At 71.0% G+C, this 57,671-nt stretch carries 53 protein-coding genes and 2 pseudogenes (1 of these 55 only partly in view); 40 read left to right on the top strand and 15 right to left on the bottom strand.

Going from position 1 to position 57,671, the window contains the following annotated elements:
* Nucleotides 1–112: 112 nt before the first annotated feature.
* Nucleotides 113–490 carry an STAS domain-containing protein gene (locus tag AB0M73_RS23780; protein ID WP_363894047.1) on the top strand — a complete coding sequence of 126 codons (378 nt, stop codon included), beginning with the start codon at nt 113–115 and terminating at the stop codon, nt 488–490.
* A 5-nt stretch (nt 491–495) separates the two neighbouring features.
* Nucleotides 496–2,079: a SpoIIE family protein phosphatase gene (locus tag AB0M73_RS23775; protein WP_363894044.1), complete on the top strand. Its 1,584-nt coding sequence runs from the start codon at nt 496–498 to the stop codon at nt 2,077–2,079.
* Here the strand turns inward: AB0M73_RS23775 and nrfD are convergent.
* The 5 genes from nrfD to AB0M73_RS23750 are packed head-to-tail and all read right to left on the bottom strand — an operon-like array spanning nt 2,076 to nt 8,938.
* Nucleotides 2,076–2,957, bottom strand: coding sequence for an NrfD/PsrC family molybdoenzyme membrane anchor subunit (gene nrfD, locus AB0M73_RS23770; protein WP_363894041.1), 882 nt, complete (start codon nt 2,955–2,957; stop codon nt 2,076–2,078). The genes AB0M73_RS23775 and nrfD overlap by 4 nt on opposite strands.
* Entirely contained in the window at nt 2,954–3,769 is an 816-nt protein-coding gene (locus AB0M73_RS23765; RefSeq protein WP_363894039.1) for a 4Fe-4S dicluster domain-containing protein, read from the bottom strand. Before AB0M73_RS23765 ends, nrfD begins: the two co-directional genes overlap by 4 nt.
* 2 nt (nt 3,770–3,771) lie before the next feature.
* On the bottom strand, nt 3,772–7,002 hold the full coding sequence (fdh, locus tag AB0M73_RS23760) for a formate dehydrogenase (protein WP_363894036.1): 3,231 nt from the start codon (nt 7,000–7,002) through the stop codon (nt 3,772–3,774).
* A gap of 56 nt (nt 7,003–7,058) precedes the next feature.
* Nucleotides 7,059–7,823: an alpha/beta fold hydrolase gene (locus tag AB0M73_RS23755; RefSeq protein WP_363894033.1), complete on the bottom strand. Its 765-nt coding sequence runs from the start codon at nt 7,821–7,823 to the stop codon at nt 7,059–7,061.
* A 38-nt stretch (nt 7,824–7,861) separates the two neighbouring features.
* A complete protein-coding gene (locus tag AB0M73_RS23750) occupies nt 7,862–8,938 on the bottom strand; it encodes an NAD-dependent epimerase/dehydratase family protein (protein WP_363894030.1) in 1,077 nt (358 codons plus the stop codon).
* 162 nt (nt 8,939–9,100) lie between these two features.
* Here AB0M73_RS23750 and AB0M73_RS23745 point away from each other — a divergent pair, with 162 nt between their 5' ends.
* Together AB0M73_RS23745 and AB0M73_RS23740 are read left to right on the top strand one after the other, a co-directional pair.
* The gene (locus AB0M73_RS23745) at nt 9,101–9,535 is read left to right on the top strand and encodes a DUF6098 family protein (RefSeq protein ID WP_363894027.1); all 435 of its coding nucleotides are present in this window, start codon (nt 9,101–9,103) and stop codon (nt 9,533–9,535) included.
* A 33-nt stretch (nt 9,536–9,568) separates the two neighbouring features.
* A pseudogene (locus AB0M73_RS23740) lies at nt 9,569–10,085 on the top strand (NAD(P)-binding protein); the annotation flags it as partial.
* Here the strand turns inward: AB0M73_RS23740 and AB0M73_RS23735 are convergent.
* Both AB0M73_RS23735 and AB0M73_RS23730 read right to left on the bottom strand, forming a co-directional pair.
* Nucleotides 10,082–10,285: pseudogene (locus AB0M73_RS23735) on the bottom strand (SRPBCC family protein); the annotation flags it as partial. The pseudogenes AB0M73_RS23740 and AB0M73_RS23735 sit on opposite strands and share 4 nt — an antisense overlap.
* Nucleotides 10,286–10,327: 42 nt before the next feature.
* Nucleotides 10,328–11,356 (bottom strand): Ppx/GppA phosphatase family protein, encoded by a 1,029-nt coding sequence (locus AB0M73_RS23730; RefSeq protein WP_363894024.1) that lies wholly within the window; start codon nt 11,354–11,356, stop codon nt 10,328–10,330.
* A gap of 202 nt (nt 11,357–11,558) precedes the next feature.
* Here AB0M73_RS23730 and AB0M73_RS23725 point away from each other — a divergent pair, with 202 nt between their 5' ends.
* Both AB0M73_RS23725 and AB0M73_RS23720 read left to right on the top strand, forming a co-directional pair.
* Nucleotides 11,559–11,930, top strand: a complete 372-nt coding sequence (locus AB0M73_RS23725) for an anti-sigma factor antagonist (protein WP_363894021.1) — start codon at nt 11,559–11,561, stop codon at nt 11,928–11,930.
* A 57-nt stretch (nt 11,931–11,987) separates the two neighbouring features.
* Entirely contained in the window at nt 11,988–12,707 is a 720-nt protein-coding gene (locus AB0M73_RS23720) for an SOS response-associated peptidase (RefSeq protein WP_363894019.1), read from the top strand.
* Between the two features lie 98 nt (nt 12,708–12,805).
* Here the strand turns inward: AB0M73_RS23720 and AB0M73_RS23715 are convergent, their stop codons facing one another.
* Nucleotides 12,806–13,150 carry a VOC family protein gene (locus AB0M73_RS23715; RefSeq protein ID WP_363894016.1) on the bottom strand — a complete coding sequence of 115 codons (345 nt, stop codon included), beginning with the start codon at nt 13,148–13,150 and terminating at the stop codon, nt 12,806–12,808.
* A gap of 133 nt (nt 13,151–13,283) precedes the next feature.
* Between AB0M73_RS23715 and AB0M73_RS23710 the strand changes: the two genes are divergently transcribed.
* Both AB0M73_RS23710 and AB0M73_RS23705 read left to right on the top strand, forming a co-directional pair.
* Entirely contained in the window at nt 13,284–13,589 is a 306-nt protein-coding gene (locus tag AB0M73_RS23710) for an antibiotic biosynthesis monooxygenase (RefSeq protein WP_363894014.1), read from the top strand.
* A gap of 1 nt (nt 13,590) precedes the next feature.
* Nucleotides 13,591–14,520, top strand: coding sequence for an alpha/beta hydrolase (locus AB0M73_RS23705; protein WP_363894011.1), 930 nt, complete (start codon nt 13,591–13,593; stop codon nt 14,518–14,520).
* On the opposite strand, the gene AB0M73_RS23700 is transcribed toward AB0M73_RS23705, so the two are convergent.
* Both AB0M73_RS23700 and AB0M73_RS23695 read right to left on the bottom strand, forming a co-directional pair.
* Nucleotides 14,501–15,130: a hypothetical protein gene (locus AB0M73_RS23700; RefSeq protein ID WP_363894008.1), complete on the bottom strand. Its 630-nt coding sequence runs from the start codon at nt 15,128–15,130 to the stop codon at nt 14,501–14,503. The genes AB0M73_RS23705 and AB0M73_RS23700 overlap by 20 nt on opposite strands.
* Nucleotides 15,131–15,218: 88 nt before the next feature.
* The gene (locus tag AB0M73_RS23695) at nt 15,219–16,175 is read right to left on the bottom strand and encodes a LysR substrate-binding domain-containing protein (protein ID WP_363894005.1); all 957 of its coding nucleotides are present in this window, start codon (nt 16,173–16,175) and stop codon (nt 15,219–15,221) included.
* A gap of 82 nt (nt 16,176–16,257) precedes the next feature.
* Between AB0M73_RS23695 and AB0M73_RS23690 the strand changes: the two genes are divergently transcribed.
* The 9 genes from AB0M73_RS23690 (at nt 16,258) to AB0M73_RS23650 (ending at nt 29,551) form a co-directional block, all read left to right on the top strand.
* Nucleotides 16,258–16,977, top strand: a complete 720-nt coding sequence (locus tag AB0M73_RS23690) for a succinate dehydrogenase cytochrome b subunit (RefSeq protein WP_363894003.1) — start codon at nt 16,258–16,260, stop codon at nt 16,975–16,977.
* Nucleotide 16,978: 1 nt separating this feature from the next.
* Nucleotides 16,979–18,901 carry a fumarate reductase/succinate dehydrogenase flavoprotein subunit gene (locus AB0M73_RS23685; RefSeq protein WP_363894000.1) on the top strand — a complete coding sequence of 641 codons (1,923 nt, stop codon included), beginning with the start codon at nt 16,979–16,981 and terminating at the stop codon, nt 18,899–18,901.
* Nucleotides 18,898–19,638, top strand: coding sequence for a succinate dehydrogenase/fumarate reductase iron-sulfur subunit (locus AB0M73_RS23680; protein ID WP_363893997.1), 741 nt, complete (start codon nt 18,898–18,900; stop codon nt 19,636–19,638). Before AB0M73_RS23685 ends, AB0M73_RS23680 begins: the two co-directional genes overlap by 4 nt.
* A 70-nt stretch (nt 19,639–19,708) precedes the next feature.
* Nucleotides 19,709–23,407 carry a hypothetical protein gene (locus AB0M73_RS23675; RefSeq protein WP_363893994.1) on the top strand — a complete coding sequence of 1,233 codons (3,699 nt, stop codon included), beginning with the start codon at nt 19,709–19,711 and terminating at the stop codon, nt 23,405–23,407.
* Nucleotides 23,408–23,510: 103 nt separating this feature from the next.
* Nucleotides 23,511–24,326 carry a helix-turn-helix transcriptional regulator gene (locus AB0M73_RS23670; protein ID WP_363893991.1) on the top strand — a complete coding sequence of 272 codons (816 nt, stop codon included), beginning with the start codon at nt 23,511–23,513 and terminating at the stop codon, nt 24,324–24,326.
* 59 nt (nt 24,327–24,385) lie between these two features.
* The gene (locus AB0M73_RS23665) at nt 24,386–24,760 is read left to right on the top strand and encodes a hypothetical protein (RefSeq protein ID WP_363893988.1); all 375 of its coding nucleotides are present in this window, start codon (nt 24,386–24,388) and stop codon (nt 24,758–24,760) included.
* Between the two features lie 123 nt (nt 24,761–24,883).
* Nucleotides 24,884–25,261, top strand: a complete 378-nt coding sequence (locus AB0M73_RS23660; protein WP_363893985.1) for a hypothetical protein — start codon at nt 24,884–24,886, stop codon at nt 25,259–25,261.
* A gap of 196 nt (nt 25,262–25,457) precedes the next feature.
* Nucleotides 25,458–28,961 (top strand): polymorphic toxin type 44 domain-containing protein, encoded by a 3,504-nt coding sequence (locus AB0M73_RS23655; protein WP_363893983.1) that lies wholly within the window; start codon nt 25,458–25,460, stop codon nt 28,959–28,961.
* Nucleotides 28,958–29,551: a hypothetical protein gene (locus AB0M73_RS23650; RefSeq protein WP_363893980.1), complete on the top strand. Its 594-nt coding sequence runs from the start codon at nt 28,958–28,960 to the stop codon at nt 29,549–29,551. The genes AB0M73_RS23655 and AB0M73_RS23650 overlap by 4 nt, the downstream gene beginning before the upstream one ends.
* Here AB0M73_RS23650 and AB0M73_RS23645 read toward each other — a convergent pair.
* Nucleotides 29,548–30,150, bottom strand: coding sequence for a TetR/AcrR family transcriptional regulator (locus tag AB0M73_RS23645; protein WP_363893977.1), 603 nt, complete (start codon nt 30,148–30,150; stop codon nt 29,548–29,550). The two genes, AB0M73_RS23650 and AB0M73_RS23645, sit on opposite strands and share 4 nt — an antisense overlap.
* 102 nt (nt 30,151–30,252) lie before the next feature.
* Here AB0M73_RS23645 and AB0M73_RS23640 point away from each other — a divergent pair, with 102 nt between their 5' ends.
* From AB0M73_RS23640 to AB0M73_RS23595, 10 genes are all read left to right on the top strand, one after another.
* Entirely contained in the window at nt 30,253–31,047 is a 795-nt protein-coding gene (locus AB0M73_RS23640) for an SDR family oxidoreductase (RefSeq protein ID WP_363893974.1), read from the top strand.
* Nucleotides 31,044–33,077, top strand: a complete 2,034-nt coding sequence (locus AB0M73_RS23635) for an acetate--CoA ligase family protein (protein WP_363893971.1) — start codon at nt 31,044–31,046, stop codon at nt 33,075–33,077. The genes AB0M73_RS23640 and AB0M73_RS23635 overlap by 4 nt, the downstream gene beginning before the upstream one ends.
* Before the next feature lie 12 nt (nt 33,078–33,089).
* Nucleotides 33,090–34,256, top strand: a complete 1,167-nt coding sequence (locus AB0M73_RS23630; RefSeq protein ID WP_363893967.1) for an acyl-CoA dehydrogenase family protein — start codon at nt 33,090–33,092, stop codon at nt 34,254–34,256.
* Nucleotides 34,253–34,966 carry an enoyl-CoA hydratase/isomerase family protein gene (locus AB0M73_RS23625; RefSeq protein ID WP_363893964.1) on the top strand — a complete coding sequence of 238 codons (714 nt, stop codon included), beginning with the start codon at nt 34,253–34,255 and terminating at the stop codon, nt 34,964–34,966. The genes AB0M73_RS23630 and AB0M73_RS23625 overlap by 4 nt, the downstream gene beginning before the upstream one ends.
* A gap of 67 nt (nt 34,967–35,033) precedes the next feature.
* Nucleotides 35,034–36,503, top strand: coding sequence for a cytosine permease (locus AB0M73_RS23620; RefSeq protein ID WP_363893961.1), 1,470 nt, complete (start codon nt 35,034–35,036; stop codon nt 36,501–36,503).
* A gap of 108 nt (nt 36,504–36,611) precedes the next feature.
* Nucleotides 36,612–37,280, top strand: coding sequence for an HU family DNA-binding protein (locus AB0M73_RS23615; protein ID WP_363893958.1), 669 nt, complete (start codon nt 36,612–36,614; stop codon nt 37,278–37,280).
* Nucleotides 37,281–37,739: 459 nt separating this feature from the next.
* Nucleotides 37,740–40,967, top strand: coding sequence for an EAL domain-containing protein (locus AB0M73_RS23610; protein ID WP_363893955.1), 3,228 nt, complete (start codon nt 37,740–37,742; stop codon nt 40,965–40,967).
* Nucleotides 40,964–42,508, top strand: coding sequence for an ABC transporter substrate-binding protein (locus AB0M73_RS23605; RefSeq protein ID WP_363893952.1), 1,545 nt, complete (start codon nt 40,964–40,966; stop codon nt 42,506–42,508). The genes AB0M73_RS23610 and AB0M73_RS23605 overlap by 4 nt, the downstream gene beginning before the upstream one ends.
* 192 nt (nt 42,509–42,700) lie before the next feature.
* Entirely contained in the window at nt 42,701–43,543 is an 843-nt protein-coding gene (locus AB0M73_RS23600; protein ID WP_363893949.1) for a DddA-like double-stranded DNA deaminase toxin, read from the top strand.
* A gap of 2 nt (nt 43,544–43,545) precedes the next feature.
* The gene (locus tag AB0M73_RS23595; protein ID WP_363893946.1) at nt 43,546–44,043 is read left to right on the top strand and encodes an Imm1 family immunity protein; all 498 of its coding nucleotides are present in this window, start codon (nt 43,546–43,548) and stop codon (nt 44,041–44,043) included.
* 284 nt (nt 44,044–44,327) lie between these two features.
* Here the strand turns inward: AB0M73_RS23595 and AB0M73_RS23590 are convergent, their stop codons facing one another.
* Entirely contained in the window at nt 44,328–44,984 is a 657-nt protein-coding gene (locus AB0M73_RS23590) for an aminotransferase class I/II-fold pyridoxal phosphate-dependent enzyme (protein WP_363894084.1), read from the bottom strand.
* A gap of 542 nt (nt 44,985–45,526) precedes the next feature.
* Here AB0M73_RS23590 and AB0M73_RS23585 point away from each other — a divergent pair.
* From AB0M73_RS23585 to AB0M73_RS23575, 3 genes are all read left to right on the top strand, one after another.
* Nucleotides 45,527–46,645, top strand: a complete 1,119-nt coding sequence (locus AB0M73_RS23585) for a four-carbon acid sugar kinase family protein (protein ID WP_363893943.1) — start codon at nt 45,527–45,529, stop codon at nt 46,643–46,645.
* Between the two features lie 88 nt (nt 46,646–46,733).
* On the top strand, nt 46,734–46,970 hold the full coding sequence (locus AB0M73_RS23580; protein ID WP_363893940.1) for a hypothetical protein: 237 nt from the start codon (nt 46,734–46,736) through the stop codon (nt 46,968–46,970).
* Nucleotides 46,970–47,179: a hypothetical protein gene (locus AB0M73_RS23575; RefSeq protein WP_363893937.1), complete on the top strand. Its 210-nt coding sequence runs from the start codon at nt 46,970–46,972 to the stop codon at nt 47,177–47,179. Before AB0M73_RS23580 ends, AB0M73_RS23575 begins: the two co-directional genes overlap by 1 nt.
* 42 nt (nt 47,180–47,221) lie before the next feature.
* On the opposite strand, the gene AB0M73_RS23570 is transcribed toward AB0M73_RS23575, so the two are convergent.
* Complete coding sequence (locus AB0M73_RS23570; protein WP_363893934.1) at nt 47,222–47,929, bottom strand: class I SAM-dependent methyltransferase; 708 nt, start codon at nt 47,927–47,929, stop codon at nt 47,222–47,224.
* A 92-nt stretch (nt 47,930–48,021) separates the two neighbouring features.
* Between AB0M73_RS23570 and AB0M73_RS23565 the strand changes: the two genes are divergently transcribed.
* From AB0M73_RS23565 to AB0M73_RS23525, 9 genes are all read left to right on the top strand, one after another.
* On the top strand, nt 48,022–48,603 hold the full coding sequence (locus AB0M73_RS23565; RefSeq protein ID WP_363893932.1) for a TetR/AcrR family transcriptional regulator: 582 nt from the start codon (nt 48,022–48,024) through the stop codon (nt 48,601–48,603).
* A gap of 15 nt (nt 48,604–48,618) precedes the next feature.
* Nucleotides 48,619–48,912 (top strand): helix-turn-helix domain-containing protein, encoded by a 294-nt coding sequence (locus AB0M73_RS23560; protein WP_363894081.1) that lies wholly within the window; start codon nt 48,619–48,621, stop codon nt 48,910–48,912.
* Nucleotides 48,913–48,914: 2 nt separating this feature from the next.
* On the top strand, nt 48,915–49,148 hold the full coding sequence (locus AB0M73_RS23555; RefSeq protein WP_363894078.1) for an IclR family transcriptional regulator C-terminal domain-containing protein: 234 nt from the start codon (nt 48,915–48,917) through the stop codon (nt 49,146–49,148).
* Entirely contained in the window at nt 49,145–49,336 is a 192-nt protein-coding gene (locus AB0M73_RS23550; protein WP_363893929.1) for a hypothetical protein, read from the top strand. Before AB0M73_RS23555 ends, AB0M73_RS23550 begins: the two co-directional genes overlap by 4 nt.
* A 221-nt stretch (nt 49,337–49,557) precedes the next feature.
* On the top strand, nt 49,558–50,259 hold the full coding sequence (locus AB0M73_RS23545; RefSeq protein ID WP_363893926.1) for a class I SAM-dependent methyltransferase: 702 nt from the start codon (nt 49,558–49,560) through the stop codon (nt 50,257–50,259).
* A 75-nt stretch (nt 50,260–50,334) separates the two neighbouring features.
* On the top strand, nt 50,335–50,838 hold the full coding sequence (locus AB0M73_RS23540; RefSeq protein WP_363893923.1) for a 2Fe-2S iron-sulfur cluster-binding protein: 504 nt from the start codon (nt 50,335–50,337) through the stop codon (nt 50,836–50,838).
* Entirely contained in the window at nt 50,835–51,806 is a 972-nt protein-coding gene (locus tag AB0M73_RS23535) for a xanthine dehydrogenase family protein subunit M (RefSeq protein WP_363893920.1), read from the top strand. Before AB0M73_RS23540 ends, AB0M73_RS23535 begins: the two co-directional genes overlap by 4 nt.
* A complete protein-coding gene (locus AB0M73_RS23530) occupies nt 51,803–53,860 on the top strand; it encodes a xanthine dehydrogenase family protein molybdopterin-binding subunit (protein WP_363893917.1) in 2,058 nt (685 codons plus the stop codon). The genes AB0M73_RS23535 and AB0M73_RS23530 overlap by 4 nt, the downstream gene beginning before the upstream one ends.
* A gap of 3 nt (nt 53,861–53,863) precedes the next feature.
* Entirely contained in the window at nt 53,864–55,063 is a 1,200-nt protein-coding gene (locus AB0M73_RS23525) for a cytochrome P450 (RefSeq protein ID WP_363893914.1), read from the top strand.
* On the opposite strand, the gene AB0M73_RS23520 is transcribed toward AB0M73_RS23525, so the two are convergent.
* Nucleotides 55,057–55,440 carry a LysR family transcriptional regulator gene (locus AB0M73_RS23520; RefSeq protein WP_363894075.1) on the bottom strand — a complete coding sequence of 128 codons (384 nt, stop codon included), beginning with the start codon at nt 55,438–55,440 and terminating at the stop codon, nt 55,057–55,059. The two genes, AB0M73_RS23525 and AB0M73_RS23520, sit on opposite strands and share 7 nt — an antisense overlap.
* A 97-nt stretch (nt 55,441–55,537) precedes the next feature.
* Here AB0M73_RS23520 and AB0M73_RS23515 point away from each other — a divergent pair, with 97 nt between their 5' ends.
* Nucleotides 55,538–56,242 carry an aspartate/glutamate racemase family protein gene (locus AB0M73_RS23515; protein WP_363893911.1) on the top strand — a complete coding sequence of 235 codons (705 nt, stop codon included), beginning with the start codon at nt 55,538–55,540 and terminating at the stop codon, nt 56,240–56,242.
* A 612-nt stretch (nt 56,243–56,854) separates the two neighbouring features.
* On the opposite strand, the gene rph is transcribed toward AB0M73_RS23515, so the two are convergent.
* Nucleotides 56,855–57,671: the 3' end of a rifamycin-inactivating phosphotransferase gene (gene rph, locus AB0M73_RS23510; protein WP_363893908.1), read on the bottom strand. The gene runs 1,763 nt beyond the window's last position; only the last 817 of its 2,580 coding nucleotides appear in the window; its start codon lies beyond the right edge, outside the window; it ends in the stop codon at nt 56,855–56,857.

Here is a 57,671-nt window from a genome sequence, read left to right as displayed (position 1 = left end):
TCGGACCGGCCGCCGAAAAAGGCAGGTTTGAACGGCCGCCTCGCTGGCAACCCCGGCACAACTGGTGCGTGCCGCGCATGCCCGCCGCCTTGGCGGGGGGCATGATGTCGGGGTGACCGGTTTCAGCGCGGAAGAATCGAACAACGCGGAGGTAGGGTTGGCGACCGTCGCCGTGGAGCGTCCGGCCGACGACATCGCTGTCGTGCGGGTGGACGGCGAGGTCGACATGGTCACCGCGCCGGCGCTGGAGAGCCAGGTCGTCGCGTTGCTGGGGGAGAAGCTCCGGATGCTGGTCATCGACCTGACCGGGGTGCGGTTCTTCTCCTCGGCCGGCCTGGCCGTGCTGGCGCTGGCCCATCGCCAGGCGGACGAGGGCACGCAGCTGCGGGTGGTGGCGAACGACGCGGCGGTGCTGCGGCCGCTGGAGCTGACCGGCCTGACCGAGGACCTGTTCATCCGGGCCGATCTCAGGGCCGCGATGGAAGCATGAGCGGCGTGGATCCGATTCTGCGGTGGCACGGGCTGGCCAAGGCCGAGCAGCTCAGCGGCATCCGCCGGTCGATCGAGGAGTGGACCGAACGCGAAGGCCTGTCGCTGGACCTGTCGCAGATGGTGGCGCTGGCCGTGTACGAGGCCATGGCCAACGTCGTGGAGCACGCCTACCGCGACGACGGGATCGGCACGCTCGACGTGGAGATGCGCCGGGACCGGGACGCCGTGCTGGCCGTGGTCGCCGACGAGGGCCACTGGCACGTCAGCACGCCCGAGGAGCAACATCACCGCGGTCGCGGCCTTGAGCTGATAGAGCGGCTCGCCGCCCAGGTCACGGTGCTGCCGTCGAACACCGGCACCCGGGTCCGCATGCGCTGGCCGGTCGAGCCGAAGGACGGGCGCCTGGGCTTCCTGGACGCCGTCACGGACGCCGGCCTGGCCCGGCTGAGCACCGAGGTGGTGCTGCGTGAGCTGCTGGTCCGCATCCACGAGCTGCTGTCGGTGGACACCGCCACGGTGCTGATCTACGACCGGTCCGGCGACCACCTCGTCGCGGGCGCGTCGGTGGGCGTGGAGCAGCAGCTTCGCCGGCTGACGCGGATCCCGTCGGGGGTCGGCCTGGCCGGGCGGGTGGTCGAGACCATGGAGGCGCAGGTCACCGATCGGGTGGACGAGACGACCGTCGAGACGCCGCTGCTGTGGGAGAGCGGTGTCACCGCACTGCTGGGTGTGCCCATGATCGCCGCCGGCGCGCTGGTCGGCGTGCTGCGGGTGGGCGTGATCGGCGACCGGACGTTCACCGCCGAGGAGATTCTCCTGCTGCAGGTGGCCGCCGACCGGCTGGCCCTGGCCGTGCAGGCGCAGGCCTCCAACGCGGAGAGCAGCGCGACCACGGCGCTGCAGCGCAGCCTGCTGCCCAGCCGCCTCCCGTCGGTGGCCGGCCTGGACTTCGCCGGCCGCTACGTCCCCGGCGCCGACCTGGGCGTCGGCGGCGACTGGTACGACGTGTTCCCGCTGTCCGGCGGCCGCATCGGCATCGTCATCGGCGACGTCGCCGGGCACGGGTTCGCCGCGGCGGTGGTCATGGGGCGGCTGCGCAGCGCGCTGAGAGCCTACGCGCTGGACAACGACGAGCCCGAGATCGTGATGGACAAGCTGGACCGCAAGGCCAGCCACTTCGAGGCCGGCGTGATGGCCACCGTGGCCTACGCCGTCGTCGAGCCGGCCCAGGGGCGGCTGACCCTGTGCCTGGCCGGTCACCTGCGGCCGGTGCTGGCCGTGCCCGGCCACGCCAGCCGCTTCGTGGACGCGGTCGTCGACCCGCCGATCGGCTTCTCGCTCAGGGGACGCCGCCGTCGCAGCCAGGTCATCCAGGTGCCGCCGGGCGCGACCCTCTGCTTCTACACCGACGGCCTCGTGGAGCGCCGGGACCGGCCCATCGACGCCGGGCTGGCCGAGCTGCTGGACGCCGTCGCGGCCGTGCCGTCCGAGACGGTCTGCGTCGAGCTGATGGCCGAGTTCGTCGAGGGCCAGTCCACCGCCGACGACATAGCCCTGCTGGTCATGCACCACACGGTGCCCAGCTAGCCTTTCTGGGGCTGCACCGTGTATTTCGGGTCTTCCGCCGACTGCACACCGGCATGGAACACTCCGAGCCTGGTGCAGGCCGAGCCGGCGAGCATGGCGGCGCCGCCGATCACGGCGGCCACGCGGCTGCGCCGGCCGAGCAGTGCGCCGACGGCCGCGCCGCCGATGGTGAGCACCTCGGCCGCCTTGAGCAGCGGGCCGGCCTTGCCCTGGTGATGGGTCTCGGCCACCATGCCCAGCCGCTGTCGCATCTGGTGCATGGCCACGGTTTCCAGTGCCGCCCCGAACACGCCCGCCCGCCGGGCCGGGCCGGCCTCGGCCGTGCTGGCGGCGATCATGCCGAGGCCGGCGGCGGCCGTGGCCGCCGAGCCGACGAAAACGAACGGCATCTCGCGGTAGCCGCCGTGCCAGGCCGGCGTGGCCGTGTCGGAGATCAGCACCGCCGTGTACGAGGCGATCGCCGGACCCAGCAGGCCCGCGCCGATCGTGGCCGCCTTGCCGATGCCGGGGAACAGGCCGGTCACCGCTGTCGCCGCCGCGATGCCGGCGGCCGGGCCGTAGCCGGCGAGCAGCCACGAGCCGACGCTCATCGGCGAGGTCGGCTTGACCACCCTGAGCATGTTGACGAATCGCTCCGGTTTGCCGAGGTCGTGCACCAGCGCCGCCGCCGACGCGGAGATGGCCCCGAGCGCGGCGATCTTGCCGGCCCGGGCCAACCCTGGTCGTGCCGTGAGCTCGGCCCCGGCGGCGAGCACCGAGGAGGCGCCGGCCAGGCCGCCGAGGAACAGGTAGCCGCCGATGTCCAGCGGAGACCAGACCGGGGCCTTGACCACCGGCTTGCCGTAGTAGGACTCGAACTTGGGCCCGTTGCCCTTCATCGCCTGCCCCCGAAGAATGTCGCCGCCAGTCCGACGAGGAGGGTCGCCGCCGCGACGCCCGCGTGCTTCCACATCGACGGCAGATCCCTGGTCGTGACCACGGGATTCGGCGGCAGGCCGTACACCTCCGGCTCGTCGAGCAGCAGGAAGAACGCGCCCGCCCCGCCGACGCCGTCGTTCGGGTCCTCGCCGTACAGCCGCGCCGCGTCGACGCCCTGCGCCCGCAGCTCCTCGACCCGATGCGCGGCGCGTTCCCGCAGCTCGTCCAGCTCGCCGAACTGGATGGAGTCGGTCGGGCAGGTCTTGGCGCAGGCCGGTTCCTGCCCGGCACCGAGCCGGTCGTAGCACATGGTGCACTTGAACACGCGGCCGTCGTCCGGACGCTGGTCGATCACGCCGTAGGGGCAGGCCGGCACGCAGTACCCGCAGCCGTTGCACACGTCCTCTTGCACGACCACGGTCCCGAACTCGGTGCGGAACAACGCGCCGGTCGGGCACACGTCCAGGCAGGCGGCGTGTGTGCAGTGCTTGCACACGTCCGAGGACATCAGCCACTGGAAGTCCGGAGTGGACTGTCCGACTGTCGGCATGCCCAGATCCACCTTGGGTTTCTCGGCGGCCGGCTTCTCGATGAACGCCACGTGCCGCCAGGTGTCGGCGCTGAGGCCGCCGGTGTTGTCGAAGGAGTTGCCGGTGAAGTTCAGGCCGTCCTCGGGGACGGCGTTCCACTCCTTGCACGCCACCTCGCACGCCTTGCACCCGATGCAGACGCTGGTGTCGGTGAAGAATCCCATCCGGGGCTGCGCTTGCATGCTCACACCTCCATGCCGGTGCGGTCGGTGATGCCCGCTCGCCGCTGGTACTCGCGGACGAGCTCGACGCGAGCCGGCCCGCGAGGTCGTCGCCCGGGCCGGATGTCCGCGGTCAGCGCCTTGTCCTCCTGGATGTGGGCGTTGGGGTCCAAGGCGATCGCGGTCAGCTCGTTGGCGGCGTCGCCCGTCGCGAGCCCGTTGGGGCCCCAGTGATAGGGCAGGCCGATCTGGTGCAGGGTCCGGCCCTGCACGGTCAGCGTCGGCACCCGGTCGGTGACCATCACCCGCGCCTCGATCGCGTTGCGGGCGGTGACGATCGTGGCCCAGCCGCCGTGGTCGAGGTTGCGCTCACGAGCCAGTTCCGGCGACACCTCGCAGAAGAACTCCGGCTGCAGCTCGGACAGGTACGGCGTCCACCGGCTCATGCCGCCGGCGGTGAAGTGCTCGGTCAGGCGGTATGTCGTGACCACGTAAGGGAAAACCGGTGATCCGGTGGGATGGTAGCGGTTGTGCTCGCCGTCGAACACCAGCCGGCTCGGCCCGCGCTGCTGCGTGTAGAGGGCGTTGACGAACGGCGAGTCCTGCGGCTCGTAGTGGGTGGGCAGCGGGCCGTCGTCCAGTCCGGCCGGGGCGTAGAGCCAGCCCTTGCCGTCCCCCTGCATGATGAACGGATCCTTGCCGCTGAGGGCATCCGAGCCCCGCGCGTCCTCGTCCGGCTCGTAGTCCGGCTTCTTGTCGGCGTCGAAGTCCGGGACATCGTGCCCGGTCCACTTCTCGCCGTCCCACCACACCAGGCTCTTGCGTTCGCTCCACGGCTTGCCGTCCGGATCGGCCGACGCCCGGTTGTAGAGGATGCGGCGGTTGGCCGGCCAGGCCCAGGCCCATTCCGCGGCGATCCAGTCCTGCTCCTGGCCGGGTTTGCGGCGGGCCGCCTGGTTGACGCCGTCGGCGTGGACGCCGCAGTAGATCCAGCAGCCGCACGTCGTGGAGCCGTCGTCCTTGAGCTCCTTGTACGAGCCCAGATGCTTGCCGTCGGCGTCGAAGCCGTTGATCTCGGCCAGCACCGCGGCGGCATCCGGTTCGTCGAGCTCGCCGACCACCGGGTAGTCCCAGGTCAGGTCGAGAATCGGCCGGTCCTTGGGATCCGTCGAGCCGGCCAGCTTCTCGCGGATGATCCGTCCCAGGTGGAACATGAACCACAGGTCGCTGCGGGCGTCGCCGGCGGGCTCGACGGCCTGCTCGTGCCACTGCACCCAGCGGTTGGTGTTGGTGAAACTGCCGGACTTCTCGGTGTGCGAGGCCGCCGGGAAGAAGAACACCTCGGCGCCGATGTCCTCGGTGCGCAGCTCGCCGGTCTCGATCTCCGGGCCGTCCTGCCACCAGGTGGCGCTCTCGATCAGCGAGAAGTCCCGCACCACCAACCAGTCCAGGTTGGCCATGCCCAGCCGCTGCATCTTGGCGTTGGCCGAGCCGACGGCCGGGTTCTCGCCCATCAGAAAGTAGCCCTTGCAGTTGCCGGCCAGCTGCTCCATCACGGTGTCGTAGTGGGCGTGCGAGCCGGTGATCCGCGGCAGGTAGTCGAAGCAGAAGTCGTTGTCCGCGGTGGCCTTCTCGCCCCACCAGGCCTTGAGCAGGCTCACCAGGTACGAACGCATGTACGCCCAGTACCCGGTCTCGGCGGCGTCGGCCTCGACGAAGTCGTCCAGCGTCTCGTTGGCGTGCGCGTGCGGCATCGGGATGTAGCCCGGCAGCAGGTTGAACAGGGTCGGGATGTCGCTGGAGCCCTGGATGCTGGCGTGACCGCGCAGGGCCTGGATGCCGCCGCCCGGCCGGCCGATGTTGCCCAGCAACAGCTGCAGGATCGAGGCCGTGCGGATGTACTGCGAGCCAACGGTGTGCTGTGTCCAGCCGACCGCGTAGGCGAAGGCACTCGTGCGGTCGCGACCGGAATTCTCGGTCAGCGCGTCGCAGACGGCCTGGAACTTCTCGACCGGCGTGCCGCAGATCTCGGCGACGAGCTCGGGCGTGTAGCGGGCGTAGTGGCGCTTGAGGATCTGGAAGACGCAGCGGGGGTGTCGCAGCGTCGGATCGGTCTTCGGCTTGCCGCTCAGGCCGACGCCGCCGGAGCCCCGGCCCTCGGCCTTGCCGGCGTGGTGCTGGCTCTCCCCGCCGGTGCTGTGCTCCTCGTAGCCCTCGTCGCGATCGCCGGTGGCGGCGACCATCTCGACACCCTCGTACTGCCAGGTGTCGAAGTCGTAGTGCCGGGTCTCCTCGTTGAAGCCGGAGAACACGCCGTCGAGATCCTCGGTGTCGCGGAAGTCCTCCCGCACGATCGAGGCGGCGTTGGTGTAGTTGACCACGTAGTCGTGGAAGTACTTGTCCGTGGTGAGCACGTGGTTGATGACGCCGCCGAGGAAGGCGATGTCCGTGCCCGGCCGGATCTGGACGTACAGGTCGGCCAGCGCGCTGGTGCGGCTGAACCGGGGGTCCACGTGGATCACCTTGGCCCCGCGCGCTTTGGCCTCCATCACCCACTGGAAGCCGACCGGGTGGGCCTCGGCGAAGTTCGAGCCCTGGATGACGATGCAGTCGGAGCGCTGCAGATCCTGGAGGAACATCGTCGCGCCGCCGCGGCCGAAGGAGGTGCCGAGGCCGGCCACCGTCGCGCTGTGGCACACGCGCGCCTGGTTCTCCACCTGCACCACGCCCAGTGCGGTGAACAGCTTCTTGATGAGGTAGTTCTCCTCGTTGTCCAGGGTCGCGCCGCCCAGGCTGGCCAGCCCCATCGTGCGGGCGACCCGGACGCCGTCCTGCTCGTCCTGCCAGCCCTGCTCCCGGGCCTTGAGCACCCGCTCGGCGACCATCTCCATGGCCTGGTCGAGCGGGATCTCCTGCCAGTCCGCCGCATGCGGGGGCCGGTACAGCACCTGGTGCCGGCGCGACTCGCCGGTGGTCAGCTGCAGGCTCGCCGCCCCTTTCGGACACAACCGGCCGCGGCTGACCGGGGAGTCGGGGTTGCCCTCGATCTGCACGACCTTGTCGTCCTTGACGTACACGTTCTGGCCGCAGCCGACCGCGCAATACGGACAGACCGACTTCACCACCCGGTCCGCCGTCGCCGTCCTCGGCGTCAGGTTCTCGGTCGTGGGCGAGGTGACCGCCCTGCCCCGGCCCAGCGGGTCGTCGCCGCGGAGCTGCCGGTACACCGGCCAGGACTCGATCCATCGACGCACCGTCGGCTCCTCGGGGTCGACAACAGGTGCTCCCGGCTACCCAGTTCCCCAGCCGTCTAAGCGGCGTGGACGGCGGCGTTGCCGGCCCAGTCGGCCAGGACCGGGCCCAGCGCCGCGTAGACCTCGGGGTCGAGCCCCATACCCATGTGCGTGCTGCGGACCTCGACGCACCGGGCATACGGGTCCATGCACAGCCGCCACGGGGCGATCCCGTCGTTGCGGGAGTAGAACGCCACCGCCGGCACCTCGAGCGGCGCCCTCAGCGCATCCGAGTGCAGCGTGTAGCAGTCGCCCCGGAAACAGTCGTTGTCGAGCAGGCCTTTCACACCGAGCTCGGTCAACCTCGCCAGCAGCCGGGCCACCGTGATCACGCCCAGCTTGGCTCCGAGCAGGTCCAGCACCGGGCTGCCGAGCATGACCAGCCCCCGCACCAGTTCCGGCCGACGCACCGCCACCAGTCGGGCCAGCGCGCCCCCGCGGCTCTGTCCCAACAGGACAACCTTGCCGCCGGTGGTCCGCACGTGCTCCTCGACCCGCCGCTCGACCTGGTCCACCAGCGTCGACGTGCAGCCCAGGTTGAGCCCGATCCGGGCCGGCGCCGGCACGAAACCCCGAGCCCCCAGCCATCTCCTGGTCAGCGACAGGCTTCGATCGCCCGCCCCGAATCCCGGCACCAGCAGCACCCCCTGCCCGCCACCGAGATCCGGGTTCACCGTGCGCCAGGCCGGATGCCCCAGCAGGGCCGGCATGCCCAGCATCGCCACGACCACCTGCTCACGCGCGTAACACCGCGCCAGTTGTCCGAGCTCGCTGATGTCCATGTCGCTGAGTACCCGGGTTTTAGCCCGATTGAACCGACTCAACCCTGAGACTGGTGGGTCGGTCGGCCGACATGTGGCCCACGGTCGAGCGGCCGCAGCGGATGGCTGTCGACGGCCGCGCCGGTCCGCAGGCCGGCGGCCATCTCGGCCAGCACCTCGTGCGCGTCGTGCTCGGGACGCCAGCCCAGCACGCGGCGAGCCCGATCCGTGTCCACCAGGGCCGCCTGGTCGGCCAGCGCCAGCCAGCCCGGGTGCAGCGGTTGCAGCCCCAGCCGCCAGCCCAGCCACGCCCCGGCCCGGCTCGGCCCGCGCGGCACCGGGATCCGCGGCCCGCCACCGAACGGCCGGGCCAGCTGGGCCCCGGTCAGCACCGGCTCCGCGGCCAGATTGAAGGCCCCGCCCGCGCCGCGCGCCACGATCGCCCTGATCGCGGCGGCCACATCGGCGGCGTGCACCACCTGGGCGCGCAGGCCGGTCCACCACGGCAGCGGCAGCCACCGTCGGCCCAGCAGGCTTTTCGGCAGCAGCGGGCTCAGCGTCCACCGCGCGAACTCAGACCCGGCATCATGCTGGAGGATCGCGCACGGCCGAAGCCGAGCAACCGTCACCTCCGGCTGCCGGGCCTCGAACTCGTCCAGCATCCGCTCCAGCACCACCTTGCCCCGGCTGTACGCGCTGGCCGGAATGCCCTGGCGGGGCCAGTTCTCGTCCACCCTCGCCCACCGGTGCGGCGCCTCGTACGCCGCCACCGAGGATGCCGCCACGAGGTGCGGAACGTGCGCCTTCGCCATGGCCGCCAGCAGGTTCTCCGTGCCCGACACGTTCGTCCGGTGCATCGGCGGATCCTCCCGCTCCGGATGGATCGCCCAAGCCAGGTGCACCACCGCGTCCGCCCCCTCGAACAGCTCCGCCAGCCGCCCCACCGCGCCGCGCTCCCCGATGTCGCACGTCACCCAGTCCGCCCGGTCGTACGGCGGTCCGTCGGGTCGGTGCCGGGCGACGCCCGTCACCCGCCAATTCTCTCGGCGCAGCACCCGCAACAGTGCTGTGGCCACGTTGCCGCTGGCTCCCGTCACCACGATGTGCACGGCGGTGAATACCCGCTCCCCGGTCACGTACGCCGGGTTGCCGGAAAATCCGCGGCCATGAACGGTATGCGCCCGTCCTTCCACCACGACGAGCACTACCGGCCGCCGGTGTGGCCCCGTTCTGCCGGGCCGAACCGGGCGGTTCGACGCCGCCGTAGCGGGCATCCGGGGTCCGTGTCCGATCGAAGCATGCCCGTGGTGCCCGACCTGGCCGGGCTGGTGGATTTGGTGCGCAGCGTCAACGACGACCTGTACGTACGGTGGTCGCACGGCCCCGACGTCGACGGCGACGGCATGTCCAGTCGGGACGGCCTGACCGGCGTGCCGCTGCCGGGGCTGTCGGCGAACCCGCTGCGGGTGGAGCCGTGGTGGGGCGACCGGTCGCTGCGGCTGTGGCTGGCCCGCCGGCTCTACGACTACCGGCACCTCCGCGACCTGCGCGGGCCCGGGGTGCGACCGTGGGTGCTGGCGGCGACCGAACGCGGGCGCGGCCCGGACAACGAGCCGCTGGTCGTGGACGTTCGGCCGCTCGCGTGGATCGACGATGCCGTGCTGGCCGAGTGTGAGCAGGAGGTCGCCAGCCAGCACTCCGCCGAGTGGGGGCCGCTGGACCGGCGCTCCTGAGTTTGGCGGTGCGTCACCGGGGAATCCCCGGCCGTGACGGAGTCAGCTGACGGCGTGGTGACCAGTGCGGGCCACAACGGGTTGGTCGCCGCGCACCTGCTGGCTGACGCCGGATGGCAGGTCATGGTGCTGGAGGCGGCCGATCAGCCCGGTTGGCCGTCCGCACCGCGGAGTTCGCGGCGCCCGGCTACAGCGACCTGTGTAGTGCCTTCTTCCCGATGACCGCCTCGCCCGTGTTCGCCCAGCTCGACCTGGAGCGGCACGGCCTGACCTGGCGGCACGCGCCCGACGTCGTGGCGCACCTCCTGCCGGACGGCCGCAGCGTGGTGCTGTCCCGTGACGTTGAGCGGACCGCGCGGTCGGTATCTGAGTTCGCGCCGGGCGACGGCGATGCCTGGCTTCGCATGTACGACCAGTGGAGCCGGATGCGGGATCCGTTCCTGGACGCGCTGTTCCGGCCGTTCCCCCGGTCCGCACCGGCCTACGCCTGCTGCGCCGCATGGGTGCCGTGGAAGGCCTGCGCCTCGCCCGGATGGTGACCCTGTCGGCCCGCATCTCGGTCCAGTCGTTGACCTGCAACGGCCACAGCCCCCCGCTGTGGTGGATCCGCGCCCCCGCCGCGGGCCAGCCCGGATCGACCTCGCGGACATGGGAGTTGCCGACCACCCAGCCGGCATAGGACCAACCGTCGGCGAGCACCGCGAACACCTGCTCCGGGGACACCTCGACCGTCCTGCTGACTTCCGTCATGCCGTCGGAGTGCCCGGCGACGGGCCGGTGAACAGGTGGGCGTCACATGCCGGCGGCCGCGACGGAACCGACGACCAGCTGCCGCGGAATGTCGTGCAGAACCGGTCGGTCGCCCAGGGAGATCGGTTGCAGCGGCAGGAAACCGCGGGCATCCCAGACGGCGTGGCACAACACCACGCCCTCCCGTAGCGCCCAGGGGCACACGTCCACCGAGGACAGCTTGAACCGGCTCATCGCGGCCTGCGCGACCATCGCGCCGGCCACCACCTGTCTGGCACGGGACCGGGACACGCCACGCAGGTCGGCCCGTTCGGCCGCCGGCGTGCGGGCCAGTCGGGGCACCCACCTCGCGACATCGTCGACGGTCAGGCGGCGCCGGACGAACGGACCGCGCCGCTGCGCCGGGGCGCCGGCCAGCCGGGCCAGCTGCTTGAACGTCTTCGAGGTGGCCACCGCCTGGTTCGGCGCGCCCTCCCAGGCCAGCCGGTCGGCGACCTCGCCCAGCTCGTCCCGGATGTGGCCGCGGAGCCGGCGCAGCTGTTTGTCCGACGGCAGGTCGTCGGGCAGGAACCGCCGGGTCAGCCGGCCCGCGCCGAGCGGCAGCGACACCACCAGGTCCGGCCGCACGCCCGTGCCGTACACGATCTCCATCGAACCGCCGCCGATGTCCAGCACCAGCAGCCGGCCGGCCGACCAGCCGTACCAGCGACGGGCGGCCAGATAGGTCAGGCGGGCCTCGTCCTCGCCGCTGAGGTACTGCGGCCGGACACCCGTCTCGCCCTCGATCCGGCCCAGCACCTCGTCCCGGTTGGCGCAGTCGCGGACGGCTGAGGTGGCGAACACGTAGAGCTTGTCCACCGCCGACCGCTGGGCCACGTCGAGGCATCTGCCCACCGCCTCGGCCGCCCGTCTCACGCCTTGCCGGTCGATCGCGCCGTCCGGCGTGAACGACTCCGCCAGCAGCGTCGGCTCCTTCACCGCGTAGGCGGGCAGCGGCGGGCCGCCGGCGACGATGTCCACCACCTGCAGTTGCGCCGAGTTCGACCCGATGTCCAGCACGCCCAGTCTCATTGCCCTGGCTACCCCGCCGTCGATATTCCGAACCGACGGTGAAACCGCCGGTCCGCGGGGTTTATTCACAATTGGTTTGGGTAGGCGCGTTGCCAGTGCTCATCGGTGGTCCTACCGTGGGCAGCGGTTGAGAAAGCAGCCGACGTGGCACGCATGCGTCCGGCTTCGGGCTGCGTCTTCATCCTCTAGGGAAGCGATGCCCATGCCAGCGATGCCCGTCACCACCCCGATCTCCGTGAGCACCGAACGCATCGGCACGATCGCCGTCGTGCACCTGTTCGGGGAGCTCGACCTCGCCACTGTGGAGCAGGTGGAGCAGGCGGTCACGGCGGCCGCCGAGGACGTGTCCGCCCTGATCCTAGACCTGGAAGGCCTCAGCTTCCTGGCCTCCACGGGCCTCAGCCTGCTGGCCCGCTGGTCGCAGCGGGCCGAGGAGGAGAGCTTCGGCCTGCGCATCGTCGCCGCCCGCCGGCAGGCATTGCGGCCGCTGCAGATCACCGGGCTGGACAGCGTGCTGACCATCGACGCCACCGTGGACGAGGCCCTGGTCGCCCTGCCCCGCCGCGCCGGCTGAGGCCGGCACGGGCCGAAAAGCGGGCGTCGAGGCGCGCGGCGATGCAGAATTCGTGACATGTGCGGTCGATACGCCAGTGCCCAGACCGACGCCGAGCTGGCGAAGGCGTTCGAGGTCGTCGACGTGATCGGCGAGGAGCCCGAGCCGTCGTGGAACGTCGCGCCCACGCAGCAGGTCCGGGCCGTCCTGGAGCGCGCCCCGAAGGACGAGCCGGCGGTCCCCGCCACACGGCTGCTGCGGTCGGTGCGGTGGGGCCTGGTGCCGTCGTGGGCCAAGGACGTCAAGATCGGCAGCAAGATGATCAACGCCCGGGTCGAGACGCTGCTGGCCAAGCCGGCCTTCAAGTCGGCGGCCAAGCGCCGACGCTGCGTCATCCCGGCCGACGGCTACTTCGAGTGGATGAAGATCGACAACCGGAAGGTGCCGTTCTTCCTGCACGCCGGCGACGGGCAGCCGCTGGCCATGGCCGGCCTGTACGAGCTGCGCCCCGATCCCGACCTGCCCGAGGACCACCCGGACCGGTGGCTGTGGACCTGCACGGTGATCACCACCACCGCCGCCGACACCCTCGGCCACATCCACGACCGCAGCCCGCTGCTCATTCCTGCCGGCGACCTGCTCGACGCCTGGCTCGACCCGAAGCTGGACGAGGTCGACGACGTGCAGGCGCTGATCAACAGCCTGCCCGAGCCGCACCTGGAGCCCTACGAGGTGTCCACGGCCGTCAACAGCGTGCGCAACAACGGGCCGCACCTCGTCGACCCGGTGACCGCCTGATCCTTGCCCGAGAGTGCACCTGGACCGGGAGCAAGATCCCGGCCGTGGTGAAGGAAGCTCTGCTGGAGCGCGTGCGAGCTGGCACACCAGGGGTGTAGTTACAGGTCGAAGGCCACCGGATGGCGCGGCTGGTACAGCAGGATGCCCCCGGCCCCGGGCACCTTCAGCGCGACGGTGCGGCCGAAGGCACGGGTCTCGACGGGGCCGGCGAACTCGGCGCCGCGGGCGGCCAGTTCGGCCATGGTCTGGTCGAGGTCGTCGCACATCAGGGAGATCTCGTGGCTGGGCGGCCCGGGATGGACGCCGAGCTCCGACGGCCCGGTCCGGAAGATCAGCCAGCCCTCGTGGGCGTCCACGTGGGGCCAGGCCAGCACGTCCCGGAAGAAGGCGCGGGCGGCGTCGGGGTCGTCGGCGTACACCAGGGTGTGGACCGCGGTAATCATGGCGCCGAGCGTACTGCTGTCCGATCGGGGCGCAAGTGGTCGGATCAGGCAAGAGTCAGGCAGGATCGATCTTACGTTTCCGCTGGTCAGACTGTGAGGATTGGGTTGTCCGAATAACGCAGGAGGCAACCCCATGAACGTCCTTCACGGATTTCACGCGACGATGACCGCCCGCCCGGGCCGGGGCGACGAGGTGGTGCGGGTGCTGCTCGACGCGCCCTCGATGCCGAACGAGGACTGCGTGGTGTTCCTCGTCTGCCGCTCGGCCGAGAACCCGGACACCATCAGCGTGACCGAGGGCTGGACCAGCCAGGAAGCGCACAGCCGGTTCTTCGCCGGTGAAGCCGCTCAGCATTTCGTCGAGCGGCTGCAACCGTTGCTGGAGGGGGAATCCCGGTACACCGACGAGGTCCCCGTCGGCGGCAAGGCGGCGTTCTGACATGGCGACCCGACCCGATCTCGACCCGGAGCTGGCCGCGCTGCTGGCCGACATGCCGCTGCGGACCACCCTGGACAACGAGACCCTGCGCCAGATGAGGCCGTACTCGGCCGGACCGATCGACGTGATCCTCGACGGCAGAAAGATCGACCGACAGGATCGCCCCGACATCCCGCTGTCGATCTTCACACCGGCGGAGAAGGCGGCGAAAGCGCCCTGCGTGTACTGGCTGCACGGCGGCGGCATGGTGATGGGGGACCGGTTCTCGCAGATCGACATCCCCCTGGACTGGCTGGACGAGTTCGGCGCGGTGGTGGTCACCGTCGACTACCGCCTGGCCCCGGAAGCCACGGGCACGACCCCGGTGGAGGACTGCTACCGAGGCTTGGTCTGGACGGCGGAGCACGCCGACGAGCTGGGCATCGACCCCGACCGGATCATCGTCGCCGGCACGAGCGCGGGCGGCGGCCTGGCCGCCGGCGTGACGCTGATGGCCCGCGACCGGCAGGGCCCGGCCATCGCCGCGCAGGTGCTGATCTGCCCGATGCTCGACCACCGCAACGACACCGCCTCCAGCCGCCAGTACTCCGGGGATCCGGGCGTGTGGACGCGGGAGATGAACGCCTTCGGCTGGAACGCGGTCACCGACGGCGCCGACCCCGTGCCCGCCTATGTCTCCCCGGCCAGGGCCGACGACCTGAGCGGCCTGCCCACCACGTACATCGACGTCGGCACGGCCGAGGTCTTCCGCGACGAGGACGTCGACTACGCCACCCGCATCTGGGCGGCCGGCGGCCAGGCGGAGCTGCACGTGTGGGCCGGCGGCTTTCACGGCTTCGACGCCCTCTACCCGAAGGCCCAGCTCTCGCGGGAAGCCCGCGAGACCCGCACCCGGTGGCTGGCCCGAACCCTCACGCCAGCGTCTTGGTGATCACCTCGTGCATGGCCGGCGACACCGAGGACGGCCCGTCCTCGTCGCCGGCCGACGGGGCCACCCGCTCCAGCCCCAACGCCAGCCCGAGCACGCGGCTGCGCACGGAATCCACCACCTTGGCCACGGAGTCGCCGGCCAGCCGGGTCTCGGCGGCGGCGATGGTGTGCCCGGGCTCCACGTCCAGGCCGCCGATGTCGATCAGCCGGTTGATCAGGTCGATCTGCACCCCGCCCCACGGCCGCACCAAAGGCGCTCCAGCCCGCACGAGGTCGTCGAGGTGGTCGACCGGGTCGACGACGGCCACCTCGTACACCCGCATCAGCCGGGAGTCCCGCAGCTCCTCGGCGAACGCGCTCTGCGGCAGCGGCGCCATCCCGGGCGTCACCCCGCCGGGGGTGCGGCGGTAGCGGACGTGCGCCTCGCAGCGGTACGGACCCCGGTAGGACGGCAGCCGGCCGTCCTCGGGGTAGCCGGAAAGCTCCCGGTCGGCCCAGGCCTCCAACTCGGCGGACCCGATCCGCCGAGCGAGGAGGCGGACGCCGCGCAGCACGTCCGCTGTGCTGGGAACCTGGCGGGCGGCGTCGATCAGCATGTCCAGGAATCCCACGGGTCGAGTGTCGCGGCCCGGTCGGTCCCCTGTCATCCTCCGTCCAGTCGTCGACCCCTGCCTCCCTTTCGGTCAGGAAGTGTCCTGATCACCGCTCGCCCAGCCCGAGCTCGGCGTAGTCGACGAGGGGCCGCGTCCCCGGCGGCAGCTCCGAGCGCCGGACCGGGTCGGCGACGAAGGCCACGATGGCCAGCCGCAAGGCCCGCACGGCCCGGGTGGGGTCGACGTCCTTGCGGTACGCCAACTGCACGATCCGGGTCATGCCGGCGTCGGCGGCGAACCGGGTCATCCGGAACCGCCCGCCGACCACGGTGCTGGGCACGACGGCCGCCCCGACGCCGGCCCGCACGAGTTCGAGCACGGCGTCCATCTCCCCGCCCTCGATGGCGAAGGAAGGCTCGAATCCGGCGTCACGGCAGGCGTTCACGGTGACTTCGCGCACGTCGTAGCCCCGCCGGAACATCACCAGCGGCACGTCGACCAGCTCCCGCACGTTCAGCCGGGTCGAGGTCGACTCCCGAGCGGTGCCGGCGGAGATCAGGACCAGCTCCTCCAGCAGCAGCTCCGTCGTCGACAGCTGGTGATCGCCGGCATGGCGGGGGCCGGCCAGCAGGGCCAGATCCAGCGCACCCTCGGACAGCCGCTGTCGGAGGTCGCCGGAGCCGCTTTCGTGCAGCTCCAACTGAATCCCGGGGTAGCGGCGGCGGAAGGCCGACAGGATCGCCGGCAGCAGGCCGGTGCACAGGCTGGGCGGCGCGCCGAGGCGGACCCGGCCGCGCTCCAGCTCGTCCAGCTCCCGGATGGCCCGCCGGGCGCCCTCGATCTCGGCCAGGATCCGCCGCGCGATCGGCAGCAGCGTCTCGCCGGCCTCGGTCAGCGACACGTTGCCGCGGATGCGGTGGAACAGCGGCGCTCCCAGATCGTGCTCAAGGGCCCGGATTTGTTGGGACAGCGAGGGTTGCGCGACCCGCATGTGCTCGGCGGCCCGGGTGAAGTGCCGGTGCTCGGCGACCGCGACGAAATAGGCGAGCTGCTGGAACTGCATGGCCCGATGATAGCTGTTGCCTCTGAAGACGACAGTTATGATGTCTTTGACCTCTGTAAATCGGCGGCCTAGCGTCGAGGACGTGGTCATTGATGCGGCGCAGCGGCGCGTCGGACGGGAACGACGCCCGGCCGCCCGGCAGTTCTGGGACTCGACGATCGGCAAGAAGATCGTCATGGCGGTGACGGGCGCGGCCCTGCTCGGGTTCGTGTTCGCGCACATGGTCGGCAACCTCAAGACGTTCTTCGGCGCGAACGACCTCGACGCGTACGCGCACTGGCTGCGCACCCTCGGCGAGCCGGTGCTGCACTACGAGTGGTTCCTGTGGATCATGCGCGCCGGCCTGGTCGTGGCCGTGGTGTTGCACATCACCGCCACCGTGCAGCTGGTCCGCCGCGACCACCGGGCCCGTCCCGTCCGCTACGCCCATCGCCGCCCGGTCAAGGCCACCTTCGCCGTGCACACGATGCGCTGGGGCGGCGCCACGCTGGCGGTGTTCGTCGTCTGGCACATCCTCGACCTGACCGTGGGCCAGGTGAACCAGGACTTCGTGGCCGGCGACCCGTACCACAATCTCGTGGCCGACTTCAGGGTCTGGTGGGTCAATGTGATCTACCTGGTCGCGCTGGCCATGCTGGGCCTGCACATCGACCACGGCTTCGCCAGCGCCGCCCGCACGCTGGGCATCACCAGCGTCACCAGGGAACGGGCGCTCAAGGTCTTCGGCCGCGCGACGGCGATCCTCACCACGGCCGGCTTCGCGGTGGTCCCCATCGCCGTCATGACGGGATTGGTGCGCTGACATGTATCTCGACGGCAACGCGGTCACCGACGCGAAAGCCCCGGCCGTCCCGCTGGAGAAGCGTTGGGACGAAAGGAAGTTCCAGGCCCGGCTGGTCAACCCGGCCAACCGCCGCAAGCACCGGGTCATCGTCGTCGGCACCGGGCTGGCCGGCGGCTCGGCCGGGGCGACGCTGGCCGAGCAGGGCTACCACGTGATCCAGTTCTGCTTCCAGGACTCCCCGCGCCGCGCCCACTCCGTGGCGGCGCAGGGCGGCATCAACGCCGCCAAGAACTACCGCAACGACGGCGACTCCGTCTACCGCCTGTTCTACGACACGGTGAAGGGCGGCGACTTCCGCTCCCGTGAGTCCAATGTGTACCGACTGGCCAAGGTCTCCGAGCAGATCATCGACCAGGCGGTGGCCCAGGGCGTGCCGTTCGCCCGCGAGTACGGCGGACTGCTCGACACCCGGTCGTTCGGCGGCGTGCAGGTGCAGCGCACCTTCTACGCCCGTGGGCAGACCGGCCAGCAGTTGCTGATGGGAGCGTACCAGGCGCTGTCACGGCAGATCGACGCCGGCAATGTGGAGCTGCACGCCCGCACGGAGATGCTCGACCTGATCGTGGTGGACGGCAAGGCCCGCGGCATCGTGGCCCGCGACCTGATCACCGGCGAGATCAGCACCCACCTGGCCGACGCCGTGGTGCTGGCCAGCGGCGGCTACGGGAACGTGTTCTACCTTTCCACGAATGCCAAGGGCTCCAACGCGACCGCGATCTGGCGGGCCCACAAACGGGGCGCCTACTTCGCCAACCCGTGCTTCACCCAGATCCACCCGACCTGCATCCCGCGCTCCGGCGAGCACCAGTCGAAGCTGACGCTGATGAGCGAGTCGCTGCGCAACGACGGCCGGATCTGGGTGCCCAAGCGGCAGGCCGACACCCGGCCGCCGCGGGAGATACCCGAGCACGAGCGGGACTACTACCTCGAACGCCAGTACCCCAGCTTCGGCAATCTGGTGCCACGGGACATCGCTTCTCGCGCTGCCAAGAACATGTGCGACGCGGGCTACGGGGTCGGCCCCGGCGGGCTCGGCGTCTACCTCGACTTCGCCGACGCCATCGAACGCCTGGGCCGGCCGGCCATCGAGGCCCGCTACGGCAACCTGTTCGACATGTACCGGCAGATCACCGCCGAGGATCCGTACCAGGTCCCGATGCGGATCTACCCGGCCATCCACTACACCATGGGCGGCCTGTGGGTGGACTACGACCTCCAGAGCACCGTGCCCGGGCTCTTTGTCATCGGTGAGGCCAATTTCTCCGACCACGGCGCGAACCGGCTCGGCGCCTCGGCGCTGATGCAGGGCCTCGCCGACGGCTACTTCGTGCTGCCGGCCACGCTCAACGACTACCTCGGCGGCGCGAAGCTGGACACCGTGGCCCCCGACAGTGACGAGGTCGTCGCCGTCGAGACGCAGGTCCGGGAGCGCATTCAGAAGCTCTTGCGGGTCAACGGAAAGCGGTCGGTCGACTCCTTCCACCGCGAGCTCGGCGTGCTGATGTGGGACCACTGCGGCATGTCCCGCAACCGCGAGGGCCTGACCAAGGCGCTGGAACGCGTTCCCGAGCTGCGCGCCGAGTTCTGGCGGGACGTCCGCATCCCCGGCACGGCGACCGAGCTGAACCAGGAGCTGGAGAAGGCCAACCGGGTCGCCGACTTCCTCGAACTGGCGGAACTGCTGCTGATCGACGCCCTGCACCGCGAGGAGTCGTGCGGCGGGCATTTCCGCGAGGAACACCAGACGCCCGAGGGCGAGGCCCGGCGCGACGACGAGCGCTTCTCGTACGTCGCCGCGTGGGAGTACGGGGACCAACCCGTGCTGCACCGCGAGGAACTAGCCTTCGAGCACGTCCACCCCACCCAGCGGAGCTACACGTGAAACTCACCGTCCGTATCTGGCGGCAGTCCGGCCCACAGGCCGACGGCCGCCTGGTCAGCTACGCCGTCGACGAGGTCAGCCCGGACATGTCCTTCCTGGAGATGCTCGACGTCCTCAACCAGGACCTCATCGCCGACGGCGAGGAGCCGGTGGCCTTCGACCACGACTGCCGCGAGGGCATCTGCGGCTCCTGCGGCGTCGTGATCAACGGCCAGGCCCACGGTCCCGAGCGCACCACCTCCTGCCAGCTGCACATGCGCTCCTTCCGCGACGGCGACACCATCGACGTGGAACCCTGGCGGGCCAAGGGATTCCCCGTGGTCAAGGACTTGGTGGTGGACCGCTCGGCGCTGGACCGGATCGTGCAGGCCGGCGGCTACGTCACCGCCCCCACCGGCAGCGCCCCCGACGCCCACGCCACGCCGGTGCCCAAGCCGGACGCCGACATCGCCTTCGACAACGCCACCTGCATCGGCTGCGGCGCCTGCGTCGCCGCCTGCCCCAACGGCTCGGCGATGTTGTTCACCGCGGCCAAGGTGACGCACCTGAGCGTGCTGCCGCAGGGACAGCCGGAACGGGCGCGGCGGGTGCTGGACATGGTCGAGACCATGGACGACGAGGGCTTCGGCGGCTGCACCAACACCGGCGAGTGCGTGGCCTCCTGCCCGAAGGGCATTCCCTTCGCCAGCATCGCCACCCTCAACCGCGAGTTCCGCAAGGCCGCTCGGAGCCGCTGAGTCGTCCGCTTGTGGGATGTCTGGACATGGTCACGCCCGCCCCGGGAGAATGCGTTCGGGGGGTGGGGGAGTGCCACGTCGTGAGCAGCCGCTGCGGCTCGGGGAAGAGTCGCTGCTGGCCTTCGCGGCCGATCTGCGCGCACTGCGGACCAAGGCGGGCAGTCCGGCCTACCGTGAGCTGGGCCGTCGGGTGCACTACTCGGCGGCGACGCTGTCCGAGGCCGCCTCGGGACGGAAGTTGCCCAGCCTGCCGGTGACCCTGGCCTACGTGCGTGGCTGCGATGGCGACGTGCCGGCCTGGGAGCAGCGCTGGCGTGAGCTGGCGGCGGAGCTGGCCGACGAGCCGGCCGAGGCCGAGGCGGACGAGCAGGAGCCGCCGTACATCGGGCTCAGCGCCTTCCAACCGGAGCACGCGGGCACGTTCTTCGGGCGTACCCGGCTGATCGAGGAGGTGCTGGCCCGGCTGGCCGCGAACCGGCTGGTGGGGGTGTTCGGCCCGTCCGGCGCCGGCAAGTCCTCGCTGCTGCGGGCGGGCGTGATCGCCCGGTGGCGGGGGGAGGCGCGCAGCGTCGTGCTGTTCACCCCTGGCGAACACCCGTCGGCACGGCTGGACTCGCTGCCGGCGACCGAGGGCGAGACGCTGATCGTGGTGGACCAGTTCGAGGAGGTCTACACCCGCTGCCAGGACCCCGCCGAGCGGGCCGAGTTCATCGCGCGGCTGGTGGGCCTGGCCGACGACGCCGGCGGCCAGTGTCGCGTGCTGCTGGGGGTGCGGGCGGACTTCTACGGCCACTGCATGGATTCTCCCGACCTGCTGGCCCACCTGCGGGACGCTCAGGTCGCGGTCGGGGCGATGACCACCGAGGAACTGCGCGAGGTCATTGTCGAGCCGGCCGTCCGCGCCGGGGCCCGCGTGGAAAGCGCGCTGCTCACGGCGCTGGTGGCCCAGGTCGCCGGGCACGCCGGCCTGCTGCCGCTGTTGTCCCACGCGCTGCTGGAGACGTGGCGACGGCGTCGCGGCAACATGTTGACACTGAGCGGATTCGAGGCCGCGGGCGGCATCGAGGGCGCGCTGGCCAAGACCGCCGAGGACGTGTACGCCGAGTTCGAGCCGGAGCAGCAACTGTTGGTGCGGCGGCTGTTCCTGCGGCTGACCGCGGTCGGGGACGGCGTCGGCGACGCCAAGGCCCGGGTCGCCCGTGACGAGCTGGACGGCGACCCCGACCTGTCGTTCGTGCTCGAACGACTGGCCGCGGCCCGGCTGGTCATGCTGGACAAGGACTCGGTCGAGATGACCCACGAGACGCTGCTGTGGTCCTGGCCGCGGCTGCGCCGGTGGCTGGCCGAGGACCGTGACGGCCGCCGCGTGCACCGGCAGCTCACCGAGGCGGCCAACACCTGGGAGTCGCTCGACCGCGACCCCGGCGCGCTCTACCGGGGCATCCGGCTGGAGTCCGCGCGGGAATGGGACGGCCGCACGAGCGAGGGGCTGACCGTGCGGGAACGGCAGTTCCTCGACGCCAGCCTCGCCGCCCGTGAACAGGAGCTGTCCCGCGAGCGGCGGCAGCGCCTCCGCCTGCGGCAGCTGGTGGCCGTGCTGTCGGTGCTGCTGCTGGTGGCCGTCGCGGCCGGTGTCTACGCGTTCCGATCCGAGCTCAACTCCGCCCAGGACCGAAACGTCGCCGTGTCGCAGCGGGTGGCGATCGAGGCGACGAGGGAGCGGGCGGCCAATCCGGGGCTGGCGGCCCAGCTGGCGCTGGCGGCGTATCGGATCTCGCCGACGGCGGAGGCCCGCGGCGCGCTGCTGAGCACCCTCGGCGCCCCGTACGCCACGCAGTTGTACGGCCACCGGGGCGCGGTCGGCGGCGTGGCCTATTCGGTCGACGGCAAGCTGATGGCCAGCGCCAGCATGGACAACACGATCCGGCTCTGGGACGTCCGGGACCGCCGCCACCCCAAGCTGATCACGACCCTGGTCGGGCACATCCGCGGCGTGAACGCCCTCGTGTTCGGGCCCGGCGTGCTGGCCAGCGTCAGCTGGGACGACACCCTGCGGATCTGGGACGTCCGCGATCCCGCGCACGTGGGCCATCCGATCACCCTCACCGGCCACAGCGACGCCGTGAACGCCGTCGCGATCTCCGCCGACGGCAAGCTGCTGGTCACCGGCAGCACCGACCGCACCGCGCGGGTCTGGGACCTGAGCGACCCTGAACACCCGGCCCCGCTGGGGGATCCGATCGCCCACGCCGACACCGTGCTGTCCGTGGCGTTGCGGCGGGACGGAAAGCTGCTGGCCACCGCCGGCAGCGATGGCACGATCCGGTTGTGGGACATGACCGATCCGCGCCATCCGGTCGCGGTCGGCGCCCCGCTGACCGGCCATGTCGGCCTCGTCGACTCGATCGCCTTCAGCCCGGACGGACGTTCCCTCGTCAGCGGCGGGGCCGACCAGACGCTGCGGCTGTGGGACGTCGCCGATCCGGCCCACGCCACCCAGAAGACGTCCAACTTCACCCGCGCCGCCGAGATCCGCGCGGTCGCCTTCGCCCCCGACGGGCGGACCGTGGCCACCGCCAGCACCGACCGCACGGTCCGGCTGTGGACAGTGGGCCCGGCGGAGCTGGCCGAGCTCGTCACGTTCACCGGGCACACCGGCGCCGTCTTCAGCGCCGCGTTCAGCCCCGACGGGCGCACCCTGTCCACCGGCGCCGACGACCACACCATCCGGCAGTGGGACGTGGGCGGCTCGCTGCTCGACGGGCACACCAACGCCGTCTACCACGTGGCACTGTCCCCGAACGGCAAGGCGGTCGCGACCGCCGGCTACGACGGCACCGTCCTGGTGCGCCCCCTCGGCGACCACAACCAGCCGGGCGAGCCGACGGTGCTCGACGCGCACCACGGCCCGGTGAACTCCGTCGTGTTCTCGCCGGACGGCCGGACCATGGCCTCGGCCTCGGCGGATCACACCGTGCGCTTCTGGGACACCCACGACCTGGGGCACATCACCCCGCTCGGCCAGCCGGTGGCCGGGTTCACCGACGCCGTCAACACCGTCGCCTACAGCCGGGACGGCAAGCTGCTCGCCGCCGGCGGCAGCGACCGCGTGGTGGTGCTGCTGGACATGAGCGACCCGCGGTCGCCGCACGTCGTCACCACGCTGCCCGTGCCCAACGGCATCGACGAGCTCGCGTTCAGCGCGGACGGGCGCCGGCTCGCCGTCGGCACCGACTTCGACGGCGCCGTTCGAACCTGGGATATCGCCAACCCCGCGCACCCGACGGAGTCCGTGCAGGTCGGCACGCACGAGGGCTTCGTCAAGTCGGTGGCGTTCAGCCCCGACGGGCACTTCCTGGCCAGCGGCGGCGCCGACGCCACCGTCCACCTGTGGGACCTGGACGACCCCGCCGACAAGATCGATCCCATCGTGCACCCCGACGTCGTCTTCTCCGTCGCCTTCAACGGCGACGGCACCGTGCTGGCCTCCGCCGGCGCCGACGGCCGGGTCCGGCTGTGGGACGTCCACGACCCCCGGCATCCCGCCGCCCTGGCCGAGCTCGACGCCCACACCGAACGCGTCTACTCCGTCGCCTTCGGGCCCGACGGCCACACCCTGGCCAGCGGCAGCCAGGACCACACCGCCCGCCTGTGGGACATCGACCCCACCGTCGCCGCCGGCCGCGTCTGCGCCCTGGCCGACCCGCCGCTGGGCCACGTCGACTGGGACCGGTACTTCCCCGGCATCGCCTACGACCCGCCCTGCTGAGGCCGGTGTTCGGCCGTTGTCGTAAGGCGGCCGACCAGGCCGCCTGAACATCCAGGGACCGGTAGTCAGGAGGGGAGACCTTTCCGGTTCTTGGGGGAAATCCATGTTCACCAGGGAGATCGTGCACGGGACGCCGCACGAGGATCTGGGGCGGGCCGTCACCGGCTACCTCGGGTATCGCACGTTCTGGCCCGGGCCGGCGCAGTGGCAGCTGCTGCCGCGCGGGTTCGTCATGGTGCTGTTCGACCTCGAAGCCCCGCAGCGCTGGGTGCTGCGGGGCCGGTACCAGCGCTGCGACGTCGTGGTGCCGGTCAGCGGCCTGCACGACCGCGTCGTGCGGTTCGCGCAGGCCGGGCGGTACAGCGGCATCGCCGCCTGCCTCAGCCCGACCGCCGCGTTCGCGCTGCTGGGCGTCGAGATGGCCGACTTCGGCCGTCGCTGGGGTGATCTCGTCGACCACCTCGGCTCCGCCGCCCGCGACCTGCTCGGACGGCTGGCCGACGCCGTCGACTGGCCGTCCCGCTTCGCCCTGCTCGACCAGTTCCTGCTCCGTGCCCTTCCCGCACGGCCCGCCGTCGACCTCGCCGGCCGCGCCTGGCAGCGACTGCGATCCGTCGAGGGCGCGCTGTCCGTCTTCGCGCTGGCCGAGGAGTTCTCGGTCAGCACCCGCACCCTGGAGACCCGCTTCCGTCGTGAGATCGGCGTCTCCCCGAAGAACGCCGCCCGCATCCTCCGTTTCCACCACGCCGCCCGCCTCCTGGAACGGGAGGACGCCGGCCTCACGTGGATCGCCCACGAATGCGGATACACCGACCACGCCCATTTCGCCAAGGACGTCCGCGCCATGGTCGGCTGCACTCCCACCGAGCTTCGATCCAGCCTGCGCGCCTGCGGATTTCTACAAGCCCGAGCCGAGTGAGCCTCGATAGCGTTCATCACATTGGTTCAAAACCTATGAGGGGGAATCACATGCTTCCCGTGAAGACCGCGCTGGCGGCCTCACTTCTCGCGGCCGGCGCCGTGCTGTCGATCGTGCCGTCCGCCTCGGCGGCCCCTGCGCCCGCCCCGAAGGCCCCGGCCGCCAACTGCCAGTTGCTCCGCCACGGCGTCTGGTGGTGCAATGCCCGGAATCCGTTGCCGGTCTTTCGTGACAACGCGCAGATCACCGACACCCCTCTCCGATACATCTCCGGTGGTGGGTTCGAGACCAATTGCATGAACGACGGCGGCAACTACAGCGGCCGGGGTTCGCACCCGAACCGGTGGGAATACACCACCTATGGCGGCGCGGGCGGTTGGGTCGCCGACAGCATGGTCCGCGACGAGACCAACCCCATCCAGGCCTGCCCCTGACATCGGCCAGGCACGGCCTGCCCCGACCGGCTCGCCCCGGTCGGGGCTTCGGCGTGCGCGGCGGGTGAACCGGTCCCACGCTGTGCTCGTGTGTGGAGCAGGGGCACGAAGTGGAGGACGGTCATGATCGGATGGGTGTTGCGGATCGTTGTCGCGGTGGCGCTGCTCGGCTCGGCCGGCGTGCACTACTTCCTGTTCACGCAGGGGTACCCGGGCATCGTCACGCCGCTGTTCCTGCTGAACGCGATCGGCGGGCTGGTGCTGGCGATCGCGGTGCTGGCCTGGCGGCACTGGCTGCCGGCGCTGGGCGCGCTGGGCTTCGGGGTGCTGACGCTGGGCTCCTACGTGCTGGCGGCGACGGTCGGCTTCCTCGGCCAGCACGACGAGTTCAACAGCCAGCCCGAGTACTGGAGCGTGATCACCGAGGTGATCTGCATCCTGGGCGGCATCGCGCTGCTGGCGATGCGCAACCGCGCGGCGGTGGCGGCCGGGGCGCGCTGAGGCGACAACCGGCCGGCCGAGGGTGGCGGAGGGGCGTGCCGCCGCCCTCGGCCCGACATCATCCACAGTGGACTGAGATGGCGGGTCCACGCCGTTAGCCCGTTCGGCTGCTTGTCGTACGCCTTCCCGATGTCGAGACTGTCCAGGTCTGGGGGATATTTCGGACTTCTTGTCGTTGGGGGAGGGCAAGGGCCTGATGGGTGTTCGTCGTGCCGCTGTCGCGGCTGTCGGTGTGTTCGCGTTGACGGTGGGAGTGGCGGCGGGACCGGCCACCGCCGACCCGGCGCCGCCGCCGCAGAGCGAGCGGGCCCAGCTCGTCGCGCTGCTGGCGGCCGGGGGACCGTTGGTCTCCGCCGGCGCCGAGGCCGCGCTCACCGGCACCGACGCGGATGTGCACGCGTTCCTGGCCACGGGCGTGGCGCTGTGCCGGACGAACGACGACCGGATCGCCGTGCAGCGGATGATCAGCGTGGGCGGACCGGCCACCAGCAGCGCCGCCAACCGGGTGTTGTCCGGCACGCAGGCCGACGTCCAGGCCTACCTCGCGGACGGCTGGGTTCAGCCGTGGCAGAACGACGAGCGGATCCAGGTCACCCGCATTCTCACGGCGGCCACCGGGACCAGCGTGAAGGCCGCGGCCAACCGGGCGCTCAGCGGGACGGTCGCCGACATCGAGGCGTTCCTCGGTCCGGGCGTCCAGCAGGCGCAGGACGCCGACGACCGGATCTCCGTGCAGCTGTTGCTCAACAGCGGCGGCGCGGAGGTGCGCAAGGCCGCGAACGCGGCGCTGTCCGGCACGACCGACGACATCCACTACTTCCTCGACACCGGCTGGCAGGTCGCCGCGCAGCGGGACCAGGAGGTGCTGAGCATCTCGCAGCTGGTCACCCTGGCCCACGCGGCCGGGCAGCGGGCCGCGACACAGACGCAGGCCGCCAAGGACGCGTCGGTGCGGGCCTCGACCGCCGCGCAGGCGGCGAAGGACGCGGCGCAGCGCGCATCCCAGGAGGCACAGGCCGCCCAGAACTCCGCCGGCCAGGCCGCCACCGCGGCCGGCCACGCCGCCGATGCCGCGAATCGCGCCGCTGATGCCGCACAGACGGCGATCGACGCCGCCGAGGCGGCGACCCGGGCCGCGCGCACCGCCTCCGCCGCCGCCCAGCAGGCGTCGTGGGCGGCGTCAATGGCGGGGCAGGCCGCTGCCAAGGCTCGCAACGCCGCGGCGGCCGCCCACCTGGACGCCGCGAACACCAAGTCCATCCGGGACGCCGCCCGTGCGGCCGCGGCCAACGCCCGTGACGCCGCGAACGGTGCCCGCTCCGCCGCAGCGGCGATCGGGGACGCCTTGTCCGCGCTGACCGACGCCATCAACGCCGCCCTCGGCGCCGCCGCCACCGCGAACGATGCCGCCGTCGCGGCGGACGCCGCCCGTGACGCCGGCGGTTGGGCCGCGAAGGCCGGTGCGAGCGCCGCTGCCGCGCAGCGGGCCGCCGACAAGGCCCGTGCGTACGCCGCGGAGGCCACCAGGGCCGCGAGCGTGGCCCAATCCATCGCCAACGAGGCGCAGGGCTACGCGAACCAAGCCCGCACCGCCGCCAACGACGCTGCCTCGCATGCCGACGCCGCCGCGCAGGCCGCCCAGGACGCGGCGAACGCGGCCCACGACGCCGTGCACGCGCGCGATCTGGCCAAGGCCGACGCGGCCGCCGCCAAGCTCGACGCCGACCAGGCGCAGATTGCCAGCAACCACGCCAAGAGCATCGCCGCCACGGCCCGCAAGGCCGATGCCGAACGGCTGACCGCGCAGCAGAGCCAGGGCATGCGCGACGCCGCCGCCGCGGCGCAGACCGAACAGGACAAGAAGGCCGCCTCCGCGTGGGACGCCGGACAGGCCGCCCGGCTCAATGCCGAGGAGGAGCAGCTGCTGGCCGAGGCGCGGGCGGCGGGCACTCCCGCCGCCACGGTCGTCTCCGACGGCCGCAAGGCCGCCGCCCTGCTCTGGCACAGCGGCGGTCCGTGGGTGAAGTCCGCCGCGCAGGACGCGCTGGCCGGCACGGACGCCGACGTCGTCAGCTTCGTGCAGGCCGGGATGGCCGTCGCGACCGAGCAGGACGACCGCGCCAGCGTCGCCGCCATCGCCGACACCAGCACGGTCTCCGCGCAGCGCACCACCGCGACCGCGACCATCGACAGCGGCTACGACCAGGTCAAGGAGTTCCTGCGGACCCGGTACTACCCGGGCAAGGACGACGACGACCGGATCGCCGTGCAGCTGCTGCTCAACACCGGCGGCCCGATCACCAAGGCCGCCGCCAACCGGGCGCTGTCCGGCACGGTCGACGACGTCCGGGCGTTCATCGCCACCGGGCAGTACCAGGCCGCCGAGAGCGATGACCGCGTGGCGGCCCAACAGCTCGTCAACACCGGCGGCCCCGAGGTGCGGGCCGCCGCCAACGCCGCCCTGTCCGGGCCCTGGTCGTACGTCCAGAAGTTCCTGCACGTCGACCAGTACAAGGCCGCCGAGCGGGACGCCGACACCGCATTGCACAACGCCCAGGTCGACGGCTTCCTCGCCGACGCGGCCAAGACCGCCGCCCAGGCCCGTGTCGACGCCGCCAACGCCGCGCTCTACGCCGCCAACGCCAATTCGGACGCGGCCGCCGCCCAGAAGGCGTCGGCCGATGCCAAGGCCTCCGCCGCCGACGCCAAGACCGCTGCTGACGCAGCCGCGAAGTCCGCCGCCGACGCCCAGGCCTCCGCCGACCGGGCCGCCGCGTCCGCCCAGCAGGCCCAGGCCGCCGCCCAGACCGCGCAGCGGGCCGCCGCCGACGCCGCCAAATCCGCGGCCGCCGCCGCGGATTCCGCCTCCCGGGCCGCCGGATACGCCGCCTCGGCGCAGGCCGCCGCCGAGCGGGCCCGTGCCGACGCCGTCGCCGCCAACAAGTCCGCCGACGAGGCCGCGCAGGCCGCCACCGAGGCGTTCCAGTCCGCCGTCGCCGCCGCGCAACGCGAGGAGAACGCCCGCCGCAATGCCCCGCCGCCCGCCACCGGCGGCGTGGACGGCGGCCTCGACTGCCCGCCCACGTGCCTGCCGCCGGCCCAGCGCCAGCCCGACAACCCGGCGTGGGACCAGGCGATGTCCCTGATGTCCGGTCAGATGGCCGACAACCCCAACAGCGACCTCGCGAAGAGCATCCGCGGTCTTTTCGGTCCGTGCCAAGGCTTTCGCGACTGCCTGTTCAACGACCCGGTGGCCCGGCAGGAGTCCGGCCTGATCATGATGGCCATGCAGTTCAAGACCGGCGCCCCGTGGGACCACAAGGGACCGCTGGTGAGCATCCTGCGCGCCAACGGGTTGCAGGGCTACTACTTCACGATTCCCGGCACCAACGAGAAGCTCAACTACGACTTCTGGTCCAACCTGCACTACGGCTACGTCGCCGCGTCCTGCGGGCTCAGCGAGGACGCCGTCGTCAACGGCGCGCACGCCTACCAGATCCTCAGCAAGATCATCGAGGACAACCACTGGGGGCCGAGCAAGGAGGCCGCCATCCGGGCCGGCGCGCGGCTGTGGAAGCAGCACCCCAATTCCGCCGACATGCGGGACCCGAAGATCATTCTCCAGGTGATCCGCGACAACAGGAACGTGTTCCGGCAGGACCACCCGGACGAGCCGACCTACCTCATCCCCGCCGGATGACCGCGCGCCTCACGCGGGCGGCCGTCGGCCTGATCCTCTTGGCCGCACTCGCCGGCTGTGGCGCCCGGTTCGTCGACACGCACTCGGCCGACGACGGCCCCGTCACCGGGCCGGCCGTCGCGCTGGCCCACGACCACCGCCTCGGCCCCGACGGCTTCGGGCAGCTCCGCCTCGGCATGGCTCTCGACCAAGCCGTCGGCACCGGGCAGGTGAGCCGGACCGCGACCGGCGACTTGCCCGGTTGCCGCACCGCTGTCGAGACCGGTGCGACGCCGGCCCGCGGCGGCGGCGTCTGGGTGTCCGCCAAGTACGGCGTGGCCAAGATCGAGGCGTACGCCGGTGTGTCCACTCCGGAGGGTGTCGCCCTCGGCGCCGGCCTCGACGACGTCCGCCGCGCCTACCCGGACACGGTCAAGGAGACCGAAAAGGACATGGGCGACGGCCGCATCGACATGGACGACCACTACCGCGCACCCGTTCCCGGCAACCCGACCGCCGCCTACCGCTTCTTCGTCGATGCCCACGACCACGTCGACGCCATGCTGCTCGTGCTGGCCAAGCAGGACTGCGACGTCGGCTACCCGAACTAGCCGGCGATCGCCCCGGCCAACAGCTCGCGGCGGGCGAAATCCACCAGCAGTTCCCGCATCACCGTCACGGTGACGGCCGGCGAACCGGTGAGCACCTGGATGGCCAGGCCGTCGGTGAGCGCGGTGAGCCGCAGGGCGACCTGGTCGGCGTCGACGTCACGGAAGACGCCCTGCCGCAGCCCGCGGCGCACGATCCGCACCACGGTCTCGCGCCAGCGGGCGTAGAACTCGCTGTGCACCGGGCGCAGTTCGGGGCGGATGGCGGACTCGGCCCAGTACTGCAGCCACACCGACCACTCGCCGCGGACCGGCCCGACCTTGGGCAGCTGCATGTCGATGAGCTTGAGCAGCCGCTCGTAGGCGTTGTCGATCTGCCGCAGCTCGTGGCTCTGCCGCTCGAAGGCGTGCTCGACGCAGTGCTTCAAGGCCTCGGTCAGCACGTCGTGCTTGCCCGGGAAGTAGTAGTGCACCGTGCCGGTGCTGGTGCCGCAGACCTTGGCGATGTCGGCGATCCGCACCGCGTGGTAGCCGCGCTCGGCGATCAGCCGCCAGGTGGCCTCCAGGATCGCCTCACGTCTGTCCTCGTCGGCACGGGTCATGCCGGCCAGCCTAACTGACGCGCCAGTCAAATGCACCCATTGCCCTTGACAGGGCCTGTTTACTGACCCTGACTGACGCGTCAGTCAGACGGGAGGTCGACGGTGAGCGGTGTTCTCCGGCCGGACGTGCACGCGGGCCGAGTTGCGGTGATCAGCGGCGGCGGCACCGGCATCGGCCGGGCGGTCGCGCTGGATCTCGCCGCCGGCGGGGCGCGGGTGGTCATCTGCGGCCGACGGCCCGAGCCGCTGGAGGTCGTGCGCGACGAGATCGTCAAGGCCGGCGGGCAATGCCTGGCGTTGACGGCCGATATCCGTGAGGACGTCACGAGCGTGGTCGACGCCGCGATGGCCGAGTACGGGCGCGTCGACATCCTGGTCAACAACGCCGGTGGCCAGTTCGCCGCGCCGGCCGAGCAAATCAGCCCCGGCGGCTGGCGGGCCGTGCACCGGCTGGCCGTCGACGCCGCGTGGGCGCTGACCCGCGAAGTCGCCGTCCGCTCGATGATCCCCAATCGCTCTGGGGTGGTCTTCTTCATCGCCTTCTCGCCGCGCCGGGGCATCCCGGGCATGGTGCACGCCAGCGCCGCCCGCGCCGCGCTGGAGAACCTCGCGGCCGGCCTCGCGCTGGAGTGGAGCCGGTACGGCATCCGGTCGGTGTGCGTGGCCCCCGGCACCATCGCGACCGAGGGCCTCCAGGAGAACTACACCGACGAGGACCGCCGGCGCTGGGCCCAGGCCGTGCCGCTGGGGCGCCTCGGCACGCCGGATGACGTCGCTGGTCTGATTTCGTTCCTGGCCTCCGACGGCGGCGCCTACGTCACCGGGACAACAGTTGTTGTCGACGGCGGTGCGGACGCCTGGGGCGCCGGCTACCCCGTGCCGGAGGTGGAGGCGTGAGGAACCTGGACCCGCTGTTCACGCCGCGAGCGGTCGCGATCCTCGGCGCCAGCAACGACGAGACCAAGTACGGCAACTGGATCAGCGTGCAGGCCCTGCGCATGAGCCGACCCGTCTACCTGGTCAACCGCCGCGGCGAACCGGTGCTGGGCCGGCCCACCTACCGCGCGATGGCCGACATCCAGCAGCCGGTCGACTGCGTGGTGATCACCGTGCCGGCCAACGGTTTCGAGGCCGCGGTCGACGACGCCCTGGCCGCCGGGGCGACGGCGATCGTCGGCATCACCTCCGGCTTCGCGGAGCTCGGCGAGGAGGGTCGGGCGACGCAGATCGCGGTGGCGGACAAGATCCGCGCCGCCGGGGCCGTGCTGCTCGGGCCCAACTGCCTAGGCGTGCTGGACACGACCAGCGACCTGTTCCTGGTGTCGAACCCGCTGCCGTCCGGGCCGGTCGGGCTGGTGTCGCAGAGCGGCAACATGGCGTTGGAGCTGAGCAAGTTCCTGGCCGACCGGGGCCTGGGCTTCTCCCGTTTCGCCTCGCTCGGCAACCAGGCCGACCTCTGCGCCGCCGACCTGATCCGCGCCTACGCCCACCACCCGGGCACCGAGGTCATCGCCGCGTACTGCGAGGACTTCCAGGACGGCCGGGCGTTCATCGCCGCCGCGGCCGAGGCGGTCTCGGCCGGCAAACCCGTTGTCCTGCTGACGATCGGCACCAGCACCGCGTCCAATCGTGCCGCCCGTTCCCACACCGGCGCCCTGACCAGTGACAGCGCCGTGATCGACGCCGCCTGCCGGGCCGCGGGCGTAGACCGGGTGCGGAGCCCGCGCGAGATGGCCGATCTCGTTGCGGCGCTGCATCGGCACGGCTCGAAGCCGGCCCGGCGCGTGGCCGTGATCGCCGACGGCGGCGGGCACGCCTCCACGGCCAGCGACATCGCCGACGCCAACGGCCTGATGGTCGAGGAGTTCCGGCCCTCGCTGGTGGCCGCGCTGAAGGCCGACCTGCCGCCCTCGGCCGGCGTCGCCAACCCCGTCGACCTGGCCGGGGCCGGCGAGCAGGACATCGCCTCCTTCGCCCGCACCATCGACCGGGTGCTGTCCGATCCCGACATCGACTCCGTGCTGGTCACCGGCTACTTCGGTGGCTACGGCGACTACGGTCCCGAACTCGCCGCCCGGGAGATCGCCACCGCCGCCGTAATGGCCGGGCACGTCCACCGGCACGGCAAACCCCTGGCCCTGCACACGATGTGCTCCGACAGCGCGGCCGCCGACGAACTCCGCCGCAATGGCATCGGCGTGTTCCGGGTCGTCGACGACGCCGCGCGGACCCTGGGCATGCTGGCCGACCACGCCGACCGGCACCCCGCGACCCGGCCGCTACCGCACCCCGCCGAACCCGTCACCGACAGCGGCTACTGGGAGGCGCGCGAGCTGCTCAAGGCCGGCGGTCTCGCCTTCCCCGACGCACGGTTGACAACAGATGTTGTCGCCGCCGCCGAGGGGATCGGCTACCCGGTCGTGCTCAAGGCCATGGGCCTGCTGCACAAGTCCGACGCCGGCGGTGTCGCGATCGGACTGTCCACTCCGCACGAACTGACCGCCGCGCACAAGGACATGGTCGCCCGCCTCGGCGTGACCGAGTACTGCGTCGAGGCGATGGCCGACACCGGCGGGGGAGTGGAGCTCATCGTCGGCGTGCGAAGGGATCCCCGCTTCGGGCCGGTGCTGATGGTCGGGCTCGGCGGCGTGTTCACCGAGATCCTCAAAGACGTCACCTTCGCGCTCGCCCCGGTCACCCCGGCCGAGGCCGAGACCATGCTGCGCGCCCTCAAGGCGGCCCCGCTGCTGCACGGCGCCCGCGGCCGCAAGCCGGTCGATCTCGCCGCCACCGCCCGGGCCGTGGCGGCGATCGCCGAAGTCGCCGCCGCCCATCCCGAGATCGCCGAACTCGAAGTCAACCCACTGCTGGCGACGCCGGGCGGCTGCCTCGGCCTCGACGCCCGGATCGTGCTCGCACAACGCTGAAGGAGATCAACCGTGGAGTTCGCCTACACCCCGAGGCTGGCCGAGCTGAAGCAGCGCGCGGCCGACCTCACCGGCAAGATCATGCAGTACGAGGACGCCTGCGAGGCCGACAACGGCCTGTCGGCGGCGGCGCTGGACGCGATCCGCCAGGACGTGCTGGCCAGCGGTCTGCAAGCCGTCAACATGCCGGCCGACTGGGGCGGCGCCGGCCTGACCGTGCTGGAGCAGGTCGTGGTGCAGGACGAGCTCGGCAAGCTCACGAACGCCTTGTGGGACACCGTGTGGCGGCCCGCCAACTGCCTGCGGGCCTGCACGCCCGAGCAGCGCGAGCGCTACCTCGTGCCGGACATCCTCGGCCGGCGCCGGGACGCCGTCGCGATCACCGAGCCCGGCGCCGGCTCCGACCCGTCCGGCATCGAGACCACGGCCACCCCGGACGGCGACGGCTACCGCATCAACGGCGAGAAGTGGTTCGTCACGGTTGGCGACGCCGCCGACTTCCTCATCGTGCTGGCGCTGGTCGGGGACGCGCCCACGTTGTTCCTGGTGGACAAGGACCTTCCCGGCGTGTCGGTCAAGCGCACCCCGCGCTACACCCACACCTTCGTCTACGAGCACCCGGAGTTCCTGTTCGAGGACGTGCGCGTCGGTGGCGACGCGGTGCTGGGCGGCATCGGCAACGGCTACGACCTGACGCGGGACTGGTTCACCGAGGAGCGCCTGATGATCGGCGCCCGCACCATCGGCGCCGCCGAGCGCGCGCTGACGCTGGCCTCCGAGTGGGCGTCGCAGCGGATCCAGGGCGGCCACGCGCTCATCGAGCACCAGCTGATCCAGGGCATGATCGCCGACTCCGTCGTGGACATCGCCACCAACCGCGCGCTGACCCACCAGGTGGCGTGGGAGTTCGACCAAGGCGGGGACCGGAAGTTGTTGCACGCCAAGGCGGCCACCGTGAAGCTGGCCGCGTCCGAGGCGTCCAACCGGGTCGCCGACCGGGCGGTGCAGATCTTCGGCGGCCGCGGCTACATCCGGGACTACCCGGTGGAGCGGCTGTGGCGTGAGCTGCGCGTGGACCGGATCTGGGAGGGCACCTCGGAGATCCAGCGGCTGGTGATCGCCAACGAGGTGGCCAAGCGCGGGCTCACCGGCCTGCTGTCCTTCGCCGGCCCCAGGTGATCGGCGACGTCGGGGTCACGCGCGACGGCGACGTCGCGGTGCTGACCCTGCGGCGCGAGGCCAAGCTCAACGCCCTGTCCCTGCATCTGGAGTCCCGCCTGCTCGACGCCGTGCGGTCGGATGCCGTGAAGGGCAGCCGGGCCGTCGTGATCACGGGCGGGGACAAGGTGTTCTCGGCCGGCGCCGACACGTCGGAGCTGCGGGAGATGACGCCCGAGGCGATCGCCGAGTACTACCGGGAAAGCGGTGCGGTGTATGAGGCGGTGGCCGCGCTGCCGCAGCCGACCGTCGCCGCGATCGCCGGCTACTGCCTGGGCGGCGGCTTCGAGCTCGCGCTCGCGGCCGACCTCCGGGTCGCCGACGAGACGGCCGTGTTCGGGCTGCCGGAGGTCGGGCTGGGAATCCTGCCCAGCTCCGGCGGCGTCACCCGGCTCGTCCGCGCCGTCGGACCGGCCCGAACCCGGGATCTGGTGCTGCGCGGGCGTCGAATGTCAACTGTTGAGGCCCACTCGTGGGGCCTGATCACCGAGGCCGTGCCGACCGGCGAACATCGGTCGACGGCCCTGAACATCGCCCGTGAACTGGCCGGACAACCTCCACTGGCGGTCTCGATCGCCAAGCGGGTGATCACGGCGGCCACCGACGCTCCCCGCGAGACCGCGCTATTGCTGGAGCAACTGGCTTACGCCACGCTCAACCGCATCGGTTGAGCCGGGCGTCCGAACCTGGGGGACGCGCGCCTTCCGCCACCACGGCGACTCAACGAGGAGAACAGGCATGGCGGCCAAGCCACCCACCATCGTCCGCGACGACCACCGGCCCGTGCTGGGCATCGAGGCCCGGTCCATCGACTACGTGCCCATCGCCGAACGCCACGGCAAGGTGTGGCACCTGTTTCCCGTGTGGTTCGCGGGAGACGCCCACCTGGCCACCATCGCGACCGGCATCATCGGCGTCGCGCTCGGCGGCAATCTCATCTGGACCGCGATCGCCGTCGTGCTGGGCAACGCCTTCGGCACGTTCTTCATGGCGTTCCACTCCACCCAGGGACCGCAGCTCGGGCTGCCGCAGATGGTGCAGTCCCGGCCCCAGTTCGGTTTCATGGGCGCCTTACTCGTGTGGGTCGTCGCGCTGGTGACCTACGTCGGGTACACCGGCTTCAACCAGATCCTCGTCGGCTCCACCATGCAGCACCTGGTCGACTTGCCCAAACCGATCAGCTACATCGGTTACGCGGTGATCGGCGTGGTGCTGGCCATCGTCGGCTACGACTTCATCCACAAGGCCTCGCGCTGGCTGACGTACCTGATGCTGGTGCTGCTCGTCGTGTTCACGATCGGGCTGCTGGCCGCCGGTCCGTTCAGCGCCACCCAGCTCGACCTCGGGGCGTTCGCCCTGACCCCGTTCCTCGTGCAGTTCTTCACCGCCGCCGTGTACCAGCTCTCGTGGTCGATCTACGTCTCCGACTACAGCCGCTACCTGCCCCGCAACGTCGGCGTCCGCGCGTCGTTCTGGTGGACCTATCTCGGCGCCGGCGTCGGCGGCGCGTGGATGATGCTCGTCGGCACCTTCGCCGCCAGCCTGTTCCCCAAGGCCGACACCGTCGACGCCGTGCTGTCGGGCGGGGACAAGGTGTTTCCCGGCTTCGGCCTGGCCTTGTTGATCGGCTCCGTGCTGCCGCTGATCACCATCGGCACCCTCAACTTCTACGGCGGCAGCCTGACCCTGCTGTCCTGTGTCGACTCCATCAAGCGCTTCCGGCCCACCCCGATGAAGCGCGTCTACGCCCTGATCGTCGTCGGGGTGCTGGCCACCGCCATCGCCTTCGCCTCCAACGACACGTTCCTGGAGGACTTCGAGTACTTCCTCACGGTCCTGGGCTACCTGTTCACGCCGTGGACGGCCATCAACCTGGTCGACTTCTACGTCGTGCGCCGCGGCCACTACTCGATCCGGGAGATCTTCAACCCGCACGGCATCTACCGCCGCTGGAGTTGGCGGGGCCTGGTCGCCTACGCCGTCGGCTTCGCCGCGATGATGCCTTTCGCCATCGTCGGCGACCTCCAGGGCCCCGTGGCCCGGCTGCTGGGCGGCGCCGACATCTCCATGCCGATCGGCCTGCTCGTGGCGGCCGGCCTCTATCTCGTCCTGTGCCGTTCGCTCGATCTCGCCGCGGAACGGGAACGCGTGGCGATAGCCGACGCCGGACTCGACCCGGACGCTGAGATCGTTCCCTCGAAGGAGTGAAATCCGCCGATTCGCAGCGCATTTGTGGTCCCAATGCCTGCGTCTCGGCGGATTTTCTGCTTACCGTGCACGCATATCGACACCGTTTCGTGCACAGGAGGGTCGGAAATGAACAAGGGGCAGCTGATCGAGATGCTCGGCCTGCGGCTCGGCATGGAGAAGAAGATGGCGGCGCAGGCCGTCGACGCCATGTTCGACATCATCGTCCGCAACGTCAACACGGGCGAGAATGTCACGCTCACGGGCTTCGGTGTGTTCGAGAAACGCGCTCGGGCGGCCCGCACGGCCCGCAATCCGCGCACCGGCGAGTCGCTGCGGCTGCGCCGGACGAACGTGCCCAACTTCCGGCCCGGCATGCTGTTCAAGGAGGTCGTGGACGGTACGCGCAAGCTGCCCCGCGCCACTGCGGTGGCGGCGGCGAAACCCGCTGCCCGGCCGGCGGCAAAGGCGACCGCTAAACGATCGGCGACCAAGCCCGCGGTTAGGGCGACCGCCGCAAAGGCGACCGCCACCCGTTCGACCAAGACCGCGGCAAAGGCGACCACGACGAGGTCCGCCGCCAAGCCCGCGGCGCGGGCGACTGCCGCCAAGGCATCGACGACCAGGGCGATGCCGGCGAAGAAGACAGCCGCGAAGACCACTCGCACCGCCGCCGGAAAGGCCACGGCGAAGGCCACCCGCCCGGCGACCAAGAAGGCCGCGACGGTGAAGAAGACCGCGGTCGCCAAGAAGGCGACGAAGGCGAAGCCGGCCGCCAAGAAGCGGGCCAAGCGCTGATCGCCGGAAAACCCGGATAGGAACTCGAGTCGCGAGTCGGCCTCGGAAGTCAGCGCTCTCGGCTGGCGTCCGGGGCCGACCCGGTAGTTGTGTCGGCAAGTTGATCCGAGTGGTTGGTCCGGGAAGTTGACGCGGCGGCGGAGCGTGGGTCCCCGTATTCAACTTGCGGGCGTCAACTTGCAGGGCGAGTCGTGACCCAAAGTGTCAGGTCGCGGCTGGGCGGCTGCGCAGCGTTATGATCGGCCAGATGTTCCTACCGTCCGGCGAACGCATTAGCCCGGGTGCTTCCGCCTCGAAACGGTCGAACCCTAAGGTGAGCGGCGCCACAAATGTAGGAAGCGATGGGGTGTTGAACCTGTGACGAGTGGTCCCGGTCCACGCGGAGCGCGCCCGAGTTGGTGGCGGCCGCGTGTCTGGCACCGGCTGGCGCTGATCGGACTGGCGTTCACATTACCCCTGGTGACCTCGACGTATCTGCTGATGGTGAACAACGGCCAGCGCATCGAGTTCAGCCGGAACGAGCTGCGGGGACTGGACTACCTGCGCCCGCTGGAGGCGCTGCTGACCGACCTCACGGCCGACAAGACACAGGACCGCCTGGCCGCGACCGGCCAGCCCGGCAGTGGACAGGTGCAGGCGGCACGCGCCCGGGTCGACGCCGACTTCGCGGCGTTGACGGCGATCGACGCCCAGGTCGGCGGTGACCTCCACACGACCGGCGCACAGCTCAACGCGACCATCCTGCCGGCCACGCTGGCCAAGAACTGGCACAACTGGGAGTCCGGGCAGCACGACGCCGGCACCGACGACGCCTTCCACGCCCAGTTGGTGACCAACGTCCGCATGCTGATCACCTACGTCGGGGTCACGTCCAACCTGGTCCTCGACCCGGAACTGAGCCCTTATCACATTGCCGATGCCCTGGCCGTGCGTGCGCCGGCGATCATCGACCACACCCGGTCGGTCGGCGACACCGTGGACGGTCTGCTCGCGTCGGGCCGGCCCATGCTGCCGGATCGCACCGGCGTCGCCGCGACGGTGTCCACTCTGACCGCCGACGCCGACGGACTCCAGGAAGACCTGTTCACGACCTTCCAGAACGGCGGCGGCAGCGCGGACACCCGGGCGGTGCAGAACGCCCTCGGCCCGCTGCTGACCACCACGTACCTGAACGTGGCCAACCTGTGTCAGATGATCACGCAGGACTTCGTGCAGGCGTCCCAGATCCGGCTGGACCGGCCGACCCTCAGCCACGCCGTGGAGCAGGCGGTCGGCGGGATGTCCGCGCTGACGGCGGCGTTGACCCAACGTGAAGGCGCGATCCTCCAGGCCCGCATCGACATGGACTCCATGAGCCGGCAGCTGGCGCTGGCCGCCGTGCTCGCGGTGCTGGCGGTGACGGTGCTCCTGGTCGTGTGGCAGTCCCGCCGCATCACCACGGACGTCGGCACCGTGTCCCGCGTCGCCGCTTCGCTGGCCGGCGGCGACCTGACCGGCCGGGCGCGGGTGCGCAGCCGTGACGAGGTCGGCGTGATGGCCACCGCCTTCAACGGCATGGCCGAACAGCTCCAGGAGCTGGTGGAGAACCAGCAGCGGGCCGAGCGGACGCTGCGCTCGGAGCGGGACTTCGTCGACGCCGTGCTGGAGGTCGCCGGCAGCCTCGTGCTGGTGATCGACAAGGACGGCCGGATCGTCCGCTTCAACCGGGCCTGCGAGATCACCACCGACCACGCCGCCGAGGACGTCGTCGGGCAACTGGTCTGGGAGCTGTTCCTGCTGCCCGAGGACCAGCCCTGCATCAAGGGTCAGTTCGACGACCTCCAGGCCACGCGGTTCCCGCACAACTTCGAGTGCCCGTGGCTCACCCGGTCCGGCGAGCAGCGGCGCATCGCGTGGTCCAACACCGCGCTGGTCGACGAGTCCGGCGCCGTCACGCACGTGATCGCCACCGGCATCGACGTCACCGCCCAGCGGGCCGCCGAGGCCGGCCTGAGCGAGGCCAAGGAGCGGTTCCAGAAGGCCTTCGACTACGCCTCCATCGGCATGTGCCTGGTCGACCTGGACGGCCGCTTCACGCAGGTCAACCGGGCGCTGTGCGAGATGCTGGCGCGGCCCGAGGAGGAGCTGCTCGCGCTGCGCGTCGCCGACGTCACCCATCCCGACGACGTCTCGGCCAGCCTGGCCACGGTGGAGGTGGCCAAGGACGGCTACACCGCGCCGCACCGCCTGGAGAAGCGCTACCTGCGGGCCGACGGCCGGACCGTGTGGGCCCAGGTCACCGTGTGCACCATCCACTCCGAGAACGGCGCGTCCCCGTACTTCGTCACGCAGGTCGAGGACGTCACCGAGCGGCGCGAGGCCGAGGCCCGGCTGGTCCGCCAGGCCTTGCACGATCCGCTCACCGGCCTGCCCAACCGGACGCTGCTGATGGACCGCCTGCGGCAGGTGCTGGCCCGCGCCGACCGGCATCCCGAGCTGACCGCCGTGCTGTTCATCGACCTCGACGGCTTCAAGGACGTCAACGACAGCCTCGGGCACGACGTCGGCGACGAGGTGCTGACCGAGGTCGGCCGCCGGCTGCAGGAGCACATCCGCCCGCTGGACACCGTGGCCCGGCTCGGCGGCGACGAGTTCGTGGTGCTGTGCCAGGACCTGGCCAGCGAGCAGAACGTCGTGGAGATCTCCGAGCGGCTGGCCGGCGTGCTGTCCGAGCCGGTCGTGGTCGACAGCTACGAGGTCGTGGTCACGGCCAGCGTCGGCATCGCCTTGGCCAACGGCCACAACCCCGCCCCCGAGGACCTGCTGCGCGAGGCCGACGCCGCCATGTACGGGGCCAAGACCCGCGGCAAGAACCGGTGCGAGATCTTCGACGCCGGGCTGCAGGAGCGGGCCGTCGACCGCATCGCCATCGCCTCGGCGCTGCGGCAGGGCCTGCGCGACGACCGCTTCGTGCTGCACTTCCAGCCCGTGGTCGACATGGTCACCGGCGACACCGTGGCCGTGGAGTCGTTGGTGCGCCTGGACGATCCCGACCGTGGCCTGCTCGCGCCGGACACCTTCATCCAGGTCGCCGAGGACAGCGGCCTGATCGTGCCGATCGGGACGTCCGTGCTGGAACAGGCCTGCCGCAAGCTCATGTCGTGGCGTTCGAGCGGGGCGGCGCCGGCCGGACTGCGGACCGCCGTCAACCTGTCAGCCCGGCAGGCCACCCGGCCCGATCTCGCCGCCACCATCGAGCATGCGTTGGCGGAGAGCGGTTTGGAGCCGTCCGGGCTCACACTGGAGCTGACCGAGACCGTGCTGATGGAGGCCGACGCGGCCACCCTGCGGCAGCTGGAGCGGATCCGTGAACTCGGTGTGGGCCTTGGCATCGACGACTTCGGCACCGGGTACTCGTCGCTGACCTACCTCAAGCGGCTGCCGGTCAGCTTCGTCAAGATCGACCGGTCCTTCGTGGCCGGCCTGGTGACCGACCCGTCCGACCGGGAGATCGTGACCGCGGTGATCCGGCTGGGGCAGGCCCTCGGGCTCACCACCATCGCCGAGGGCGTCGAGGAGCCCGCTCAGTTCGAGATGCTGCGGGCGCTGGGCTGCGACCAGGCCCAGGGCTACCTGCTCGGCCGACCCAAGCCCGGGCCGCCCGGCGAGATCGCCGTGCTGCGGGCCCTGCTGGCCGGGGTCTCGTGACGGTTTCCCGCCGGAACTTCCTGCGCGCCGGCGCCCTGCTCGGCCTCGGCGCGACCGCCGCCTGCTCCACCGACCAGGACAGCCGGGCCGTCAGCGCCGCGGCGCTCGGGCCCAGCAAGCACGGCGGCGTGCTGCGCGTCGGCATCGCCGGCGGCAGCGCCGCCGACGGGCTCGACCCGCACCACCCGCCCACCTACACCGACCAGGCGCGGGTGTCCAACCTGTACGAGCCGCTGTTCGTGCACGACGCCGCCTACAACCTCCAGCCCGTGCTGGCCGAGTCGATGGAGCCCTCCAACCACGGCAGCACGTGGACGCTGCGGCTGCGTGACGGCGTGGAGTTCCACAACGGCAAGCGTTTCGACGTCGACGACGTCATGTTCACCTTCCGGCGCATCGTGGACGTGAAGGGCAACGGCGCCGCGGCCCTGAGCATCATCGACTTCGCCGGCCTGCGCAAGCTGGACGCCCGCACCCTGCGGATCCCTTTGACCCAGCCGTATGCGCAGTTCCAGGACGAGCTCGCCCAGTACTACAACGGGATCGTGCCGGTCGGCTTCGACGTCGCCAAGCCCGTCGGCACCGGTCCGTTCCGCTTCGGCTCCTTCACACCCGGGGACCGCAGCTCCTTCCCGCGCTTCACCGGCTACTGGCGCGGTGACCAGCCGTACGTCGACGAGCTGGTGATCGTCGACCTGCCCGGCGCCGAGCCCCAGCTGGAGGCGTTGCTCGGCGGTGACGTCGACGCCGTCGACAACCTGCCGCCCGAGCGCATCGCCACCGTGAAAGCCGCCGGGCACAACGTGTTGGTGTCCGAGACCGGCAACTGGACGCCCTTCACCATGCGGGTCGACACCCCGCCGTTCACCGATCCCCGGGTGCGCCAGGCCCTGCGGCTCGTCGCCGACCGCGAGCAGCTCGTCAGCCAGGCCCTCAACGGCCAGGGCCGGATCGGCAACGACCTGTACGCGCCCTACGACGTCGCCTACGCCCAGCAGTTGCCCCAGCGGCAACAGGATCTCGACCAGGCCCGCTCGTTGTTGCGCAGCGCCGGGCAGTCCGGTCTCCAGCTGGAGCTCTACACCTCCACCGCCGTCGACACCTCCGCCGTCAACGCCGCCCTGCTGTTCGCCCAGCAGGCCCACTCCGCCGGCATCTCCGTCCGGGTGCGCCCCGTCGACAGCGGTGTGTTCTACGGCAAGCAGTACCTGGGCTGGACCTTCGCCCAGGACTACTGGTACACCCGCAACTACCTGCCCCAGGTCGCCCAGGGTTCCCTGCCCAACGCCCCCTACAACGAATGCCACTGGAACGACCCCGCCTTCGACTCCGTCATCTCCAGCGCCCGCGCCGAGCTCGACCCCTCCCGCCGCGCCCGCCTCCTGCAGGACGCCCAGCAGATCGAGTACGACCGCGGCGGCTACCTGGTGTGGGGCTTCAAGAACCAGATCGACGCCTTCAGCAGCAAGGTCACCGGCTTCATCCCCGACCGCGGCCTCCCCTTGTCCTCCTTCCAGTTCCGCACCGTCTCCTTCGTCTGAGCCCCGCGTTCTTCCCGTCGTCACGCGAGAACGGCGGCGAGACGGAGGGCGGAAGCCGGGGAGAGCGGGACAACTGGGGCGACGTCCGCCTCACCTGGTCCGGTCACACCGATCGGGTCAACATCCTTTGCACCTCAGACTGAACCGCCTTCCCTGCCGTAGCTTGGGATTGCGGCATTGGGGGGCGGCGCGATGGCGAACGTGGGCGAGGTCCTGTCGGCACTCGGCGCCGTTGCCGGCTGCGTCGACCGTGCCGCCCGGGTTGTCGCCACCGTCCAGCAGGACATTGATGATGCCCGCGGCACCTTGACCGACGTCCTGGCGGGTTCCGCGGTCCCGGAGGCCGAACAGGTCCTGGTCGGCATGGCCGCGGCGACCGAGTGCATCGATGACGTCGCCGAGCTTCTGGGCAGTATCGCCGGCAAGGTGACGGACTTCGTCGAGCGGATCCGTTGCGCCGACGCCCCCTCGGTGCCACCCGGAGCCCGCGCCGCTCGTTCACCGGTCGCCGGTCGGACCCACCCGACGAACGTCCCACCCCCGCCCGTCGACCTGCGTGACCGGGAGTGGGCGGCGCATGTCGGCGCGCAGCTCACGGAGTGGAAATGGGGGAAGGCGACAGAAGCGTTGGTGTTCGACACGACAGGCCAGGACTGGCAGGTCAACAGCGGCGTGGACGCGGAGCTGACTGCTGCCGCGAGGGCCGTCGTCGAAGGCATGATTCGCAGCGGCGAGGTGGGTGCGTCGTCAGATCCCATAGTGAATCACGGCGAGCGGACGGCACTCAGGCAGGCGGTGACCCATGCGGAGACCAAGGCCGCGGTGTGGGCGGCGGCCAAAGGCAAGGAGGTCGTGGATGTGGTGACGAACAGGGACTTCGTGTGCGGCCAGAAGTACGTGCCCGGTGATCGATTCAGGCTGCCAGGTTGCGTACAGGCCATCGCCGCTATCCTGCCGGCTGGGTACTCCATGCGGGTGTGGCGGCGCGGTGTGGCGGCGCCGTTCGTGATCGCGGGACGTGGTGAGAAGGACTGACGATGGACATCCAGGTGATGGGGCATGTCGGGCGGCGCTACGTCGATCGTGGTGAACAGGTGGTACACGATCCCAGCCCTGCCGTGATCACGAACCTGCTCGCCGAGTTGTGTGCCGTGGACGAAGACCCGGAGTGGTGGAACGACGGCGTCATCGGGAAGGTCGGTGCTGTGGACGGGGTGGGGTTCGTGGTCGCGCCCGTGACCGGCTACGTGGCGTTGTCGTGGACGGGAACGGCGGAGCGCAGTCTGAACCCGAAGCCCTTTGACGATGCGCCGCTGCTGCCACGCGATGGGGCGGATGATCCGCTCGTCTACTACCCGAGGTCGGCGTATCTGCCGGCCGAGGAGGCGAAGAAGGCGCTGGCCGAGCACATTGTGACGGGCGCTCAGCCGACGTGTGTGCAGTGGCAGCCGTGGGGGTGGGAGGTGCGCGAGCTGCCGGTGTGGCTCACGCCGGAGATGCCGGAGTATCCGGCCTTCCACCTGATTTCCGACTGACGGCGTCGAGGATCCGGCGCAGGGTGTTCGGGGCGTGGCCGGCGAAGTCGAGCAGGAGGCCCTCGGCTGTCGGCGGTCGTAGAAGGCGGAGAGCCGGTCGACGAGGATGCCTTGGCCCAGCAGGGCATCGGTGGTTGCCTCGGGCGTACGGAGGAGGACGTGCAGGCCCGAGGCGTCGGGCAGCACGGCGCGTTGCTCGGCGACGAGTCGACGGGCGCGGCGGAGGTGACGGGTGAGTTCGCCGGCGGTCGGCAGGTCGGTGAGGGCGAACTGGATGGGCAGGCTCAGGTAGGAGTCGGTCTCGCCGCGCAGACGAGCGACCTCGGCGGCCAGCGGGCGTGGAGCGACGAGGTACCCGATACGCAGCGACGGGGCCAGCAGCCGGGACAGGGTTCCTCACGTAGGCGACGACTCCGTGCTCGTCCAGTGTCGCAAGTGGACGGTGATCGGTGAACTCGCCGGCGTGGTCGTCCTCGACGACCAGGACGCCCCGGTTGCCGTGCCCAGGACAACAGATATTGTCGACGGCCGGGGGTCAGCGTGGCCGTGGTGGGGAACTGACAGGCCGCGGTCACGAGGACCAGCCTCGGATTGACTGCTTCCAGTGCGGAGACCGAGATGCCGTCGTTGTCGACGGGGATGGGCACAACCGTGGCGTCCCGGTCGCGAACCATTCGGTTGAAGGCCGGATATCCCGGCTCCTCCACCGCAACCCGGTCACCGGGCCGGACCACTGTCCTCAACAGCAGCCCGAGGGCCTCCGCTGCGACGCCGGTCACGACAACATCTATTGTCGCCGCCGGCAGGCCTCGACTGACCGCGAGGAAGTCCGTCAACGCCGCCCTCAGCCTCCGGTCGCCCGCCGAGTCGCCGTACCCACTCGGCAGTCGCCTCTTCGCCGCCGCCTGGCATGCCCTCCGCCGCGCCGCCGCCGGCAGCATCGCCGCGGGCCTCGCCTTCAGCCGCAGGTCCAGGCCCGCGACAACATCCGTTGTCGATGGCCGTGGCGTGATCAGCCACGGCGCCGCCTCAGGCACCGGTCTCGCTCGCCCCGCCCTCTGCTCCCAACGCACGTAGCCCCCGCTCCCATGCCTGCCGCCGACCAGCCCCCTCTCGGCCAGCACGCTGTACGCCCCGAGCACCACGTTCCTCGACACCCCGCCGCCTCCGCCAGCGCCCGCGAGGACGGCAGCCTGGTCCCCGGCCCCAGACGCCCCTCCGCCATCGCCCTCGCCAGCAGCTCGATCAGGGCGTCGGTGCGCTTGCCGGTCGGAGGGAGGGGAAGCGTCATGCCGGCAGCTGCGATGGAGATGAGCCCTTGTTCGGCCCTGACCTGCCCTCGCCGAGCCTGGTCACTGCCCGGAGTTCGCCGATCCATGCCAGCCTCCGAGTGAGTGGTCGTGGCAGCTGCCGAGCGAGTGGCTCTATCCCACTCTGATCCGCTCGGACGACACTGGACGGCGTGGAGAGCACACGGTTCGTCGTGCTGGCCGACGACCTGACCAGTGCAGCCGAGGCGGCGGGCCACTTGGCGGACACCGGCCGCCGGGCATCGGTTCTGCTGGATGTGGGGCGTGAGACGTCGACGGGGCTGGACGCAGGGGACGGCTGGCTGTGCCTGGATCTAGACAGTCGGAGGTTGCCGGAAGGGGAGGCGGCGGCGAGGCATGAGCGGGCGATGAAGTGGCTGGGAGAACCTGGCCTGGGCGTCTACAAGACGATGGACAGCTCGCTCAGGGGCAACTGGGCGGCGGAGCTGGCGGCGGTGATGGAGGCGGCGGGAAGGAGGCTGGCGGTGGTGGCGCCGGCGTGCCCGGCCTACGACCGAAAAACGGTGAATGGGCATCAGTGGGCCGACGGAGTTCCGGTGCACCGAGGGCCGGCGGGTAATGACCCGGTACGGCCGGTGACGGCCTCGTCGGTGCTGGAACCGCTGGCGCAAAAGGGAATTCCGACGACGCTGGTCACGCCGGACGGGGTAACGGAGGCACTGGAGGGGCGCGGGGCGGTGGTGGTGGACGCCACCACGGAGGACGACCTGGCTCTGGTCGCCAAGGCGGTCGAAGGCCACCTGAAGGAGATCGTGCTGTGCGGCAGCCCGGGAATGTGGGAGGCGCTGCACCCCAAGGGATCGGCCCGAAGGGAGCTGCCGACAGCGAGGAAAGTGTTGGTGCTGGTGGGAAGCCTGCATCCGACCACCCGAGAACAACTGGCCGAGCTGGCCAACGGCGGAGTGCCGGTGCTGACGGCGCCGGAACCGCAACAGGTGGTCGAAGCGTTGAAGACGTTGACGACGGTGGCGGTGGCGACGCCGGAGGTCCCGACGACGGAACGGCATCTCCGAACACTCGCGGCCATTGGCGTTCACTGCGCGAAAGCGGTGCCCGGCACAGGGTTCGTGCTCAGCGGTGGCGATACGGCAAGGGAGCTGGCAATGGCCCTGCGCAGCACCGGGATTCGCGCGGCCGGCACGGTGGCGTCGGGGATCATGGTCGGCACACTGATCGGCCCCGGTCATCCCGTGATCACGAAGGCGGGCGGCTTCGGTGGCCCGGACATGCTCATCGCTGCCGCCCACGCACTGACCAGGGGCACGAGATGACCCTCCCACGGCTGGCAGTCACGCGCCGCTGGGTCTGAGCCACACCACCGCGCCGTATGCCGATCCCCACCTGCCCGACCCGCATGCCGTGGCATGCCAGCGGTTCACCCGGGACGGCGCGGACATGGACGTCACCGTGGCCAACCCGTCATGGGCCGGCGCCGACGGCGCGATCGTCAGCGACACTGCTGACGTCAACACGTTCCTGCGGGCCCTGGTCACCGGCGAGCTACTCAAACCGGCGCAGCTCAGGCAGATGCAGACGACCGTGCCGCGCACGAGTTCGACCGGTCCTGGCCGGGCCCGCGATACGGCCTGGGTTTGATGTGGATACCGACGTCCTGCGGCGGCTACTGGTCGCACGGCGGCGATATCCCCGGCTTCAAGACCCGGGACGCCGTCAGCGCCGACGGCAGGCGCAGCGCCGTGATCACCATCAACACCGACTCGCCGGTGGCCAGGCCGGGCGTCCCGCCGCTGACCCACGACATGGCCAATGACCTGGTGGAACACGCCATGTGTGGCACGTCGTGAAATGGGCTGTGGTGGCGGCGAACGCCGCCGCCACAGCGACTTTCAGGCGCGGATCGCGCGGATCTGCCAGATCGGGATCAGCACGCGGCCCCGGTCGTCGACGCCCTCGGCGGGCAGCGCGGCCACGGACGGCGGCATCGTCGCCGCCCACTGCTCGCGGGTGAAGCTGGTGGCGTAGCCCCGCATCTCCATCCGGTCGACACGCCAGTGCTGGTCGAGGTCCCGGCGCAGGCTGGCCTCGTCGGTGTGGCCCGGCAGCGGGAACAGGGCCCGGATGGTGTCGGGGAAGCACAGGATGTGCAGCAGGGCGCCGGGAGTGCAGACGGCGTGCAGCGCCGCCAGGTAGTCGCGCCGCTGCTCGTCGGAGAGACAGTGCATCATCGCCGAGTCGAGTGCCGTGTTGAAACCGCTCGCGATGCCGTCCAGCTTGGTGGCGTCCGCGACCACGAAGTCGACCTTCAGCCCACGTTGCGCAGCCTTGGCCTTGTCCTGCTCGATCGCCGTCGGCGCGGCGTCGAAGGCGGTGACCTCGTAGCCCCGCTCGGCCAGGAACAGCGCGTTGTCGCCGAGGCCGCAGCCGCTCTCCAGCACAGGGCCGGTGAACTCGCCGTTGTCGGCCACTTCGACCACCACCGGCTGCGGGCCGTCCAGTCGCCACGGAATATTGTCCAACTGCTCGCCGCCATCTCCGACGGCCACGCTCTTGCCCTGGTAGAGGGCGTCGAAGTCCATCAACTTGTCATCGGTCACCGATGGTCACCCCAGGCGGTAGTAGACGGAAACGTTCACTATGACGGAGCGTAGTGCTGCGTATTGGGAACGTCAACGTCTACTATCGGGTGGTGAGCACCGCCGACATCGCCCGCCGCCGCCGCGGGGCCGAGCTGGAAAGCGCCCTCCACGAGGCGACACTGGCCGAACTGGCCGAGGCAGGCTATGGCCGGCTGACCATGGAGGGCGTCGCCGCCCGGGCCCACACCGGCAAGGCGGCCGTGTACCGACGGTGGTCGACCAAGCAGGCGCTGGTGCTCGACGCCCTGGTCTACAGCCTGCCGACGCTGCCCGGCTTCGACCCGGGGATTCCGGCCCGGGAGAACCTGCGGGCCGTGTACACCGTGCTGTGCCAGGTGTTCAGCGGTGACACGGGATTCCCGGCCCTGCCGGTGATCGCCGGCATGCTGGCCGATCCCGTGCTGCGCGAGTGCTTTGTGGACGCGATCGTCCGGCCCCGCTTCGCGGTGATCGAGTCCATCCTCGAACACGCCGAGCAGACCGGCGAGATCGGGCCCGGCACGCTGTCGGCGATGGCGGTGCAGACCGGGCCCGCGCTGATCATGCAGGCGTTCCTGCTGACCGGAGACTCGCCCGGTGCGGCGGAAATCGAGCAGATCCTGGACGCCGTGCTCAACCGAACGGGCGCTTGAGCCGGTGGCTCGTCGATCGGGCGGACAATCGGTGTTGTCACGGCTGATCATCGTGCTGGAGTCATTCGACCAGGACCATCGTCGCTGACCGTCGCCGGGCTGACCCGGCGGTCCGGCCTGCCGGCGCCGACGGTGTACCGGCTGGTCGGCGATCTGGTCGAGACGGGGCTGTTGGAGCGGGCCGAGAACCGCGAGGTGCGGCTGGGCGTGCGGCTGTGGGAGCTCGCCGCGCTGTCGCCGCGGGCGTCGGGGCTGCGGGTCGCCGCGCTGCCGTTCATGGTCGACCCGTCGGCCATCACGTCGTGTTGAGCGTGGTGGAGGGGCGCGAGTCGGTGGTGATCGAGAAGCTGTCGGCCCGGGACGCGATCACGACCTATCACCGCCTCGGCGGGCGGCTGCCGTTGCACGCCACCACCGGCGGGCTGATCCTGTTGGCCCACGCCGAACAGAAGATCCGCGACGCCTTCCTCGCCGCGCCGCTGCGGGCCTACACGCCGTACACCCCGACCGAGCCCGACATGGTGCGAAGGCTGCTGGCGGCGTGAGGGAGCATGGGTACGTCGTCCGCAAGGAGTACGTCACCCTTGGTGCGATGGGCGTCGGCGTGCCGGTGTGGTCATGCCACGGCACGGTGATCGCGGCGTTGACCGTTGCCGTGGCTGCGAAGGACGCCCAGTCGATGACGTACGTGCCGGCATTCGCTGTTGCCGCGCGGGGATCACACGGGCCCTGACCAGCCCGCCTCCGCCCCGCCAGCTGCCGCGGCTCTGTCCCGTCGCGTCCACTGTGGACGCATAGTTCGTCGCAATTGTCTGATCGACCGGAGTCGTCGAGTGGCACCGGTGGGCTCCTTTCGTTGCCGCACAGGGCAGTTCACGCCGACCGGTCGGCGCTCTCGGGCGGAAGTGACTACCGTCTTGCGGTGCCTTGCCCGCCCGATCGGCTGGAGGATCGATGACCGACCACGGTTTGATGGACTTCGACGCGCTGCACGGGGGCGGGGGCGCCAATCTGGGCGCGGACGGCCCCCGGCTCGAGGCCGCCCCGTGGCAGCTCGACGAGCCGCAGCCGCTGATCATCGAGCTCGCCGACAAGGACGAGTTCCGCGGGCCGGTGCTGGATCTCGGCTGCTGGGTCGGCGACAACGCCCTCCTGCTGGCCGCCAGGGGATTTGAGGTCACTGCCGTCGACATCGCCGCGTCGGCCATCGAACAGGCTCGGGCCAAGGCTTCCGCCCGTGGCGTCGACGTCGACTTCCGCGTCGGCGACGCCACCGTCCTCGATGGCATTTCCGCTGGTTACAACACAGTGCTCGACAGCGCCATGATGCACTGCCTCTCCGACACCGACCGGCAGGCCTATCTCGCGGCCGCCCACCGCGTCGCCGCCCCCGGCGCCCGCCTGCACGTCCTGTGCTTCCCCGACTTCGTCGCCGGCGCCTTCCCCATGCCCGGCAACCTCGACGAGGCCAGCCTCCGCCGGGACATCGAGGTCCACTGGTCCATCGACCACATGGAAGTTCGCCGCTACACCACCAACATGGACCCGGCGGGCCTCAGGGACCTGGTGCCCGACGCGTCCATGGAGCTCGCCGTCGACGACGGCCAGGGCCGCTCCCTGCTGCCCATCTGGCACATCGCCGCCACCCGTCGCTGACTCGCCGGGCCGGGCGGGATCAGGCAAGAACCGGGTCGATCTGGTCAAGGAAATCCCGTCCGGCAATGGTTTTCTGTGGTTGTGGAGATCTCCCTTCGGGTCAACAAGACGGTTCATGACGTCGTGGTCGACAACCGGCGCACGCTGCTGGACGCCCTGCGCGAGGACACCGGGCACACGGGCCCGAAGAAGGGGTGCGACCACGGGCAGTGCGGGGCGTGCACGGTGCTGCTGGACGGCCGGCGGGTGCTGTCCTGCCTGACGCTGGCGGTCGCGGTGTCCGGGGCGGAGATCACCACCGTGGAAGGCATTGCCGCTGATGGCGAGCTCGCGCCGATCCAACGGGCGTTCGTCGAGCTCGACGGCTACCAGTGCGGGTTCTGCACGCCGGGCCAGATCTGCTCGGCGGTGGCGGTGTTGGCCGAACACGCGGCGGGCTGGCCGAGCGCGGTGACGGAAGACGTGTCGCCGGATCGGCACAGTGAGCTGACGGCGGCCGAAGTGCGGGAACGCATGAGCGGGAACCTCTGCCGCTGCGGGGCATACCCGGCGATCGTGCGGGCGGTGCTGGCGCAGTGAAGGAGTTCGCCTACCACCGGGCAACCCGGGTCGACGAGGCACTGAGCCTTCAGGGCGAGGGCACGAAGTTCCTGGGCGGCGGCACGAATCTCGTGGACCTGATGAAGCAGGGCGTGGAAACACCGTCGCGGTTGGTGGACGTGCGGTTTCTGCCGCTGGCCGGCGTGCGTGCGGAGGCCGACGGCTCCGTGGTGATCGGGGCGACCACAACCAACAGCGACGTCGCCGCCGACCCGACCGTGCGGCGGCGCTTTCCGGCGCTGAGCCAGGCGATCCTGGCCGGGGCGTCGGGCCAGCTCAGGAACATGGCCACCGTGGGTGGGAACCTATTGCAACGCACCAGGTGCGCCTACTTCGCCGATCCGTCGCAGCCGTGCAACAAACGCCTACCGGGCAGCGGATGTCCGGCCGTCGCGGGGGAACACCACAACGACGCCGTTCTCGACTGGTCCGAGCACTGCGTGGCGACGAATCCGTCGGACATGGCGGTGGCGCTGGCGGCGTTCGACGCCGTCGTGCACTACGAGACCCCGGACGGGCCGGCCGAAGTCCCGTTGTCCCAATTCTACCTGCCGGTCAGCGACGCCCCGCACCGCGAGACGACGTTGCCCCCAGGCGCCCTGATCACCGCGGTTTCCCTGCCGCCGCAAGGGATGACGCTTTCCCGGTACCGCAAGGTCCGTGAACGCGCCTCCTACGCCTTCGCCACGGTGTCGGTGGCGGCCGGGCTGGACCTTCGCGACGGGATCGTCCACGACGTGCGGATCGCCCTCGGCGGCGTGGCTTCCCGGCCCTGGCGCGCGTACTCCGCCGAAGAGCTGCTTCGAGGCGGCCCGCTCGGCCGGGTGCGGCTCGCCGCCGAACGAGAGATGGAGGCGGCGAAGCCATTGCGGGACAACGGGTACAAGGTCACGCTGGCGGTCAACCTGATCGAGGCCGTCCTGACCGAACTGGGGGAGCGGCAGTGAGTCTCGGCGTCTCGCGACCCAGGATCGAAGGGCCGGGCAAGGTCACCGGCGGCGTGCGCTACGCGGCGGACGAGCCGGTCAAGAACCTGGCCTTCGGCTACATCGTCACGTCCACCATCAGTCGGGGCCGGGTCGCCGACATCGACATCGCTGCCGTGCAGGGCATGCCGGGTGTCCTCGGCGTGATCGACCACCGGACCGCGCCCCGTCTGACCCCCGGTGTCGGGTCGTACTTCGGCCCCGACGACGCCCTGCAGCTGCTCCAGGACGACACCGTGCCGCACGCCGGTCGCCCGATCGCGCTGGTGGTGGCCGAAACCCTTGAACAGGCCCGAGCCGTCGCCGACGCGCTGCCGGTCAGCTACGTCGAGGAACCGCACAACACCCTGTTCTCCGAGGACAATCCGGCCGCACGACCAGCGACTCCCTTGTACGGCCCCGATCTGGCCATCGGAGACCTGGCAGCGGAGCTGGCGGCGTCGGCGGCGGTGGTCGACGAGGCGTACAGCACGCCGGAAGAGAACTGCGCGGCCATGGAGCCGCATTCGGCCACGGCATGGTGGGACGGCGACCGCCTCGAAGCCATCGACACCAACCAGGGCCCGTTCTCCATCGCCACCGTGCTTTCCGCCCTGTTCGGGCTCGACCTGGCGCGGATCAGGATCCGGGCCGAGCATGTCGGCGGTGGCTTCGGGGCCAAGGGAATGTGCGGGCCGCAGCTCATCCTGGCCGTGATGGCGACCACGAAGTTCGGCCGCCCGGTCCGCATCTCCTTGACGCGGCAACAGGTCTTCCTCGCCACCGGGATGCGGCCGCCGACCGTGCAGCGCATGCGCCTCGGCGCCGATGCGGACGGCCGGCTGCGGGCGATGCAACACGAGGCGACGTTCTCCCTGTCACCGCTGGCCGACTACGTCGAGGGCTTCCCCGAACTGACCAAGACCCTCTACGCCGCGACGGCGATCCACACCAAGATCACCGCGGTGCCGCTGGACACCGTGCCACCGTTCTCCATGCGTGGACCGGGCGCCACGCCGGGATCGTTCGCGCTCGAATCGGCCATGGACGAGCTGGCCGAGCGCCTGGGCATGGACCCCGTGCGACTGCGGCTGCGCAATGAGCCGAGTGTCGGCCCGGTGTCCGGACTGCCGTTCAGCAGCCGGAATCTCGTGGCGTGCCTGGAAGAAGGCGCACGCCGGTTCGGCTGGGCCGCCCGCGATCATCGTCCCCGGCTGCGCCGCGAAGGCCGCCTCCTGGTGGGCACGGGCGTTGCGGCGACGTCGTTCAGCGCCGGGGCGTTCCCGTCCACGGCGTCGATCACCGCCGAGGTCGACGGCACGTTCTCCGTGGTCATCGGCGCCTCCGACATCGGCACCGGTGCCCGCACCGCCCTCACGGCGGTCGCCGCCGAGGCGCTCGGCGTCGACGTGGACAAGGTCCGGATCCACATCGCCGACAGCACCCTCGGCCCGGCCTGGAGCGCCGGCGGCTCCCGCGGCACGACGTCCTGGACGTGGGCGATCACCGAGGCCGCCGCTCAACTCCGCGGCCACACCGGCGAACTTCCGTTCACCGCGACCGCCGACACCGCCCAGCTGCTCGAACTCCTGGCCACGCGAGAACGTCACTCCTACAGCGCCGTCTTCGCCGAGGCCACCGTCGATCCCGCGACCGGTGAGGTCCGGGTCCGCCGGCTGCTGGGCATGTTCGCCGTCGGCCGCGTCGTCAATCCGCTGCTGGCCCGCAGCCAGGTCGTCGGCGGCATGATCGGCGGCCTTTCCATGGCCCTGCACGAGGAAGCCGTTCGCGACCGCCGCACCGGGCGGCCGGTCAACGCCGACTTCGCCGGCTACCACATCGCCGCCCATGCCGACATTCCCGACATCGAGGCCGACTTCGTCGACGACCACGAGCCCGGCATCCCGCTCGGCGTCAAGGGGGCCGGCGAGATCGGCAACGTCGGCACGGCCGCCGCCGTCGCCAACGCCGTCTGGCACGCCACCGGCATCCGGCAGCGCACCCTTCCCCTGCGGCTGGACCGCGTGCTTGAGTGAGAGGTGACTGACTGGGGGTCGCCGATGTCGCAGCCGTATCCCTTTGGCCGGGCCGTCGCGCTGGAGCCGCATCCGCGCCTGGCCGAACTGCGGCGGGCGGACGCGCCGCAGCGGGTGACGATGCCGTACGGGGGAGACGCGTGGCTGATCACCCGGTACGAGCAGGCGAAACTGGTGTTGTCCGATCCACGCTTCTCCCGCGCCGCGGCGGCCGGGGCCGACGTGCCGAGGTCCCGGCCGGGCTACGAGCCGGCGGGCAACCTGCTGTGCATGGACCCGCCGGAGCACGGCCGGATCCGCACCCTGGTGGCGAAGGCCTTCACCGCCCGGCGGGTGGAGTTGTTGCAGCCACGGGTGCAGGAGATCGTGGACGGGCTGGTCGACCGGCTGACCTCGCCGGGCGATCTGGCCGCGACGGTGGCGTGGGAGCTGCCGGTCCAGGTGATCTGCGAGCTGCTCGGGGTGCCGCTCGGTGAGCGTGAACTGGTGCGCCGCTGCACGGAGACCATCGTGGCGGTCGACGGTGTCACCCGTGGCGACATCATCGCGGCCCGGGACGAGCTGGCCGGGCTGCTGACAACACTCATTGTCGAACGTCGTGAGCAGCCGGCCGACGACCTGCTGACGGCGCTGGTAGCGGCCCGCGACGAGGGGGACCGGCTCTCCGACCGCGAGCTGCTCATGCTCGGCATCGCCCTGCTGACCGGCGGCCACGAGACCACCGCTAACCAGATCGGCAGCTTCGTCTTCCAGCTCCTGACGCGGAATCGGTGGCAGGAGCTCGTCCAGCGGCCCGAGTTGGTCCCGGCGGCGGTCGAGGAGCTGCTGCGGGTCACGCCGCTGGCCGCCGTCGCCGACCTGCCCCGCATCGCGAAGGAGGACCTGGAGATCGGCGGGCAGCTGATCCGCGCCGGCGACGCCCTGGTCGTCCAGCTGGACTCGGCCAACTTCGACGAGACGGCGTTCGCCCACGCCGAAGAGCTTGATTTCGGCCGCAGCACGAACCGCCACCTGGGCTTCGGTTTCGGGGTGCACCACTGCCTCGGGGCGCCGCTGGCGAGGCTGGAGCTGCGCGTCGTGTTGGCCACCCTCATCCGAAGGCGGCCAAGCCTGCGCCTCGCGGTGCCCGCCGCCCAGATCGAGTGGCGCACCGGTCAGCTGATCCGGGGTGTGCGGGCACTGCCCGTCACATTCGATCAGTAGGCCCCACGAACACCAGGCACGGTGTCGGCCGGCACGTCGAACAGAGTGCTGGGATCGCGGAGCATGGCCCAGCCGGCGGAACAAAGCCGACTCCGGCTCAGATAATTCCCGGCAGCTAGCGGCAAAACCGGCGCGCAGGTCCTGCTCCACGCCGCTGAGCTCGTCCAGGCGGTGCGCCTCGTCGGCCACCTTGTCCAGCAGGTGCCGGACCGACCAGTGCGGCTTGGCGGCCAGGCGCGCCCCGGCGGTGCGCAGAACGAGCGGCAGCCGGCCGCGCGTTCCAGCCGCTTGATGTGCCGGCTGATCGCCGGGTGCGTCCAGCCCAGTTCGCGGGCCGCCGCCGACATCGAGCCCGTGCGGTCGACGAGGTGGAGCACCACCAGGCTCCTGGGATCCAACAGGTAACCGATGCTGCCAGGGGTGTCATGAATTCGTTCTTTTGCTTACATGTCTCGTCCGGGCATTCTGGGGTGCATGGAACTGATCGGGATCATCGGCGGCCTGAGCTGGGAGTCCACCGCCGAGTACCTGCGGCTGCTCAACGAGGGCGTCCGGGCCCGGCTCGGTGGTCTGCATTCCGCCCGGCTCCGTGTCGCCACCGTCGACTTCGCGCCCGTCGCCGAGATGATGGCGGCGGGGGAGTGGTCCCGTATCTCCGCCGTGCTCATCTCCGAGGCCCAAGCCCTGGAGGCCGGCGGCGCTTCGTTCGTGCTGCTGGCCACCAACACGATGCACAAGCTCTATGACGAGGTGGCGGCCGCCGTTTCCGTTCCGGTGCTGCACATCTGCGACGTCACCGCCTCCGCCGCGCTGTCCGCCGGCGTCAGCCGGGTCGGCCTGCTGGGGACCCGGTACACCATGGAGCAGTCCTTCTACCGTGACCGCCTTGCCCTCCGCGGCGTCACCGCCGACGTGCCGGGCGCGGCGGAGCAGGCGGTCATTCAGCAGATCATCTTCGACGAGCTCTGCGTCGGTCGGGTCGAGGCCGCTTCCCGTGACCGGCTGCTGGACATCTGCCGATCGCAGGTTGCCGGTGGGGCCGAGGGGATTGTGCTGGGGTGCACGGAGCTGGAGCTGAGTGTTCGCCCCTCGGACCTGGACGTGCCGGTGTTCGCCACTACTGCCCTGCACTGCGTCGCCGCCCTTGACCGGGCGCTCGGGGTTGCCGTTGACGTCTGACAACGCCGGCGAGTGCGGTGACCGGTGACAACAGCTGTTGTCGGGGCTGGCTCTGATTGCGTGGTCAACCGGGCCTGGCCGGACTCGGTCGGGGATCACGGTCGAATACGAACGGTCGCCTGGCCAGGGCGCTGCCGCCGCTCGACTCCTACAGCCCCTCCCGCGCCCGAGCACGATCTTCTTCGTACGCCTGCGAATACGAAGAGGTCACCTCGGCCAGGCAGCACGGGGGCGCTGACGCAGTCGACGGGCCGCCCACGCGGTCGATCGGCGCTGCCGGCGCAGCCGGGGAACCACAGCCCACCTTTCCACCCGGGCGAGACCCAGCGCGACGAACATCATCACCAGCGGAAATGCCAGAGCCGTCCACATCTGACTCGCATACCCGCAGGGCCGAGCGGCACCCCTCGCCGGGTGTCACACGTTCGGGTCCATTGCGATTTCACCTCACCAGATCGTGGGGTGTAGCCGGCGCAACGTCGGGTGGGCCCGCGCCGACGCGGGCAGCTGTACGCCCTATCCGCGCCGGCGGCACCTGCCCGGACGGACCCCACCGACGGCGGCATCGAGGCCGCCGCCGGTGAAATCTCGATCACTTTCCGCAGGGATTTCTCAGGGCAGGATCTCGACGTATCCGTCGGTTCCGTGCACGCGGATCCGCTGCCCGTCCCGGATCAGCCGGGTCGCCTGCTGCACGCCCACCACGGCCGGCAGGCCGTACTCCCGGGCGATGACCGCGCCATGGGTCATCAGGCCACCCACCTCCGTCACCAGGCCCGCGATTCCGGCGAACAGCGGCGACCAACTGGGATCGGTGAAGGCGGTGACCAGGATGTCGCCCGCTTCCAGATCGGCCTGCGCCATGTCCAGGATGACCCGGGCCCTTCCCTCGACGGTCCCGGCCGAAACCGGCAGGCCGGTCAGGGCGCCCGCGGGCACGTCATCGCGCCGGTACGCCCCGGAGACGGCCTCGCCGTCGGAGGTGAGCACCCGCGGCGGCGTGAGCGCGTGGTACGAACGGAACGCGTCCTTGCGCTGCTGGACGAGTCGGTCATCCACCTGCTTCGAGCGCACGACGTCGCGCAGTTCCTGGAACGTGAGGTAGAAGATGTCTTCCTTCTCGGCGAGCACCGCTGCCCGCACGAGGCGCTCGGCCTCGGCCAGCAGGGCCTGCTTGTAGACGAAGTAGCGGCTGATGATGTCGTACTTCGGATACTCCCGGTACCCGATGAAGGTCCTGAGCCGGTCGATCATCTGCTTGGCCTCGTCGGCTTTTCGGGACCCGTCCGGCAGCGCACGCAGGCGGGACAGCACGTCCTGCTCCTTCTCCTGCGCCTTCTGTCGCCCTTCCTCGAAGCGCCGCTCGGCGGCGCCCGGCGGGAAGTTCCTGACGTTGTCGAGGATGACCGGCACGAGCGTGCTGGGGCGC

The organism is Kutzneria sp. NPDC051319, assembly GCF_040682195.1.
GTDB lineage: Bacteria > Actinomycetota > Actinomycetes > Mycobacteriales > Pseudonocardiaceae > Kutzneria.
Note: the sequence above shows the minus strand (reverse complement) of the source record. Positions and strands in the feature narration are given on the sequence as shown.

Bases quoted from the DNA above. Each gene is read 5' to 3' on its own strand.
- nrfD (WP_363894041.1), bottom strand. From the start codon at position 2,957: ATGAAGGGCAACGGGCCCAAGTTCGAGTCCTACTACGGCAAGCCGGTG.
- AB0M73_RS23765 (WP_363894039.1), bottom strand. From the start codon at position 3,769: ATGCAAGCGCAGCCCCGGATGGGATTCTTCACCGACACCAGCGTCTGC.
- AB0M73_RS23755 (WP_363894033.1), bottom strand. From the start codon at position 7,823: ATGGACATCAGCGAGCTCGGACAACTGGCGCGGTGTTACGCGCGTGAG.
- AB0M73_RS23745 (WP_363894027.1), top strand. From the start codon at position 9,101: ATGCCCGTGGTGCCCGACCTGGCCGGGCTGGTGGATTTGGTGCGCAGC.
- AB0M73_RS23730 (WP_363894024.1), bottom strand. From the start codon at position 11,356: ATGAGACTGGGCGTGCTGGACATCGGGTCGAACTCGGCGCAACTGCAG.
- AB0M73_RS23725 (WP_363894021.1), top strand. From the start codon at position 11,559: ATGCCAGCGATGCCCGTCACCACCCCGATCTCCGTGAGCACCGAACGC.
- AB0M73_RS23720 (WP_363894019.1), top strand. From the start codon at position 11,988: ATGTGCGGTCGATACGCCAGTGCCCAGACCGACGCCGAGCTGGCGAAG.
- AB0M73_RS23715 (WP_363894016.1), bottom strand. From the start codon at position 13,150: ATGATTACCGCGGTCCACACCCTGGTGTACGCCGACGACCCCGACGCC.
- AB0M73_RS23710 (WP_363894014.1), top strand. From the start codon at position 13,284: ATGAACGTCCTTCACGGATTTCACGCGACGATGACCGCCCGCCCGGGC.
- AB0M73_RS23705 (WP_363894011.1), top strand. From the start codon at position 13,591: ATGGCGACCCGACCCGATCTCGACCCGGAGCTGGCCGCGCTGCTGGCC.
- AB0M73_RS23695 (WP_363894005.1), bottom strand. From the start codon at position 16,175: ATGCAGTTCCAGCAGCTCGCCTATTTCGTCGCGGTCGCCGAGCACCGG.
- AB0M73_RS23685 (WP_363894000.1), top strand. From the start codon at position 16,979: ATGTATCTCGACGGCAACGCGGTCACCGACGCGAAAGCCCCGGCCGTC.
- AB0M73_RS23670 (WP_363893991.1), top strand. From the start codon at position 23,511: ATGTTCACCAGGGAGATCGTGCACGGGACGCCGCACGAGGATCTGGGG.
- AB0M73_RS23660 (WP_363893985.1), top strand. From the start codon at position 24,884: ATGATCGGATGGGTGTTGCGGATCGTTGTCGCGGTGGCGCTGCTCGGC.
- AB0M73_RS23655 (WP_363893983.1), top strand. From the start codon at position 25,458: ATGGGTGTTCGTCGTGCCGCTGTCGCGGCTGTCGGTGTGTTCGCGTTG.
- AB0M73_RS23650 (WP_363893980.1), top strand. From the start codon at position 28,958: ATGACCGCGCGCCTCACGCGGGCGGCCGTCGGCCTGATCCTCTTGGCC.
- AB0M73_RS23645 (WP_363893977.1), bottom strand. From the start codon at position 30,150: ATGACCCGTGCCGACGAGGACAGACGTGAGGCGATCCTGGAGGCCACC.
- AB0M73_RS23620 (WP_363893961.1), top strand. From the start codon at position 35,034: ATGGCGGCCAAGCCACCCACCATCGTCCGCGACGACCACCGGCCCGTG.
- AB0M73_RS23615 (WP_363893958.1), top strand. From the start codon at position 36,612: ATGAACAAGGGGCAGCTGATCGAGATGCTCGGCCTGCGGCTCGGCATG.
- AB0M73_RS23600 (WP_363893949.1), top strand. From the start codon at position 42,701: ATGGCGAACGTGGGCGAGGTCCTGTCGGCACTCGGCGCCGTTGCCGGC.
- AB0M73_RS23595 (WP_363893946.1), top strand. From the start codon at position 43,546: ATGGACATCCAGGTGATGGGGCATGTCGGGCGGCGCTACGTCGATCGT.
- AB0M73_RS23590 (WP_363894084.1), bottom strand. From the start codon at position 44,984: ATGCTGCCGGCGGCGGCGCGGCGGAGGGCATGCCAGGCGGCGGCGAAG.
- AB0M73_RS23575 (WP_363893937.1), top strand. From the start codon at position 46,970: ATGTGGATACCGACGTCCTGCGGCGGCTACTGGTCGCACGGCGGCGAT.
- AB0M73_RS23545 (WP_363893926.1), top strand. From the start codon at position 49,558: ATGACCGACCACGGTTTGATGGACTTCGACGCGCTGCACGGGGGCGGG.
- AB0M73_RS23515 (WP_363893911.1), top strand. From the start codon at position 55,538: ATGGAACTGATCGGGATCATCGGCGGCCTGAGCTGGGAGTCCACCGCC.